Here is a 57,671-nt window from a genome sequence, read left to right as displayed (position 1 = left end):
CAGCTTGTGGAAGACGAGTTCAAGGAAGTCGCGATCCGCCTTGCCGGTAATGGCGCGATCGATTTCATAAACGCGCCATGTCGCCCATGCGTGAACCGGCGGATTGGCATCACCGAACGCCCATTCGTAGGCGGGCAGTTGCCCGTTGGGATGCTGGTAGCGGTCCTTCACCAGCAACAGCAATTGTTTCTTCGCGAATGCCGGATCGACCAGTGCAAACGCGGCCGCATGAAACGCGAGGTCCCACGATGCGTACCACGGGTATTCCCACTTGTCCGGCATTGAGACAATGTCCGCATTGCACAAGTGCCGCCAGTCGGCATCGCGGCCACGCTTGCGGGAGGCTGGCGGTTTCGGCTGCAACGGATCACCGTCCATCCAGCGCGTGACATCGAATTGGTAAAACTGCTTCGACCACAGCATGCCTGCCAGCGCCTGACGTTGTACGAGCCGCTGGTCGGCGTCAACGATTTCATGCTGGAGGCCCGCGTAAAAGGCATCGGCTTCCGCAATACGGCGAGCAAACAGCGCGTCGATATCAAGCGGTTGCCGGTCACAATCCACATCCGACGCCGGGCGCCAGCGCATGGTCACGACCGTGCGGCTGTTCGGGGCAAACTCGAGATGCACGTGCGCGGCGGCGCGCGTGCCGGTGTCGCGGCGAATGGCGCTTTCTTCGCCCTGCACGATGTAGTCGTTGAAGCCGTCCTTGAACGGTCCCGCCCCTTCCGAGCCGAACAAGCGCCTGACGTTGGTTTCGTTCTCGCAGAACAGCCAGTTGACCGTGGCGTCGCCGCGCGCTTCAGCGGTTACGACCAGTGGCTCGTGGCCGTCGCTTTGCGCTATCACGCGGCTGCCCTTTGCATCGGATTGCAAGGTCAGTGAAGGTTTTTTCGAAGGCTGCCACGACCACGTATTGCGCGCCCAGATCTGCGGCAGGAGGTCGAGCGAAGCGGAGCGATCCCCGCGATTTTCGACCGTCACCCGCATCACGATATCTTCAGGCGTATTTTTCGCGTACTCGACATGGACATCGAAATACGCGTTGTCTTCGAACGCGCCCGTGTCGAGTACTTCGTACTCCGGCATGTCCGCACCGCGTCGGCCGTTTTCCGCGACGAGATCGTCGTAGGGGAATGCGGCGTGCGGATATTTGTACAGCATGCGCATGTAGGAATGCGTCGGGGTGCCATCGACGTAAAAGTACAGCTCCTTCACGTCCTCGCCGTGGTTGCCTTGCGCATTCGTCAGGCCAAACAAACGTTCCTTGAGGATCGGGTCGACGCCGTTCCACATCGCGAGCGAAACGCACCAGTTGAGGTGGTCATCGCCGAATCCGGCAATGCCGTCTTCGCCCCAGCGATAAGCGCGGCTGCGCGCATGATCGTGCGGAAAATAGTCCCAGGCGGTGCCGTTTTCGCTGTAGTCCTCGCGCACGGTGCCCCACTGACGCTCGCTGAGATACGGTCCCCAGCGTTGCCAGCGCGGACAGTCTGTGGAATGGAGCCGGGCTCCTTCGATGGTGTCGAGTGACTTGGTGGCGCGCAGTGGCGGCATGGGACGTCCTTGACTAAAAGCGTGACGGAAAGACCGATAATCTAGCGCGTTTGCGGCATCTCGGCAGGATCGGCGGCGTCAGCGGGTTGACTATCAAGTTGCGTATCAAGTGGATTATCAAGCAGACGTTCGAGACGCATGAGTTCGCCGAGCGACCACGCCTGGAATGGCGTGCCGCCGGGTGTATGCGGCGCGTCGCCATCCGCCACTTCGGAAATATGGTCCAGCCCCGCAGCATGCAGATGGTCGCGCAGGGGCCTGACAAAACGCTCGCGAGCCACGGCTTTCGATGCTTGATCGTCGCCGTGAACCCGCAGCCACGCCGCAACGAACGGCCCCATCAGCCACGGCCAGACCGTGCCCTGATGGTACGCACCATCGCGTTCCAGCGGCGTGCCGGTGTAGCGGCCCTGATAGGCAGGATCATTCGGCGACAAGGTCCTGAGGCCGAGCGGCGTCAGCAAAAGCTGCTCGCATTGATCGACGACCGCGCGTGCGGTGACGCTATTTTCTATCACCGCAAACGGTAGGCCGCCCACGGCAAAAAGCTGGTTCGGACGGATGGCGTGGTCGAGCTTGCCGCGTTGGTGATCGGCATCGATTACGTCGTAGAGCGCACCGCTGGCCGGATCAGTGAAACGTTGCTGAAAAGCCTGCGTGGCACGCGAGGCCGGTTCCGTCCAGCGCGAATTCCATGCGGACCCAATGCGCAACGCGTTGATCCACAGCGCCTGCACTTCGACTGGCTTGCCGATGCGCGGCGTCACCACCCAGTCGCCCACCTTCGCGTCCATCCACGTCAGTTGCACGCCGGGAACGCCGGCTCGCAGCAAGCCATCGTCGGGATCGGCGCCGATCTGGAAACGCGTGCCGCGTGAGTAGCCGTCGAGAATGCCATCGACGGCTTGCTGCAACCGGTCCTGCGCTTCCCGTTCAGCGTGGCCCGTCGCGAGATAGTCGTGCACGGCGATCACAAACCACAATGATGCATCCACCGAGTTGTATTCCGGCGCGCCGCTGTCGGGAAAACGATTCGGCAGCATGCCTTCAGAGAGCGTGCCGGCCCATTCGAGCAAGATGGATTCGGCGTCGGTGTATCGGCCGGATGCGATCAGCAGGCCGCGCATCGCGATGAAGGTGTCGCGGCCCCAGTCCGTGAACCACGGGAAACCGGCGAGGATCGTACTGCCCTTGTTTCGCGCCACGATGTAGGCATCGGCAGAACGATGCAGCGGCGTTGCAAAAGCTGCACGGCGGGCTCGTTCAATGTCAGCGAGCTGCTTCGCGGTATCGACGGCGTTGGTCTTCGCGCCCTCATTCGCGCTCAACACGAGCACCGCTTCGCCAAGCGATAAATCGAACGAAAAGATTCCGGGCGTAGCGAGGTCTTCGTTGAAGTCCATGCCGCGTTCGCGCTCGGCGGTATAGCAGAAATTGCGGTACCAGTCAGGCGCGTGAACATACGATCCATTCGATGCCGCGACCACCGCCGGCACGTCGCCATACGCTTGCCATCGGACCTGATCTCCCGTCGCCGTGTAATTGAAATTGAACGCCGGGTTCTCGTGATGCAGCGCGTGATAGTCGCGGCCGGAAAGCAATGGCCGAACCTTGAGCGTGAATGCCTCGCCGTCGAGCCGCCAGCGCATCACCGTCTGCGCACTTGCCTTCGCGACGAACAGTTCAGCGGTCAGGATATGGTTGTCGCCGACCTGGAAGCGCCACGTGGGCCACGGGTCGGTATCGAAGGAAAGCAGGCTTTCGGAGGGATCCGGCCAGACAGAACCGTCGCCATAACGCTGCATGGACAGCGGAACGCGCGTCTGCCCGGAGGCGTCCTCCAGCCACACTTCCACGCCGTTCACCAGCACCATGCGCCCCGCGGGCGGTTGCGTGGCGGTGAGAAGCAGGGCGTGATATCTGCGGGTCCGTTCAGTGCCCGCCGTGCCGCATGCGAAGCCGCCAAGCGCATCGGCTTCGAGCCACTCGTCGTTGAGACAGCCTTCACTGGCAGGGCATTCGAGGCGTGTCATTTTTGGGGCTGCTGCCGGTAGGCGCGAAGACCCTTGCTGGCTTGCGCCCGGATCTTGTTTTGCACGATCGATGACCAGCCGAGCAGCCAGCCCTTGAGTCCGAGCGCCTGACGGCTCCAGGTCCAGAGATCGAAACTATCCTGATGCTCGACGATCAGGCCATCGCGGATCGCGAAACGCGCGTTGATGCGGTTGATCACCTTGCGCCCGGTCTGCGTGAAACGATAGGTCGCGACCCAGTTCGCCGTCGCGGTCTGGCCGACAGTCTGGATGTTGCTGAAAGTGAGGGAGAATTCAGCGGCGCGCGAAATCAGCATGCGCCACATATCTCCCGCTTCGCGGCCCCGCAACACGCCGAACACCGGATCGCGGAACTCGACATCGGGCGCGTAGCATGCCGCCATCGCCTCGGCGTCGGAACGCTGGAAGGCTTCGTAGAAGCGCTGGATCAACGCGGCGTTCGGGTCCGTCATAGTCGGTCTCGTCCAGAGGGAAATTAGCTGACCGCGGCTACACCAATCTAATTCCGCAGCTTAAACCATGAACATGGAGACTGCGTGAATGATCAGGCCGACCGCACCGCCCACCAGCGTGCCGTTCACGCGGATGAACTGCAAGTCGCGGCCGACGCTCAGTTCCACGTCGCGCACGAGCGTGGCGTCGTCCCAATTGCGCACGGTCGCGGCAATATGCTTGGCAATGCCGTCGCGCAGATCCGGTGCAAGCGATTTGAGCGCGTCGCGCATGTGCTCGTTGATCGACTCGCGCAACGCCGGATCGCTGCCCAGCGCTGCCGCGAACGATGCCGATGCGCCCGTCACTTTTTTGTGCAGCGTCGAATCTGCTTGCGCGAGATCGCGGCGCAGCCAGTCCTTGAATTCGTCCCACAGGCCGTTCACGTAGGTGCGCAATTCCGGGCGTTCCAGCCATTCGCGCTTGTGCTGGTCGATGCGCGCGCGGAATGCCGGGTCCGTTTTCAGGCGTTCGATGAATGCTTCCACCGTCCGGTCGAAAGATTGGCGGCGCTCGTGTTCCGGGTTTTCGCTGATGTCGTGCAGCCACTTGTTTGCGCCGCGAACCAGACCGCCGGCGAACTTGTTGCCGAGATCTTCCGCGCTCAGGCCCACGAAACCGAGCATGCCGATCAGCTTCGGATATTCCTCGCCCGCCACGTCGAGGATTTTTGCGGCGAGAATGGCCTGAACTTCCTCACGGTCTAGCCATTGCGCAAGTTCGCGCAGGCCTTCGTCGAGCAGCATTTGATGGCGCCGGTCCGCCGTCAGCGTGGACAGCAATCCGCCTACCGCGCCCGCCAGGTCGAACTGTTCGGCGCGGCGGCGCAGGGCTTCGTGGAGCATTGTCTTGACGCGTTCATCGTCGACGAAATCGAGCATCTGGGCCGCCGCCGCGACCGCTTTTGCGCCGAGTAATGCCGCGTTCGCCGGTTCGGCCAGCCAGATCGCGAGGCGGCCGGCCGGATCGAAGGCGTTCACGCGGGCAACGAGCGCGTCGGTGCCGAGGAATTTATCGCGGACGAATTCGGCGAGGTTATCGGCCACGCGTGCCTTGTTCGCGGGCAGGATAGCCGTGTGCGGGATCGGCAGCCCGAGCGGGTGGCGGAACAGCGCGACAACCGCGAACCAGTCGGCCAGCGCGCCGACCATGGCGGCTTCGGCGAAAGCCGAGACCCACGCCCAGACGCCGGCGTCGTGCTGGCTCTTGGCGAGCACGAAGAGTGCGGCCGCCGCGACGAGAAGGCCGGCGGCGAACCATTTCATCTTCTTTAGTGCGAGTGCTTTGTCCTGCGTTGCCATCTTGGTCGGGGGGTTTGTTGGTGGAACAAGGGCGCCAGCATACCAGTGACACTGGAGGTCGGTGGATTCGCGGAAGGGGTTTTATGGGTCGAGGTTGGGGTGTTGGGTTCTGGCGTTAGCGGGCAGCGTCAGGGTGGTGTTTTTGGGCGTGGTGGTCGGGGTCTATGCCGGGTTGCTGCTTTCCAGGTCTTCGCAAGTTATATCTTGGCTGATTTCTTTATCACTATTAGCCACTGTGCGTGGCGGCACGTCATTTCTTTTTCCAAAGCGAAAAAGAAACGAAGCAAAGAAAACGCTTTCACCGCTCTACCCTAAGTGTCCACAGCGTGCAGTTCCATTTCATGGGTGCCCCAAAAGCACGGTGCTCGCAAGAGCGGAGGATGTTTGAAACCCTCTTTCTCGCGAATCCTGACAGTAAAACGCTTCGCCCCGTACGCTCTCGGGCAAGCACCCGTGTTCCACGGACCGGCACGGCCTCACGCGTATTTGCCGCTGCGGGGCTTCGCGGGTTAGCTATCAGTTTGCATTGTTATTTTCCGGGTTAGCCTCACGCATTCTGCAGATCCATTTCTCGGAGGTTTAAAAAATGGTTCGGCATGCATCCAAATTTGGAGGTTGGTTTTCCGCGGATAGCGCGGGGTACTCCTTGGGCAGGTTCAGTCGCTAGTGCTTGCCCGAGAGCGTACGGGGCGAAGCGTTTTACTGTCAGGATTCGCGAGAAAGAGGGGTTCAAACATCCGTGGCTCTGGCGAGCACCGTGCTTTTGGGGCACCTATGAAATGGAACTGCACGCTGTGGACACTTAGGGTAGAGCTGTTAAAAGCGTTTTCTTTGCTTCGTTTCTTTGTCGCTTTGGACAAAGAAATGACGCGCCGCCACGCGCAGTGGCTAATAGAGCTAAAAAGATCAATCAGAATAGAACCCGCGAAGACCTGAAAAGCAGCATCCCGGCACTGAACCAGACCGCAAACGCCAGAATCAGGGGCGCCGCGGCATAACCCCACCGCCCACTGCCCACCGCGATCGAATCCTTACAGCCCACCAAGCTGAAGTTCCTGCAGTGCAACCATAGCGGCATCCGCCGATTCTATCGGCACAAAGATGTGATCGTGGTACGCCGCCGCAACTACATTGCAACTGACGTTTGCCTTCCCGAGCGCAGTAGCGAAGGCAGCAGTCAGCCCGACCGCCTGAAGGTCCGAATGGACGGTGAGCGTGATCCAGGCCGCGCGGAATAAGGGCCGTATGCCCGCTCTCGATGCCGCCCCTTCCTCCACGATGATCGTCAGACCCTCTCGTTCGCGGAACGTCGCGATCGGGACGATATTGCCGAGGTCATAGGCAAAAGGCACAGTCGCGTAGACGTACACGCCCGGCTGGCGTTCAGGCGACATGGATGCAAGCAGCGTGTTCAGGTCAGCGATAGGGTTGGTCATGGTTTGTCTATCCTGCAGTTATTTTGTCCACCAGCGAGCCGCGCGATTGGTCAATACACTCTCCTAAAACCACCCTCAAGGAGCAGCCCAAAAATGATTTCCGATCGCAGCGAAGTGACTCGCATGATTCTCGCCGCCAAGGTGAGCAAAGGCCTGAAATGGGCCAACGTGGCGGAGCAAGTCGGCATGAGCAAGGAGTGGGTGACGGCAGGTTGCCTCGGGCAGATGACGTTCTCCAAAGCACAAGCCGAAACCGTCGGCGCCCTCTTCGACCTCTCCGATGAAGCCGTCGCCTGGCTGCAGATTGTGCCCTATAAAGGCTCGTTGCCGACGGCCGTCCCGACCGATCCCCTGATCTATCGATGGTACGAAATAGTGAGCGTTTACGGGACCACGATCAAGGAGCTGATCCACGAGGAATTCGGCGACGGGATCATGAGCGCAATCGATTTTTCGATGGATATCCAGCGCGAACCCGATCCCAAAGGGGACCGGGTCAACGTGGTTTTATCGGGCAAGTTTTTGCCCTACAAGAGCTACTGAGGCGTTACCGAGAAGTCACTGCACCGCCTCGGCCGTCTCCGTCCCGCGCTCGAGCACCGGCCGCAGCGCGGCGCCCGTATGACTGCGGGGATTCTTCGAGAGCGTATCCGGATCGGTCGCGGCCACGATCGATCCGCCTTCCGTGCCGCCCTCAGGCCCGAGATCGATCACCCAGTCGGCTTCGGCTATCACATCCAGATCGTGCTCGATCACGACCACCGAATGCCCGCCATCCACCAGCCGATGCAGCACGCGAATCAGCTTCGCGACGTCGGCCATATGCAGGCCAACCGTGGGTTCATCGAGCACATACAGCGTATGCGGCGCCTTCTGCCCACGCTTGCCAATATCGTCCCTCACCTTCGACAACTCCGTCACCAGCTTGATCCGCTGCGCCTCGCCGCCTGACAACGTGGGCGATGGCTGCCCAAGCGTCAGATAACCCAGCCCCACATCCTTCATGAGTTGCAGCGGATGCGAGATGCTGGTCATCGCGGAGAAGAACTCGACGGCCTCGTCGATCTCCATGGTCAGCACTTCGCCAATGTTCTTGCCGCGCCACGTCACCGCCAGCGTTTCCGGATTGAAGCGCTGTCCGTGGCAGACGTCGCACGGCACCTTGACGTCGGGCAGGAAGCTCATCGCGATAGTGCGCACGCCCTGGCCCTCGCAGGCCGGGCAGCGGCCGTCGCCGGTGTTGAAGGAGAAGCGCGATGCCGTGTAACCCCGCGCACGCGATTCGAGCGTGTCCGCGAACAGCTTGCGGATGGTGTCCCACATGCCGATATACGTCGCCGGGCACGATCGCGGCGTCTTGCCGATCGGTGTCTGATCGACTTCAAGCACACGGTCGATGGTCTCGAACCCTGTCACCTCCGTGCACCCTTGCCAACGATGCGTGACGTCGAACTTGGCGCGCGGCGCCTCGCGTGACAAAACGCTCGAACGATTGCGCGCGGGCATGTCGGCTTGCGCGGTTTTACGCGCGCGGCGCGTAGCCGGCGACGACAGAACCGAGCGGCCCACGGCATCGAGCAGGTTGGTCATCAGCACGTCACGCGCGAGCGTGGACTTGCCGGAACCGCTCACGCCCGTAATAGCAATCAGGCGGCCGAGCGGCATGCTCGCGGTGACGTTGCGCAGGTTGTGCAGCGTCGCGCCATGAACCGTGAGCCAGTTCTCGGGCGTGGCGGCGCGTTTCGCGGTCGCGGTTTTTACATCGCGGCGTGCTTGCAACGGATGCTGGATCGGGTTCGCCAGATACTGCCCCGTGAGGGAATCCGGTTGCGCCGCGAGATCGGCCACGTTGCCTTGCGCGACGACCGTGCCACCGCGTTTCCCCGCTCCCGGGCCAATATCGATGATGTGATCCGCGCGGCGAATCGTGTCCTCGTCGTGCTCAACCACCACCAGCGTGTTGCCCTTGTCACCGAGTTTCTTCAGCGCGTCCAGCAGGATCTTGTTGTCACGCGGATGCAAACCGATAGTCGGTTCATCCAGCACATAACATACGCCCTGCAGGTTGCTGCCGAGTTGCGCGGCGAGGCGAATGCGCTGCGCTTCGCCGCCCGACAACGTGGGCGCCGCACGATCCAGGCTCAGATAACCAAGGCCGACTTCTTCGAGGAAGAGCAAGCGGCCTTCAATTTCACTGACCACGTCGCGGGCGATATCCGCATCGCGGCCCTTGAGCTTCAGCTTCTTGATCCAGCCACGCGTTGCGCTGACCGTCCAGCGGCCGACTTCGGTTATCGGCTGATTGCCAAACGTCACCGCACGCGCAACTTCGTTCAGGCGCGTGCCGTTGCAATCCGGGCACGGTTGATCGACGACATCGTCCGGTTCCTGTTGCGCCGATGGAATCGTCTGCTCTCGGCCACGGCCGTCATCGGAGATCACGGTGTCGTCATAGACTTCGCGCTGTTCGCGTGTGAGCGTGACACCCGTCCCCACGCAGGTGTTGCACCAGCCGTGCTTGCTGTTGTACGAGAACATGCGCGGGTCGAGTTCGGGGTAACTCGTGCCACAAACCGGACACGCGCGTTTGGTTGAGAACACGCGAATCTCGCCAACGTGCTTTGTTCCCTTCTTGCCGCCATTCAGTGCGCCATGCAGGTCGTCGAGCGGAGCAAGCAAATGCATCACGCCCTTGCCCAGTTCGAGCGTTTCCAGCAGCATCGCTTTCAGCGTGGTTTCATCGCTGGCGCTGACAACCAGGTCGCCAACCGGCAACTCGATCGTGTGCTCCTTGAAGCGATCGATCTTTGGCCACGGATCGACAGCAAGGAACTCGCCGTCCACGCGCAAATGCGTGTGACCGCGTGTCTTCGCCCACTTCGCGAGGTCGGTGTAAATCCCCTTGCGGTTCACCACGAGCGGCGCGAGCAAGCCAATATGCTGACCTTTGAAATCCCGCATGATCTGCGCGACGATCGATTCCGGGCTCTGCGCCGTCACCGGCGCGCCGTCATGGATGCAATGCTGGATGCCGAGCTTCACATACAGAAGCCGCAGGAAGTGCCAGACTTCCGACGTGGTCGCGACCGTGCTCTTACGGCCGCCACGCGATAAACGCTGTTCGATAGCCACCGTCGGCGGAATGCCGTAGACAGCGTCCACTTCAGGACGCCCGGCCGGCTGAACGATCGAACGCGCATACGCATTCAGCGATTCCAGATAACGGCGCTGGCCTTCGTGAAAGAGGATATCGAATGCTAATGTGGACTTGCCCGAGCCCGATACACCCGTAATCACGTTGAACTTGCCGTGCGGGATATCGACGTCGAGCGACTTCAGGTTGTGCTCGCGTGCGTTGACAATACGCACCACGTCTTCGCCCTGCAATGCGCGCCGCGCCGCCGCGACTTCCGCGGCCAGTTGCAGCGGAACCCCCGACATGCGCTTCTGCGCCGCGCCCGGCGCCATGGCCTCTTCGTAGTCGAGCAGTGCACGGCCGGTATGCGATTGTTCGCACGCCGAAACATCGTCCGGCGTGCCGACGCAGACCACCAGACCGCCTGCATCGCCGCCTTCCGGACCGAGATCGATGATCCAGTCGGCCGCGCGGATCACGTCGAGATTGTGCTCGATCACGATCAGCGAATGGCCGCGCTCCAGCAAGCGCCGCAGCGCTTGCATCAGCTTGGCGATATCGTCGAAATGGAGACCCGTTGTGGGCTCGTCGAACATGAACAGGCGGCCCGGCAGGTTGCCGCTCGCCTGCGCCGTTTCCGCGAGGAACCCCGCCAGTTTCAGGCGCTGCGCTTCACCGCCCGACAGCGTGGGAACCGGTTGCCCGAGCTTCACATATTCCAGTCCAACGTCAACGATTGGCTGCAATACCCGCAGCACTTCCTTGTCTTTTGCAAAACAAACAACGGCTTCGCTGACGGTCAGGTCGAGCACATCCGCGACGCTGAGCGACTTGCCGTCGCGCTCGATCTGGACATCGAGGATTTCCGCCCGATACCGCCGCCCATCGCAATCCGGACAACGCAAATAGACGTCGCTCAGGAACTGCATCTCGACGTGTTCGAAGCCCGAACCGCCGCATGTCGGGCAACGGCCATCGCCGGAATTAAAGCTGAACATGCCTGCGCTATAACCCCGTTGCGCGGCCAGCGGCGCTTTTGCAAACAGCTTGCGAATCTCGTCGAACGCGCCGACATAACTCGCCGGATTGGAGCGCGCGGTGCGGCCGATCGGCGATTGATCGACGAAGATCACTTCGCTCAACGCGTCCGCGCCCTTCAATCCGCGGAATGCGCCCGGCGATTCGGTCGCCTTGCCGAAATGACGCAGCAACGCGGGGGCGAGCACGTCCTGGATCAGCGTCGATTTGCCCGACCCCGATACACCCGTCACGCACACCAGCCGCTGCAACGGAATCTCGACTGTGACATCACGCAGGTTATGTTCAGTCGCACCTTCGAGCAGAAGCCTTGGCGTCTTCGCATCGACTGCACGACGCTGCCAGTTCGATGCATGCGCCACGTGCTTGCGGCCACCGAGGTAGGCGCCGGTCAACGTGTCGCTATGCTCGATATCGTTCGGCGGCCCGTCATAGACAATCTCGCCGCCGCGTTCGCCCGGCCCCGGACCCATGTCGATAAGACGATCCGCCGCGAGCATCACCGACGGATCGTGCTCCACCACCACGAGCGTATTTCCCGCATCGCGCAAGCGGTGCATGGCTTCGACAATGCGGTTCAGGTCGCGCGGATGCAAGCCGATGCTGGGTTCATCGAGCACAAAAAGCGTGTTCACCAGCGACGTGCCAAGCGCGGTCGTCAGGTTGATCCGCTGCACTTCGCCGCCGGACAGCGTGCGGCTCTGGCGATCCAGCGTGAGGTAACCGAGGCCGACATCGCAGAGGTATTTCAGGCGCGTGCGGACTTCGTTATGCAGGAGCTTGAGCGCGTCGTCGAGCAGCGTGCTCGGCAACGTCAGCGAGTCGAAGAAGCGGCGAATCCGGTCGATCGGCATCAGCATCAAGTCGTGCAACGTAAGCCCCGGCAGCGCTTCGAGTTGCGGCCGCGTCCACTGCACGCCAGCCGGCAGAAAACGATCGGCGGGCTTCAGCACGGCATCGGCTTGCTCCTTCGTACCGAGACGCCATAACAGCGCTTCAGTCTTGAGGCGCGCGCCCTCGCACGTCGGACATTTCGTATAGCTGCGATATTTCGACAACAACACGCGGATGTGCATCTTGTACGCTTTCGATTCGAGGTAATCGAAGAAACGCTGCACCCCGTACCACTGGTTTTGCCACTTGCCAGTCCAGTCGGGCGAACCACCAATCACCCAGTCGCGTTCCTTCTGCGTGAGTTCGCTCCAGGGCACGCCGAGGCGAATGCCGGCCTTCGCGCCGTAGCGCAACAGGTCGTCCTGATTCTCTTTCCATGCCGGCGTTTGCAGGGTCTTGACCGCGCCCTCGCGCAGCGTCTTGCGCTCGTCGGGAATCACCAGGCCGAGATCCACGCCGATCACCCGGCCGAAACCGCGACACGTTTCGCACGCGCCATACGCCGAGTTGAACGAGAACAACGCGGGTTGCGGATCGGCATAGCGGATATCGCTTTCCGGGCTGTGCAAGCCGGTGGAGAAGCGCCACGTTGGCACGTCGTTTGTTTCAGGCGTTTCCTCACCCGGCTCCGGCAGCACGTAAATGTTCACACGCCCTGTGCCGCGCAGCAGCGCACTTTCAATCGCCTCCAGCGCCCGCGACCGCTCCGTCTTCTGCAAGCGGAACCGGTCGGCGACCACGTCGAGCATTTGCCGGCCATCGACATGCCGCTTGGCCTGCACGCGCGTATAGCCGCTGGCGGAAAGCCACTGCGCGACTTCTTCGTCACTCGCGGACTCAGGCAGTTCCACCGGAAACGTGATCGCAATCCGCGGATCACTCGCCTTCGTGCGCTCGAGCAATTCGACGTAGATCGTCTCCGGCGTGTCGTGCCGGACCTGATGCGAGGTCTTTTTATCGAAGAGCTCGGCGGCGCGTGCGTAGAACAGCTTCAGGTGATCGTTCAGCTCGGTCATGGTGCCGACGGTCGAGCGCGAACTGCGCACCGGATTCGTCTGATCGATGGCAATAGCCGGCGGCACGCCGTCCACGCGATCCACCTGCGGACGGTCCATCCGGTCGAGAAATTGCCGCGCATAAGCACTAAACGTTTCGACGTAGCGACGCTGGCCTTCGGCATAAAGCGTATCGAACACCAGGCTCGATTTGCCCGAGCCCGAAGGACCGGTCACCACGGTCATCTGACCCGTGTAAAGGTCAAGATCGATGTTCTTGAGATTGTGCTGGCGAGCGCCGCGAATGCGGATTGCGTTGTTGGATGCCAATTTTTCCTAACCGGTTCAATGAGTTAGATCGTCCGCCAAGTGGCACTTGGGCGAAGCGTGGCTCGCGCTGAGGAGCCGCCGTTCGACACGCATTAGCGAGATAACGGCCGATGAAGTCGACACTGTACACCCATACAGTGTTTTCGACAGGCCCGGCCATCGAAGAAGAGGACGCGGAAATGCGGCGTTGAGGGACGCGTTTGGGCAGGCAATCGAACAAGGTGCACCCGGAGGCTTCCGGGTGCAAAAAGCGCTAGAACGATACGGCAGCACGCAAGCTGGCAACCGCTGCAGCGTTCAAACGTATTTGATAGTTCTGCGAGTAATTGAGGGTGAATCCCGACGTGCCGGGTATTGCCTGCACGTACGCGTTGCCGCCCTGCACCGTACCGGACTTGATCAAACTGCCTACGTAGACGTTGCCGTTAAGCTGGTAGTAGGTCCGATATGTCGGTGTCGTCAGGTTTGGGCGCACGTTCGACGATACATAGGTCGTGAGGCCATTGATTGTCGATATGCTGCCGTTGCTGAGCGTATAGACCGTCGCGTCGGAATTCGACGTAATGCCTCCCGCTGCCATCAGCGCCGCGATCGTCGTGCCACTTGCTACCGGCACTGGCACATTGCCGGTCGTGGCACCCGTATAGTCCCCGACCGTGTAAAGGTCACCGATCTGCGTGCTGGTGTATTTGTCGTAGGCAGAGCCCGCATTCCAGGTAACCGTTGCACTGAGCAACAACGGGTTGGAATAAAGCGCGTTGAAAAATTGCGCGAACTCTGACGGTGCCGCGGCGACCGCCCCCGTTAGCGGCACCACCGAATAATTCGAACGGAGCGAACTGGCGACAGCCGTTACGTTGTCCGCAGCAAGCCCGTCGGTCCGGACCCCTGTTCCCTGGTAACTCATGTAGCTCTGCGACGTCGAGCCGACGAGAATCACGCCGTTGACCATGTAACGCGCGGCTGTTGCCACTGGCAAACCGAGCGAATTTGCAATTGACGTAGGTGAAGTCTCAATGAGCTTTTGCGCGCCGGCTGTCAATGGCGACGCGGCAATTGACGCGTGCTCCTCTATCAGGAAATTCACGCCACTCACCGGGATACCCGCGCCGGGCAAATCCCACTGCAAATTATATGAAGCATTTGGCGCAAGCACGAATTGTTCAGACGCGGCTTGATCGGCACTGAGCGCCACCGTATTCGCAGAGGGACTCACATCGCTGCCGCCCCCACAGGCAGCCAGGAACGCTGACAGACCGAACGCAATGAGCGCCCCTCGCAGACCGATAGTTTTCATTTTCCTTACCCGTAGTTTTAATTTATTGTTTTGAGTGTATTTTTAATGCCGACTCGAATTCGGCTTTTTAATTACAGATTACTTTCCGCAAAATGGGCTCTCGCTGGTTATTAAAATGCTTTTAGCGAACCGGGAAAATATCTGATGTTGTCGCGAGTGTCCAGCCTTCAATTACGACCCGACAAGGCTTAATCCAAAAGAGCGTGCCGGGCGACCTGAAAAACTTCGGGTGACGAAGGCAGGAGAAAATACGCCGAAGGACTCACGCTCCCATGCGCGACTGTTGATGGAGTCGAAGGATAAATCGAGGATCATATCAATCCCGGGCGCCAGAACCTCAGGCGGTTCGCCGAACTCATGCTATGGATAACTCATCTTTTTCTGAATTTTTCCCGGCCTCCCCGCTATCTCTTGCAGTGGTCCACAAAACACGACCGTGCCGCTATCCGAACCTTCCGTTCTGGCACGCGGCAGTTTGCTCAATTGCTTCCTCGGTAAAGTTCCCGCATCTGCGCTGCCTGGGCGCTGTTCTGAAAATCTGCCAACTCGCGCTCCACTTGCTCGCGTGTCAATCCTGAGGAAGCCGAAGGTGTCAGTGCGATGGGCGAAACCGCGGCCCCTTGATCCTGCGAGGCAGCGCCAGCCGCCATCGATTGCGCCTGATCGGTCGCTGATTGGGCAAAGCATCCATCTGCTGCGACGCCAGCCATCAGGGCAAGGCCGACGGCGATCGATTGATGAAATTTCATGGGTGTTCTCCTTTGGCGTTTAAGAGATCGGCTTGCGCATCGTTTTGCCGACCGGCCGACAGCAGTCTTCCCACAAACCACTCGATGAATGCTCTCTGAGCGCTGCTGTCATAGTCATTCTTGGTCGGGCGACTCGCTGTTGCAACGCACATGCGTAGGCAACGGACAAGTCATCCGCGCGAAAGATGTATGCACTCCCGTTGACCGGTCCGGGTGAAGTCCGAGGTAGCCGCCTTCCATGACCGGGCTGCTCGCCAAGCCGTCCAGATGCGGACAAAAACACATCACGTTGCTTGATACATTTGTGGCTGATGGACGGGATGGCGACCTGCTATTCTGTTTTAATCGCGATGTGGCCAGAACCTGTCCAACTCCTGGTGCGCCAATCAAGCTTCTCGATTCCGCGCACTATCCGCCCACGGCAGCTTTCCTGATCAAGCAGCCTTATGAGACCGTCAGACTTCGTGGTGCGCAAGTTCAGGTCGGCGGCTTTAGAGCGCGCGTTTCGCCGGGACTATGCACGTCGCTACGCTGGTCAACGCAGGATTGCCTCGGCCATCTTCACGCTCATATGGGTCTATTTTGTTATCCGTGATTTGTCCCGGCCGGACGCGCTGGATCCCGCCGACCTCTACCACCATCAACTTGTCTACCTGAGACTTGTCACCGCCGTGGTTATGTCGGTGGCGGTGGGATTGTTGTGGGGACGACGCGCCTATGACGAACGCTGGGCAGTCGCATTACTTAGCGTATGGACGCTGAGCTGTTGGTTCACCTTGTTGCGGATGATGGAGATTGCCCTGATCGAGCAAGCGTGGCGGTCCGTTTTCCCCATCCTGTCTTTAGTCCTTTTCATGATATTCACGTCGTACCGGCTTCGTGCCATCACGGCAATATGGTTAGTTTTGCTATGCGTTACGTCATTTCACCTTACGCTTTACTGGTGGCCGAGGGGTCCTATTAAAACGCAATGGGCTGACTGGGTTACCCGTGGGACCATGCTCGATATGACGTATGCCATTGGCGCTGTCGTCAGCATTCCATTGGAACGCGCCGCACGGCGCGAATTCATGTCCCGGCGGACGCTACGCGCAGCCAAGGCACGCGTTGACGCGACATCCCGCATAGTCAAGCAGCAAAATGAACGTATGAAAGATCTGGTTAAAGAAAAGGAGCGGTTCTTTTCATCGGCTTACCACGACATCCAGCAGCCTCTCGCCGCGATCAACCTGTTCATCCGTAGCGCGCGGGTGAAACTCGACGACAAACACGCCGCGAGTCATGACCTTGATGTCATCGAAGAAACCGCGCGCGATATCCTCGACATGTTCAAGGACATTCAGGACTACAGCGAGCTGGGCTCTTACACCCCACACAAGGTGCCAGTCGACACGCAGGCAGTGCTGACGGAGGTCTTTCAGCAATACCTTGAGCCTGCAAAATCGCGAGGCATCGAGTTGAGAATCGGCGCACGCCGGCACGCCCCGCCGCCCATTGAAACGGATCGCTCCCTGTTCAAGCGGGCACTGTCCAATTTCGTATCGAATGCGATCAAGAACACCCCCGCGGGCGGTGTCGTGATCGGCTGGGTGGAGATCGGGGAACGCCTTCGCATCGACGTGCGCGATACGGGCGTTGGCATTGCGCCTGCACATAGGGAAGCAATATTCACCGAGTATTATCAGATCAACAATCCGGGGCGCGACCGCTCGAAGGGGCTGGGACTCGGGTTGTCTATCGTGCATAGGGTGATAGGTATCTTGCCGAAGCACAGCATGAGTTTCTGGTCGGCCGAAGGGCGCGGGTCGCGCTTTTCCCTGTACGCACCAATTTCCGAAACGGCACCTGTCACTGCCACAGACGATCAAAGAAGCGTTGCCTCCACGTCCGTCCTCCAGGGCCGATACGTCCTGCTATGCGACGACGAACCGAACGTTCTCGAGGGCCTGCGGCGCTTGTTCCTCAGTGCGGGCGCGCTGGTGGATACCGCTGAATCGATGGCGGGATTCGAAACCATCATGGTCGATGACGGCCGCATACCCGACATCCTCGTCACCGATATCCGGCTGCGCGACGGACCAACCGGCATCGAAGTTGCGGAACGGATCCGGCGGCATTTCGCCTGGGCGGGCGTGCTCCCCGTCGCGTTCATCACGGGCGAACTGGTGTCCCCGCGCGCGCTTCGCGATTTCGCCGAACCGTTCGTTCTGCTCCGGAAATCTTCCGCGCCAGAAAACACGCTCGCCGAAATCAGCCGGTTCGTGGCCGCTCAACAGTCGACAGTGCTCGATCCAGCGCTGGATCCGTGACGGGCGGGACACCGAGTTTGATCCCTCTATCCGCCAGCATGACAATGAGTTCCGTACGGCGCCGCAGATTGAAATGCGCGAGCAGATGACTGACGTATTTCCGGACCGTGATGTCCTCGAGCCCCATTTTCAGCGCAATCGCCTTGGACGGAAGTCCGCGCACGAGCCACGCCAATGTCTCGAACTCTCTCGGCGTCAGTTTCAGCTCGGACGCGGTGCTCATGTCCGAATTGACGCTCGGCCGAGTGTTTCCCGGTTCTCCGGGTTCATGCGCAGGAGCTTCGTCCGTGCCCATGTCACGCCTGAGCCTCGCAATGCTGGCGGCGGGCAGGAATACGCCCCCGGCAAGCACCGCGCTGATGGCGGCGTGAAGTGCTTCGGGTGGCGATGATTTGGGTACGTATCCCATGGCGCGAAGTTCGATGCATCGCGTAATGGTTTCCACGCTCTCGTCAGCCGAGATCACGATCACCGGTAACGACGGCCGTGACTCCTTCAATTCGGCTAGTGCGCTGCAACCGTGGCCATCGGGAAGATCGAGATCGAGAAAAACGATATTCAGCATTTCCCCGAGCGCATGACGCATCCCTTGCGACAGGGTGCTTGCGTGCAGCAACTCGATATCCGGAAAGAGGTCTTTCAGCAGCAGCGCCAATCCGGCCCTGAACAGCTCGTGATCATCAACGATCAGTACGCGCATGCCGTTGTCTCCCGGGAAGACTGTCGAGGGGAGCTGCAATTACACATTCGGATACTACACGCAGTGCAGCATGTCACGAACCGCCATGGTTTGATCAGACGAATGAATGGCGGTCGAGTACGGTGAATTGTCTGAGAGACGGGTGCGGAATTAACCCCCCGAGTGCGAACGAAACCCCATCTACGATACAAACGGCAGCTTCACATCGCGCGCCGCATCAAGCATCGACAAGGTGATCTTCCGGACCTCCAACTTGCTCTGCGTGATATGCGCGCGCAACAGAATAGTTGCCTCAGTCAACCGGCTACGCTCTATAAGATGCAGCATGGTCGAGTGCTCGTCATAGGTCGCACTGGTCCGATGAGGCTTAAGAAAATCCAGCCGCCGCACAATGCGGATACGCTCCGTGACGTCGTTATGCACGCGCACCATCTCGGCATTGCCGGTAGCCGCCACAATCTGCCGATGAAAATTTTCGTCCATGCCGAACATTTTCACCGGATCGGCTTCACGCGCTTCCGGCTCGACGCACCAGATTGCCTTGAGCGCATCAATAGCCCGACGCGCTGTTTCGCTTCCCGACGTCAACCGTTCAAGCGCCGCCACTTCAAGCACGATACGCAGGTCATAAAGCTGATCCATCTGATCGAAGTCGATTCGCGCAACCTTCCATCCGCGCCGGAAACCAACCTCCAGATAACCCTCGCGTTGCAGCCGGAACAAACCGTCGCGCATCGGCGTGCGCGATACACCGTAGTACTGCGCAATCCCATTCTCCGAAAAGCGATCACCCGGGAATAGACGGAAGTTGAAGATATCAGTCTTCAACCGCTGATAAACCTGCTCGGCAAGCGGATTGGCGGCGCTCGGCTCGATTGCTTCAATACCTGTTTCAATTGTCTCTTCCGACATGAGGATTCCCCTTTGTTCTTATTATCGGCGTTTCAGGGCTTGGGAATGAGGCTCACGTGCGCAGCGATAATCTTCCAACCTTCGGCAGGACCGAGACGCGCCCAGGTCTGCATCTGACGTCCGATCAACGGCGTTGCGTCACTCGTGAACTCCGTGCTGACAGTCGCGAAGTCGCGGCCGAATGTGGTGATGACAGTCCGATGCAACGCGCGTGAAGCAGGCACCGGTTCACAGGTTTCGCGCCATTGGCGAATCGCTTCGCCGCCATGCTGGATTTCGGCAATGCCATAACGCACCGTCTCCGGTGCGTCCCAGAACAGCGCGTTCATCGTTTCAATATCGTTCGCCACGAGCGCGCGCTCATACTCCACGAACGCCGCACACACTTCGGCAATCACTTCCGGCAGATTGATGTCCATCGTCGGCAGGTTCCTCATGCGGCGGTAAAAGATGACAACGGCGCGGTCCATCCAACAATGCCGCCCTGGGACCGCACCATATCCAACGTCGCAAGCTTGAACGCCGGAAAATAGCTGGCGGTCGCGTCCTCGACCAGCAGGCAATCGTAACCGCGGTCATTCGCCTCGCGCATCGACGTCTGCACGCATACCTCCGTCGTAACGCCGGCGAAAACCAGATGCGTGATATGCCGCGCCTCCAGCGCCTGGGTTAATGATGTGGCATAAAACGCGCCCTTGCCGGGTTTATCGATGACAAGCTCGCCTTCGGCCGGTGCAAGGGCATCGACGATCGCATTGCCCGGTTCCCCCCGAATCAGGATGCGGCCCATCGGCCCCTCGTCCCCAATGCGCGCGTCGGGCGCGCCGCGAAGCCGCTTGGCAGGCGGACAGTCCGACAGATCCGCAGCATGCGATTCGCGCGTATGGACTATGAACCATCCATTTTCACGCGCTAAAGCGAGCAGCGAGGCGACAGTCGGCACGATCTCTGCGAGCAGGGATACATCGTTGCCCAACGACTCCCCAAAGCCACCAGGTTCGATGAAATCACGCTGCATGTCGATGATGACAAGCGCCGTCGTCGACGGCTCAAATGTGAAGGGACCAGGCAGCGCTGGAATCGTGATCGTCATAGGGGATTCCTGCATTGGTTCCGTCTCATTCGATGACCTCCTTCAACGCTTCGGCAACCGGCGCAACGTGCGCCACCGAGTCACCATGTCCCGCCATGTGGTGGCCCAGCGTCGCGCGCTCGGCGCTCGCGGCGGGCGTCTCGTAGACAAGCTCCCCTTCCGCGATCACGACAATCCGGTCCGCCAGTTCCAGCAATTCGTCGAGGTCTTCACTGACGAGCAGGACGGCCGCGCCGGCATCGCGCGCCGCCATGATGCGCGCGTGAATATCCGCCACTGAGGCGAAGTCGAGACCGAACACGGGGTTCGCCACGATCAGCACATCGACCGGCTGACCCAGCTCGCGCGCGAGCACCGCACGCTGGACATTGCCGCCCGACAGCGTGCCAATAGCGCGTTCGGGCAGCGGCGGACGAACGTTAAAATCGTGGATGAGATGCGCGGCGCGGTCCCGCATCGCACGCCGGTCCAGACGCCAACCGCCCCGACGCAACGGCGCTCGATCGAAGTCCCGGAGAGCGAGGTTTTGCGCGACGCTCATGTTTGTGACGCACGCGTTTTTAAGCGGCTCTTCAGGGATCGCAAACACGCGGCGCTGCGTCATTTCCTTGCGCGTAGCGTGGTATGCAACGCCTGCTATCTCCATCTCGCCGGTCTTCACGCGGCGTTGCCCGACGAGCGCCTCGACCATCTCTTTCTGGCCGTTCCCCGAGACCCCCGCGATCCCGAGTATTTCACCTGCTCTGATCTCAAGCGACGCGCGTCTGACCGCCGTGTGGCCGCGATCATCGTCGATAGAAATATCCCTCATGGCAAGGCGTATTCGCGCTGCGGGGTCAACTGGTTTGCGCGCGGCCCGTTCCGCGTTGACCACCTCCATGACCGCGGTGTCACGCGTCTCGGCGGCGCCCATCATCAAACCGGCGAGTGCGTCGCGGCTGGTCGCCGATACCGCACTCGTCCCGACTTGCCGGCCTTTTCGAAGCACAGTCACATCGTCGGCATACGCCATCACTTCGCGGAATTTGTGCGTGATCATGAGCACGGTCAGCTCGCCGCGTGTTGTCAGGTCTCGCATCAACCCGAGCACCTCGTCCGCCTCTTGTGGCGTCAAGACGGAAGTCGGTTCATCGAGAATCAGGAAACGCTGCCGGAGATACAACTGCTTGACAATCTCCAGCTTCTGCTTTTCCCCTGCCGCCAAGCCGGATACGGGCGCGTCGAGCGGCAAGCGAAACGGCATCCGCTGCATGAATGCGCTGAGTGCTTTACGTTCTGCGGCCCAGTCTATTTTCCAGGACAAGTTCCCGCGTGCCAGCAGCAGGTTCTCTTCCACCGACAACCCCGACGCCAGCGTGAAATGCTGATACACCATGCCGATACCCAGCGCTTGCGCATCGCGCGGCGAGGCAATTCGGACCTCACGGCCATTAGCTGAGATCTGGCCTTGGTCGAGCAGGCCGTAGCCCACCAGCCCTTTCACGAGGGTACTTTTGCCCGCGCCGTTTTCACCGAGCAGCGCGTGAACCGTGCCCGGCCGGACTTTGATTGACACATTATCCAGCGCACGAAATGCACCGAACGACTTGCCGGCGTTGTGCACTTCCACCTCTAACGCATGCAGAGGAGTCGACATGGTCAGCCACCGAGTGTGGTCAGGAGTGCGGTGGAATCGGATACCGCGCCGAACACGCCGCCTTGCATCGTGATCATGTGCAGCGCCGCCTGATGGTTGCCCGGATCGGTCGCGCCGCAGCAGTCCGCGAGGACCGTGCATTCGAATCCGCGGTCGTTCGCTTCGCGCATGGTGGTATGGACGCAGACGTCGGTGGTGATCCCGGTCAGCACGAGGTTCACGATACCCCGCGTGCGCAGGATCAGCTCGAGATCGGTGGCGCAGAACGAGCCCTTGCCGGGTTTATCGATAACGATCTCGCCCGGCAGCGGCTCCAGCTCACTGATGATTTCCCAGCCCGGTTCGCCGCGAACGAGAATGCGGCCGCACGGGCCGTCATCGCCTATTCCCACGCCTTCCGTGCCCGCGCGGCGGCTGCGCCAGCGCTTGTTCGCCGGCAGGTCCGACAAATCCGGCCGATGCCCTTCGCGCGTATGAATGATCGTGAAACCCTGCTCGCGCATCATGGCCATCACGCGCTTGATCGGCTCGATCGGCGCGCGCGTCAGCGACAGGTCATACCCCATCTTGTCGACGTAACCGCCATGCCCGCAAAAATCCGTCTGCATGTCGATCACGACAAGCGCCGTATTGTCGGGGCGCAGGTTGCCATCGAAGGGCCAGGGGTATGGAGAGGCATTGATAAATCGGTTCATGGTGATGGCCGCCATTGAAAATGGATAAGCAGGTCGTTCAACGTGTAAGGCTCAACTCGCCCGGTGCACCGGCAAGCGTCCGGTCCGGACGGCAATTGATGATCATGATGACGAGCGTGAGCACGTAGGGCGCGGCGTTATACAGGTAGTAGCCGCTCGTCACGCCAATCGACTGCAACGCCGGACCAAGCGCGCCCGCCGCGCCGAAAAGCAATGCGGCCCACAGGCATCGCATCGGTTGCCAGCGCGCAAAAATAACCAGCGCGACGGCCATCAACCCCTGCCCGCTGGACAGTCCTTCGTTCCAGCTACCCGGATAAACCAGCGACAAGTACGCCCCGCCGATTCCTGCAAAAAAGCCGCCCACCGAGGTCGCGATGATGCGAATCCGCGTAAGCGGATATCCCATCGCGCGGGCGGTCTCGGCGTGATCGCCGACCAGACGCAGCGTCATGCCCCATCGTGTGCTGCGCAGTCCCCACTGCAACACGAACGCCAGCACCACACCGATCACGAACAGCGGGTTGATATGCAGCGCGTTATGCAATTGCGGCGAGCTTGTCCACGTGCCGAGATCGAACGATTGAAGGCCCGGCGCCTGAGGTTCAATGAACGGCTTGCCCAGATAAAACGCGAGTCCAGTCCCAAGCAACATGAGCGCGATACCGAACGCAATGTCCGACACCCGGGGCAGCGAACACACAAGCCCATGCAGGCATCCGAGCAGCAAGCCGACGCCGCCCGCCGCGAGCACGCCGAGCCACGGCGAGCCGGTCAGGAACGACGCGGCATACCCACTCATCGCGCCCGACACGAGAATGCCCTCGAGCCCGAGATTCACGCGGCCGCCCTTCTCTGTCAGGCATTCACCCAGGCTGACAAACAGATAAGGTGTGCTGACGCGGATCGCACCCGCGAAGAGGGACAGCAGCAGGATCACGAAGGGCGAATGCGCATCAAGCATGGGTCTGCTCCATCGGCAAGTTGATGTCGGCGAGTGCGGCGGCTTGCAGTTGCACGCGCCACGCGGCAATCCTGCCGCCCAGCGCTTCCCATGCCAGCAGGTTCGCGAACAGCAGGCCTTGCAGTACGAGCGTGGTGGCATCGGGGAGATCGAGCCTGCGTTGCAGCAGACTGCCGCTTGCTTCGATCCCGCCGATCATCAGCGCGCACACAATGATCGCAAGCGGATTCTGGCGCGCGGCGAACGCGACCAGGATGCCGGCGTATCCGTACCCGGCGAGCAGCGACGCGTTCGCGCTGCCCTGCACCGCCGCCACTTCGAACATGCCCGCAAGGCCTGCCGCCGCGCCGCCAAGCGCGCAGGCGGCCAGCGCGAGCAGGTTCACCGGCAGGCCGACCAGACGCGCGGCGCGATTGCTGCCGCCGACCACGCGCATCGCAAAACCCTTGGTGCTGTACTTGACGAAGACCCATGCGCCAATGCACGCAAGAACGCCCCACAACAGGCCCCAGTGGACTTCGAGGCCGGGGAGCGACCCAATCATCATAGAAGGGGGCACGGGGAGCGAAGAGGGCTTGTTGAGGCTCGCCGGATCCCGCAACGGCCCTTCGACCAGATGCTTGAACAGCGCAATAGCGATGTACGCCATCAACAGGCTGCTAATGGTTTCGTTCACGCCGCGCCATTGCCGCAGCGCCCCCACTGCACCGATCCAGACCGCGCCCGCCACCATCCCGGCGATCGCCATCAGCGGTGTAGCAATCAGCCATGGCGTGCTCGCCGGCAGCATCTGCGGGACGATGGCCGCGCACATGCCGCCGAGCGCCAGCGCGCCCTCACCGCCAATCACGATCAACCCGACCTGCGCGGGCAACGCAACGCACAACGCGGTCAGCATCAGCGGCGATGCACGCAGCAAGGTGCTTTGCCACGCGAACGACGACCCAAACGCGCCCTTGAAAATCAGGCCGACGGCATCGAGGACCGGCTGACCCTGCACCAGCAGGAACAACGAAAACAGCACCAGTGTTCCGACGAGCGCGAGCACGGTCGGGATTGCAGGCAATAACGCGAGCAATACTCGGGCAGTCTGGGCATGAGGACGCATCACGACTCCTTCAGTGGTCAGGAAAGCCGCACATCAAATCTGGCCGGTTACGCCTGCCACGAGATAGTTCATGCTTTCCAGCGTGTAGTCGGTCTGCACGTGGCTCGTTCCGGAGGCGATCGCAACACCGCCCTTGTTGTCCTTCACCGGCCCTTTGAAGATCACGAAGTCGCCCGCCATCATGCTGCCCTTGATCGTATCTGCCGCTTTCTTGGCCTCAGGCGTGACCTTCGCGCCGTATGGCGACATCTTGACGAAACCTTCCTTGAGGCCGCCGCGCAGAACGTTGGGCTGAGGCTTGCCGGCTTGGGCATCGGCGACAAGCGCCTTGTACGGCGTCGCCCAATCCCACTCGGCGCCGGTGAGATAACCCTTGGGCGCAAGAGCCGCCTGGCTTGCGTGATAACCGCAACTCATCACGCCGCGCTTCTCGGCCGTTTCAACCACGACCTTCGGACCATCGACGTGACAAGTGATGACATCGCAACCCTGGTCGACAAGACTGTTGGTCGCTTCCGCTTCCTTCACGGGCATCGACCAGTCGCCGGTGAAAATAACTTGCGTGGTAATAGCCGGATCAACGGACTGCGCGCCGAGCGTGAACGAGTTGATATTGCGCAGCACCTGCGGAATCGGCTTGGCCGCAACAAAGCCAAGCTTCTTGCTCTTGCTCATGTGCCCGGCGACCACGCCATTCAGGTACTGGCATTCATCGATATAACCAAAATAGCTCGCAATGTTCGGCGGATTGCCCTGCTTCCACAAACCGCCGCAATGCGCGAAGCGGACGTTCGGATACTTGGCAGCCATCTTGAGCACATGCGGATCGAAGTAGCCGAACGAAGTCGCGAAAATCAGCGTTGCGCCGTCCTGTTCGATCATCGCTTCCATGGTCTTCTGGACCGCGATGGTTTCGGGCACGTTCTCTTCTTCCACGACCTTCACGTTAGGCATCTTCTTGATGATCGCTGCCGCCGATGCCTGCGCCTGGTTGTAGCCATAATCGCCGCGCGCGCCCACATAGATCACGCCGACCGTTGTGTTGCCCGCAGCGAAGACCGACTTGAACGGGACCATGCTCGCGAGCGCCAGCAGGCTCGCGTCCTTGATGAAATTGCGGCGGCTATTCATGTCGTTCGATTCCTGGTTAGCGGTTAATGGGCTGGTTACTGAGCTTTTATTAGGCTATTTTTGAAGACTGTCGAGGTAGGCGATCCAGCCGCCGAAAGCGGTAATGTCGTTCGCGCCGCTATCCGCCGATACCGCCGACGGCTCGCAGATGAAACCCTTGACGATGCGGCCGTCGTTCAACTCCACGGTGCCGATTCCCATCGGCGCAGGAACGTCCATCACGAACTTGCCGAACGTACGCAACGGCATCTCCCACACTTCCACGGCAATGGCTGCACCTTGAGCGCCGGGGGTACGCACAAGCCCGGGTTTGGGCGGTGAGGTATTGGCAAGTGCAAAGAGCCGATACCCCGGCGCGGTATGAGTCGCTTCCTTGAAGCGAGCGCCCGCTTCCAGCAATTGCCGGTTAAGCGGCTGCCCTCTCAGATGCGCACCCACCACGGCCAGCGCGACGGCCGGCTCCTGGAATGGCAGCGGCTGGAAATCGGGAGACGGATTGGAGTGTTGATCGAAAAACGCCTGGATCCGCGCGCCCAACACAGCCAGCCGATGGTCCGCGCCGCTCGGCGCAATCAGCGTCACGCCGGCCGGCAAACCGTCGCTGCGACGCAGGCATGGCACGGCCAGCGCGCACAGATCCAGCAGGTTGACGAAGTTGGTGTAATAGCCCAGTTCGCTATTTCGTTCGATAGGGTTTTCCTGCACATCGGCGATCAGCGGATGGGTCGGCGTGGTCGGGACAATCAGGATATCGAACTGATTAAAGTATTGATCAGCTTTACGCTTGAGTTCCGCGAGCGTGTATTGACCATTGAAGGCATCAACTGCGCTGAATTGCTCAGCCTTGCCGATCACCGCCGCCACCGTTGCGTCGATGTCCTCGTGGTGGGTCTCGAAGAATGTGCCCAGCGTAGCGCGGCGCTCGGCGACCCACGGGCCGTCGTAGAGCAACGCCGATACCCGTTTGAACGGGGCGAAATCGACCTTGACCGGCGTCAGGCTCAGTCCGGTCGAGATCGTGTCGAGCGTCGAAAGAAACGCGTTTTTGGCGTTGGAGTCGCCGAAAAATTCCAGCTCGGCGGGCACTCCTATCCGGATGGGCGCAGCGTTCGCGCCCAGGGGCGGCAGCTTGCGCGAGTACGCATCGAGGGCATCGAACGCTGCCATCTGCTGCAGCACATGCCAGGCGTCCGTCACATCGTGCGCGAAGATTGACAGCGTATCGAGGCTGCGGCAAGCCGGCACCACGCCGCGCTTGCTCACCAGTCCCAGCGATGGCTTGAGTCCCACCAGCCCGTTGAATCCCGCCGGCACGCGGCCGGACCCGGCTGTATCCGTCCCCAGCGAAAACGCGACGCACCCGGCGGCAACGGCGACTGCCGACCCGGAACTCGATCCGCCCGATACATACGCGGGAAACTCAACCTGACGCACCGCGCCGAACGGCGAGCGTGTACCGACAAGACCCGTAGCAAACTGATCCAGATTGGTCTTGCCGATAAGGATCGCGCCCGCATCGAGCAGACGCTGAACAGCGAACGCCGACACATCGGGCGTGTAACTGAAAGGTTCGCAAGCGGCGGTGGTCGGCAACCCCGCTACATCGACATTGTCCTTGACCGCGAACGGCACGCCGAACAGCGGCAAACGTTCGAACACCGCATCGCCTTCTTCGGCCAGTGCGTCTTCGAGCACCCGCGCCCGAGCGCACGCGGCGTCCTCCGGCAACAGCGCGATCCATACTTCCGGGCGGTCAATGGCGCTAATCCGCTTGAACACCGCATTGACCACGGCTAGCGTTGAGCAGCGTCGCGCCGCATACGCGGCTAAAAGAGCCGCGACGCGTGGTCGTTCGAAGAGGTCGATTGAGTTAGACATGAATTCCGTCTTGCATACAAGATGGAATTCATCAATGCAGAAGCTATGCCAGGCACGCTACTGCAGCCTTCCAAGCCTTATTGAACAAGGCTCACGACCAATGTTGCACGCTCGGCGGATCGCGTCGCCGAACAGCGGCCGCTCTAGTTGCTGGTGCGCGATGCACCGTCGGGAGACGCGCGCGCACAAAAGCGGCGCTCCCCGTTCACAATCAGAGCGCGCTCAAAGAACGTTGTTTTCAGGAGGTCTGGTTGGCGCGCGACGACGCGGAAACGCTTCTTCCAGTCAGGTATCTACCCAGCAGGATCGATGGGCGTTCGATCACGAAATGCGTCACGGCAGCAACGGGAATGACCAGCACGACCGCCATCGCGATCGCGTGCCACGCCGGTCCCGAAGCAGGCATCAGATGGATGACTGCGAGCAGGACGACCGTGTGGGTCAGGTACAAGCTGTACGAGATCGTGCCGAGGAAAACGACCGGGCCCCTGGCTAGCATCAACGTGAATCGCCTGGATGCGATTGCGGTGCAGACGATGCCCGCAGCGCCCGCCACGACGCACCAGTCGAAGATGCACTGACCGACAGCACCCGAGTTAATCGACAACACCAGGCGCGACAGGAAAAAGAGCACGAGCGAAGCGGCGAGGACAAACATCTTCCGCCTGCCCTTCGCGAGCCACTGTTGCCAGCTCAAGCGATGGCGCGCCAGCGTCCCGCCGACAATGAACATCCCCAGGTAATGCGCGGTCATCACCCAGTCGCCGCTAAAGCTGGGATTGGTGGCCTCACCCGCATTTCTTGCCATGGCGAACAGGAAGGAAACCACGGAGATAAAGAGTGCCGCGGACAGGCAAGCGCGCGCGGAAAAGCGGCTGACGCAATACACCACCAACGGCATCATCAGAGAAATACGCATTTCGTAAATCAAGGACCAGATCACGGGAATGACACGATTGGCTTTATATTGTCCGATGAATAACAAATGATCTAGTATCTCCCTCCCGGAGAATGATCCGGTCCATATATCGTTGAACCATGAGCCAGCCCATTTGACCGGTTCTATATTGATCAGATTAATTACGGAGAAAGCAGCAAACAACACGGCCAGGTAAGGCAGATAGATCCGGCAAATTCGCCTGAGTGCGTAGTCGCGATAAGCAATACGCCGATCCGACATTAATTGCAGGGTCAGGACAAATCCACTAAGTATGAAGAATAGGATAACCGCTTCATGGCCGAGCGCCAGCAGGCGCAACGGCGACCTGGGTATCCACCAAAGCGGACTCACCAATAAGAAGTGATTAATCACGACCATCAGGGCGGCGACGCCACGCAATGCATCGAGTTGGGGAAAATAACGGCCACGAGAAGGGCTTATTTCATTCATCCGATAAATACCTTCGGTCGGGAGTATTGGCGGGCGATGACAATGTTCGGTTGATACGCTGCACCAAATTAAATAATTGGTAAAGGAAAGTTTAATAGGCAATTCAATAGACAATTAGCGCCGTATAACTTTCTAATACTTTTTTTCGTTATTGCCGATATCCGCCGCTCCGGCAGTCGTAATTATTGCCAGCGTGATTCAGGTATGACGAATAGATCCGTAAGGAACTCAAGCGGATGCGGTGGGCTCGCCAACGGGTTCGGCGGGATCGATGGGGCCGCCGGAAACCTCTGGCACGCCGTGGTTCTTTCGCCAGTACGCCGGCGGTGTTCCAAATTCGCGTTTGAACGCCCTGTTGAATGCCGCCTCCGATTCGTAGCCGACCTGCTCCGCCACCGCGGCGAGCGACTTGCTGCCGTTCAGGAGTTCTTGCGCCGCGACCTGCAGCCGCCAGCGGGCCAGATACTGCATGGGCGGTTGTCCGAGCAGGTCGGTGAATCGTTGCGCCAACGCGGAACGCGACAGACCCACCTTTCGCGCGAGTTCATCGACGGTCCACGCGTGCGCGGGTTGCGCGTGAAGCATCGATAACGCACGGCCGACGAACCGGTCGCGCACACCCGCGAGCCATCCTTTGCGATCCGCAGGCAGGGTATCGATACAACGACGGACCGCTTCCACGAACAGCAACTCGGACAGTCTCGCGAGAACGATCGCACTGCCGGCGCGCCATTCGCTCGCTTCGGCGGCCGCGAATTGCAGTGACGACGTAAGCCATGCCGAGTGCGGATCGTGGCGCATGTCGACCTTGAAGATAGGCGGTAGCGAGGAAAGCAACGGATTGCTCAAGCTGTTGTCGCAGGCCAGGAAACCGCAGATAAGACGTGTGCTGGTTCCACCGCCTCCATAAGACAACGTCATCACCTGGCCCGGCGATGTCTGCAATTGACTGGCGAGCAAGGGCGCTGCCGACGCGGGAGAAAGCGCCAGGTCGCTGCCGATGACGTGCGCTTCGCCTTGCGGTACCACCAGTAATTCGCCGGCGTTGAGGTAGATCGCAGAGCCTTGATTATCAGCGAGTTGCGCCCAGCAGCGCCCTTCAGTGATCAGGTGATAGGACACCACGCGTTCCGATAACGGCAGGAAAGCCCCATAAAAGGCCGCATTTCCCTGACCTATCACGCACCACGGTTCAGTGAACTCGCCATTGAGATACACCGCTCCGCTCAGGCGCACCGCGCGAAGCACATCGGAAACGGCATCCATGAATTGTGTCCGTTGAATAGCGCCTGTTGAATCCGGCGTCCTGCACAAGAAATCTGGATGCCTGATCATTCACCAGGATAAGCGATTCGTAAATACTAGTACCCACGTACCGCAGCTTCCAGTGCCAATCCTGACGCGCAGACGAGTGCATGCGGTGCTATCGAATGCGTGCTGTGGGGCGCATCATTTCATCGGGTGAGGCTGCATGGTCAGACCCATGCGCGCCCGGGTAAAAATTATTGGAGGAGATGCATCATGAGCGACGAAAGAACCTACAAGGGAGCGTGTTTTTGCGGAGCGGTTCAGCTCACCGTCACCGGCGAACCGGTTGGCATGGGCTATTGCCACTGCGATTCGGCAGGCACTGGTCGGCAGGGCCCGTCAACGCCTTCACGCTATGGAAGCCCGAGGCGGTACACGTTACGCAAGGCGCCGACAACATAGGCACTTGCAACAAGACGCCGCACAGCTATCGCAAATGGTGCAAGTCCTGCGGCGGGCATCTCTTCACCGAGCACCGCGGCATGGGACTCACCGATGTGAGCAGCAACCGTTCAGGCGACAGCACGCTGGTGCTGCCGAGCGAGTACCTCGAAATCGTGATCGAGAGAAAGTGACGATGAACTACCGCTGAATCAGTCGCGAACAGCAACAATAGCTTCGATCTCTACCGTGATGTTGCCCGGCAACGACCCCACGCCGACAGCAGAACGCGAGTGCCGTCCCGCATCGCCGAACACATCGACGAAGAGATCGGAGCAACCGTTGATCACGCGCGGGTGATCGGCGAAATCCGGCGTTGCATTGACCATGCCGAGCAGCTTCACAATGCGTTTCACCCGGCTCAAATCACCCAGTTCCACATGCAGCACCGACAACAGATTGAGACCCACGAGTAACGCGTGTTCGTACGCTTCATCGGCGGTGACGGTATCGCCGACCTTGCCCGTCATCAGATGGCCTGTTGCATCGAGTGGCCCTTGTCCCGACAAGAACAGCAGGTTGCCTTCGCGTGTGCAGTGAGTGAAGTTGCCTATGGGTGCGGGCACGTCCTGAAGTTTTAAGCCGCGCGCCTGCAGTCGTTCATAGCAGTTCATCTCAGTCGAAAATCCCATGTTGCGTTAGTTCTCTTTCAAGTGTTGAGGACAGAATTCAAATACCGGATAACCCGCTAACCGGCGCCTAGCCGATCGAATCAGGCGTGCGGCGCTGCCAGCCGAGCCGCGCTTCAATGCGTGCGGCAACGACCTTCAGTTCATCGCCAAAACGTTCAGTACTCTGAAGCGCTTTGGCTTCCGGCATCACGATCGATATGGTGAACACGCAGTCTCCTGCCTGATCGAGTACGGGCGCGGCCAGACACGCTACAGACGCATCAGATTCCCCGATCTGGATCGACAGGTGCGCATCCAGCGCTTCGCGCGCCATTTTCGCGAGCACGGCGGGACGCGTCTCGGCGCGCGCAGTGGGCGACGGTTTCGCATAGCGCTCGAAATAAGCGACCCGCTCGGCGTCCGGCAGATGTCCCACCAGCAACCGCCCTGATGCAGTCCAGTTGAGCGGCACGCGGCTTCCCACGCGCGAGGTCACGCGAAAATGCCCTGGCCCCTCCGCCATTTGCAACACGACCATCATCCCTTCTTCGAGTCCGCAGACCTGCACCGTCTCGCCGACCTGGGCCGACAACCGGTTCATCTCCTCGTGCGCGACCGCCAGATAGTCGAGCGAACTGGCGTACGTCAGCCCGTACCCGTACAACCGCGAACCGAGCCAGATTGCACCCTCGGGCGTACGGGCCAGCAGGTTCTTCTCCACCAGATCGTTGATGATGGAATAGACCGTCGATAACGGCGCTCCGACCAGACGCGCGATCTCATACGCCGTGGTGGGACGGTTGGTTTCCTGCAACGCGTCGAGAATCTGCACGGCCCGGTCGATGGCGCTCGTGCGCGTGCGGGGCGACGTGGCTGGAACCTCGGACGCGGCCTGCTCGACTGGCTGCGGTTCCTGCTTGTTTTGACTGGGCTTGGCGGCCATCGCGATCCTGGAGGCTGAATGTTTTTGTACAGTTTGACGCAAGCGCATCGTATGATAATCTAATACACAATTACAACATATATTCCACAATAAAGGAATGTCAGGAGCCGCACGATGGATATTTATTCCCGATTTGGTCTACGCCCGGTCATCAATGTGTCGGGCACGATGACGAGCCTGGGTGCGTCTATTGTCGCGGCCCCGGTCATTGAAGCCATGGCTGCCATCCTGCCTCAGTTCGTCGAGATCGACGACTTGCAGCGCAAGGCGTCGGCCGTGATCGCGCAGGCTTGCGGCAGCGAAAGCGGCTATGTCACGGCGTCCTGTTCGGCTGCGATCACGCTCGGGATTGCTGCGACCATGACCGGCGACGACACCGGACTGATCGAACGATTGCCCGATACAACCGGACTGCGCAACGAGGTCGTCGTGCAAACGGGCCACCTTGTCAATTATGGCGCACCCATCGATCAGGCGATCCGGCTCGCCGGCGCTCGCGTCGTGCCGGTGGGAGCGGCCACGGAGTCGCATGGCTACCAGCTATCCGCTGCGATCAACGAGCGCACGACCGCGGCGCTCTATGTAGTCTCGCATCACACGGTCCAGTTCGGATTGATCCATGTGGAAGAATTTATCGCTCTCGCGCATGCGAAGGGTGTGCCCGTTATTGTCGATGCGGCGTCGGAATATGACCTCACGCGTTTCATTGCCGCGGGCGCCGATCTCGTGCTGTATTCGGCGCACAAGTTTCTCGGCGGTCCGACCGCGGGTATTGTCGCCGGCAAGAAAACGCTGGTACGTGCCGCCTATTTCCAGAATGGCGGCATTGGCCGTGGCATGAAAGTGGGCAAGGAAGGGATTGCCGGTGCCATCGCCGCGCTTGAGCAATGGCAGCAGCGCGATCATGCAGCGGTGCGCGCCCGCGAGCGCGGTTATCTTGAGTTGTGGCGTGAAGCACTGAATGCTCGCCTTGGCGTGCGCGCGGAGATCGACGCCGATCCGACCGGCAATCCGCTCGATCGCCTGAAACTGTCTATCGATCTGAGTGAAGCGCGCATCAGCGCATGGGATCTGGCCGATGCCCTCGCCCATCCGCCCACGGGCAGCGTACCGGTGATTGTTCGCGATCACGAGGCCGAACTGAATTTCTTCTTCATCGATCCGTGCAATCTGCATCCGGGCCAGGAGCACAGCGTACTTGAACGCCTGCTCGAAGAACTCGAGCGCGCGCAGCAAGCGCCAGATCCGCTGATCACCCCGTTTTTCCAGCGCGATGCGCGGCGTGGCGCCGGCCGGCGGAGTTGGCCTGAATAAGCACGCTGACTGAGAAGCCGGACCGAGTAGCCGGACGAACCTGATTTTTTGTATGACCGATACGCCGGATTTCTCCGGCGTCGCTTTGCCTTGCACGTTTAGTAATCCTTATTCCATCGAAGAGAACAAAAATTCATCGATGGATGCCCTTCTTTCGACCAGAGGAAACCAGATGCATAAGCAGATCCTTCGCACGGCCGTGGCCGTCGCCGTAACCGGAAGCGTTGCGCAAGCCGCTTTGGCCCAAAGCAGCGTGACGCTCTACGGTATTGTGGATGCCGGCTTCACGTACACCAATAATCAAAAAGGCAACAGCGCGTATCAGGCGACTCAAGGCAATGTGCAAGGGTCGCGCTGGGGCTTGCTGGGCAGCGAGGATCTGGGCGGTGGCAACAAGGCCATCTTCAGGCTCGAGAACGGCTTCAGCCTGGAATCCGGCGCGTCGGGCCAGGGCGGACGCATGTTCGGCCGCAGCGCATGGGTGGGTTTGGCCAACGACCGCGTAGGTACGCTTACGCTTGGGCGTCAGTACAACAGCGCGCAGGACTATCTCTCGAACTTGCAGATCAATGGCGTGGGCGCCCTGAGCCAGTACGGCAATGCGATCTACGACAACGACGACCTCAACAACACCTACCGCACCGACAACGCCGTCAAATACACCACGCCGACGTTCTCGGGTTTCACTGCCAACGCCATGTACGCGTTCTCCAACACGGCCGGTGACTTCGCCAACAACCGCGCCTGGAGCGTGGGCGCGGACTATGTCGCGGGACCGGTGCGCCTGGACGCGGCCTACTCGCTGGTCAATCGCCCGGCGTCGAACACGGCCGGCGCGGCGCCATCGGACAACTACTACGGCACCAGTTCGTCGATCATCAGCAACGTCGCGCGCAATCAGGTATGGGGTGCAGGCGGCGCCTACGCGTTCGGGCCGGCGACCGTCGCGCTGCTGTACACGAACTCGCATTTCGACCTCCTAACGGGTGGCAGCCTGCGTTTCGCGAACTATGAAGCAAGCGTGCGTTATCAGTTCACGCCCGTCACGCTGCTGTCGCTCGGCTATATCTACACGAGCCAGAACAGCAGTTCGGGGACGGCGACCAATGCGCATTACAACCAGCTCGCATTGGGCGGTGAGTACTTCCTGTCGAAGACCACGGACGTCTATGTGAACGGCATTTACCAGCGTTCGTCCGGCTCGAAGGCATGGGTCGAAGGCGTTACGAATCCGTCCAGCAACAACGGTCAGTTCGTCAGCGTCGTGGGTATCCGGCACAAGTTCTAACCGGGTATGCCGGACCCGTTGTTGTCCGAAGCGGCTCGACGGCCCGGCTTTTTCGACCGGTTTTTCCCACCGCTATTTTGGAGCCTCCATGGCGACTGTCCAGGGAAGTCTGTTACTCGTCTACGCGCTGGTCGCGATCATCGCGCTGGTCGTGCTGATCGCGCGATTCAAGCTCAATCCGTTCATCACGCTGATGGTCGTGTCGGTCGCACTCGCGCTCGCCGTCGGCATGCCGATGACATCCATCCTCAAGTCGTTTGAAACCGGCGTAGGCGGAACGCTCGGGCATATTGCGATCGTCGTCGGGCTCGGTACGATGCTCGGCAAGATGATGGCCGAATCCGGCGGCGCAGAACGCATCGCGCAAACGCTGATCGGATTGTTTGGGCCAAAGAATGTGCATTGGGCAATGATGTGCATCGCGTTCCTCGTCGGCCTGCCGGTCTTTTTCGAAGTCGGTTTCGTGCTGTTGATTCCGATCGCGTTCAACGTGGCGCAGCGTACCGGCACGTCGATGATCCGCGTCGGCATTCCAATGGTCGCCGGCCTCTCGGTCGTGCACGGATTGATCCCGCCGCACCCGGCCGCGTTGCTGGCTGTGACGGCTTATAACGCGGACATCGGCCACACGATTTTCTACGCGTTGATCGTCGGCATTCCGACCGCGATTATCGCCGGACCGCTGTTCTCGAAACTCATCGCCAGGTTCGTCGTGCTCGAGGGTGTCAACCCGATGGCGCAGCAGTTTATCGAGCAGGATGCCGCACGCGCCACGCGGAAACTGCCGAGCTTCGGCATTACGCTGCTGACGGTCTTGTTGCCGGTGCTGCTGATGCTGGTGGGCAGTTGGGCTGACCTGATCGCTCCGGCAAAGTCGACGGCCAATGACGTGCTGCGCCTGATCGGGCATCCGGATATGGCGCTGCTGCTTGCGGTGCTGTTGAGTTTCTACACGTTCGGCTCGGCACGCGGGTTCAATCGCGATTCGATCCTCAAGTTCACGAACGAGTGTCTGGCGCCTACGGCCAGCATCACGTTGGTGGTGGGGGCAGGAGCTGGCTTTGGGCGCATCCTGATCGACAGCGGCGCCTCCAAGGCGATAGTCGATGTCGCCACAGGCGCGCACGTGCCGCTCTTGATCCTGGCGTGGCTGGTCGCCGGGTTGATCCGCGTGGCGACGGGATCGGCGACGGTTGCCATGGCCACGGCCGCGGGGATTATCGCGCCGATCGCGGCCGCCGCCGCCTCGACCGCAACGGGCGTGCGCCCCGAGTTGCTCGTGCTCGCAACGGGCGCGGGGTCGCTGATCCTCTCACATGTGAACGATGGCGGTTTCTGGCTGGTCAAGGAGTACTTCGGCATGACCGTGACGCAGACGTTCAAGACCTGGACCGTGTGCGAGACGATCATCTCGGTGACCGCGCTGGTGTTCACGCTTGGGCTGTCGATGGTGATCTGAAGCAGCGCGGCAAGTGCATGGAACGCCTGCCTCATGACGTTTCAAATCCGGTGCACGCGTGCAAGTGCACCGGAGTAAAGACTAGGACTAGCTAACAATCTGCAAGGTCGCACCTCCCTGGTGCGTCTCGTCATCAAGGGTTCATTCAACTAGTCCAGTGTCGCGCCGTTAAGCCAATCAGCTCAACGGGACTCCAATGCAATTCTCTACCCTCCATGTGACCCACGGCGCGCCGTCAACCGTCGACGCGTTGATTGCCGATCGTGCGTTATGGGCGGTATTCCAGCCAATCGTGCGCCTTGCCGATGGCGAGATTGCAGGACATGAAGGTCTCATCCGCGGTCCGGCCGACACCTGGCTCGAGACGCCGCGCGGCTTGTTCGCACAGGCGCAGCAGGAAGGCGCGGCACATCGGCTGGAGATTGCGGCGGCACAGGTCTGTTGCGAGTCCTTTGCGCGCCTCCATGGCGCCGGCCTGCTGTTCGTCAACGCGAGCGCCGCCGTCATAGATGCGCGCGTGGGCGAAGACAACGGCATTGCCAGTCTGCTCGGATCAAGCGAACTTGCGCCCGAACGCGTGGTGATCGAATTGACCGAGCAGAGCGTCATTGCCGACCTCGATCGTTTCGATGCGACCGTTCGTGCGTTACGCACGAGCGGCGCCGCGTTCGCACTCGACGACTACGGCAGCGCGAATGCGAGCATGAATCTCTGGGTACGGCTCGCACCCAACTACGTCAAAATCGACCGGTTTTTCATCGACAACATCGCGCTCGATCCGCTGAAATTCGAGGCGGTCAAAGCGATGTTCGCGTTTGCAAGAGCCAGCGGCGCCGAGCTGGTTGCAGAGGGTATCGAGCGGCCGGCCGATCTGGGAATCGTCCGCGACCTGGGCATTACGTATGGGCAAGGATTCTTGCTGGGGCGCCCGGCGGCACTGCCAAGCCGTGCGTTGCCCGCGCCTATCCAGCACTTGTTGCGGTCGTCGCGGATCACCGTCTACCCCTCGCATACGCACACGCATCGTGAGTCCGGCGCGAACGGATTCGAACTCGACCGAATGCTGATTCTCGCACCCTCGTTGCCGCTGGACGCACGCAACGATCACGTAGTCGACCTGTTCAACGTGGCGCCGGAGTTGCACGCGGTTGCGATCATCGACGATGGGCGGCCAGTCGCGCTGATCAATCGCCGCGCGTTCATGGACCAGTACGCGCTGCCATATCATCGCGAGCTTTTCGGCAAGCGCCCCTGCCTCCAGTTTGCCAATCCGGCGCCGCTGGTGGTCGAACGATATGCCACGCTGGAACAGGTCGCGCACATGCTTGCCAACGACGACCTGCGTTATCTCTCCGATGGTCTCATCATCACCGACGCAGGCCGCTACGTGGGACTCGCGACCGGCGAGCGATTGGTGCGCGCCGTGACGGACATCCGGCTGGAAGCGGCGCGTTATGCCAATCCGCTGACGTTTCTTCCCGGCAACGTGCCGATCAATTCGCATGTCGAGCGGTTGATCGGCAACGGTCTCGACTTCGTTGCGTGTTACGTCGACCTCGACGACTTCAAGCCATTCAATGACTGCTACGGTTATTGGCAAGGCGACGAAGTGCTCAAGGCGGCGGCCGCCGCGTTACGATCGGTCTGCGAACCAGGGTGCGATTTTCTCGGCCATATTGGCGGCGATGACTTCCTGATACTGTTTCAAAGCGCGGACTGGCGCAGTCGCAGCCTGCAGGCCATTCACCGCTTCAATGAAGACGTCAAACGTTTTTACTCGCCGGAAGACCGCCTTGCGGGCGGCATCTACAGCGAAGACCGGAGCCGGCACCGGCAGTTCTTCGGCTTCGTGACCATGTCAGTTGGTGCAGTCAAGGTGGCTGCCGGAACGGCGCGCATCTGCGAAGAAATAGGCGCGGTAGCCGCAGTCGCCAAGCGTCGTGTCAAAAAAGAAAAGACCGGGATTGTCGCAATCGATTTTGCGCATCCCCGGTCGGTCTGATCACGCCAGCGCGGCGCGAACCGCACGCTTACACTACCTTTACATGCACGCCGTTGCATGAATCCCCGACCGGTCGGACGTTTTTTTCAACCTGTCCGGCGATCGTGAACCGCCGCGCCGCGCGTCATGTGGGAACCATGCTCGTTTAAAGCGTAACTGGTATAACGACATACTTAGCGTCGTAAACGGCCCGCTCCGCGGAGCGCAATTCTGACTGCACACTCGCGATTTCCTACGCACCATGACCAATCAAACCCACTTAGCCGCGTCCGATCTTCCCGTCGACATGATCATCTTCGGCGGCGGCGGCGACCTGTCCGCACGCAAGCTCTTGCCCGCTCTTTACATGGCGCATTTGCACTGCAATCTGCCGCCGAAAACGCGCATTATCGCGATCGGCCGACGCGACTGGTCGCGCGAGCAGTACGTGCAATTCGTGGAAGAGCAGTCGAAACCCTTTGTCGACGAGAAGGCGCTTGACCCGCAATCCTGGGACTCGTTCCTGGCGCTCTTCGATTACGTGCGCATCAACATCGATCAGGCGCACGACTATTTGGGGCTCGCGGAAGTTGCGCGTAAGGACGTGTGCCGCGTGTTTTATCTCGCGACCGCGCCGGACCTGTTCACGACCATCTGCGACAACCTCTCGGCTGCCGGACTCGTCGACGGCAATGCGCGCGTCGTGCTGGAAAAACCGCTCGGTCATGACCTTGCGTCGGCGCAAGCGATCAATGCATCGGTTGGCCGTCATTTTGCTGAAGCGCAGATTTATCGCATCGACCATTATCTCGGCAAGGAAACGGTGCAGAACCTGATGGTCCTGCGATTCGGCAACGCGATCTTCGGTCCGCTGTGGCAGGCGCCGTACATCAAGAGCGTGCAGATCACCGTGGCGGAAACCGTGGGCGTCGGCAGTCGTGCGGGCTTCTACGATCAGACTGGCGCACTGCGCGACATGGTGCAGAACCACTTGCTGCAACTGCTGTGCATTGTGGCCATGGAGCCGCCTGTATCGCTCGATCCCGATGCCGTGCGCGATGAAAAGCTCAAGGTGCTGCGTTCGCTGCGCAAGATGACGGTCTCCGATATTGCCCGCGATACCGTGCGTGGCCAGTACAGTCCGGGCGCGATCGATGGCGAGCCGGTCAAGGGTTACATGGAAGAGGACAACGTGCCGTCCGATAGCCGGGCCGAGACTTTTGTCGCGATTCGCGCGCATATCAACAACTGGCGCTGGGCGAACGTGCCGTTCTTCCTGCGTACGGGCAAGCGCTTGCAGAAGAAGCAATCGGAGATCGTGATCGACTTCGCCGACCTGCCGTTCTCGATTATTCCGAGCGGGCCGCGCAACTATGGCAATCGGCTGGTTATCCAGTTGCAACCGGAAGAGTCAATTCAGTTGCAGATGCTTGCTAAAGAGCCCGGTAGTGGCATGCATATGTTGCCGGTGAACTTGAATCTGGATCTGCAGCAGGCATTTAGTGAGCGTCGGGCGGAAGCGTATGAGCGGCTTTTGATCGATGTCATGCGGGGTCGGTTGACGCACTTCATGCGGCGTGATGAACTCGAAGCGGCTTGGGCCTGGGTGGAACCGATTCTTGATGGCTGGAAGGAACTGAATGATCGTCCGCGCACTTATACGGCGGGTACGTTTGGACCGGCCGCGTCTTCTGCGCTGATGGCGCGGGAGAATATGGCTTGGGCTGAAGAGGCATAACGAAGGGTTTTCGTTCGCACTCAGGTTTTTGGGGCGGGCGGGCTAGGTTCCGGGGTTGGCGGTGGAGGTCAATGCCCCGGGGTTAGGTTATTGCGTTAGCGGTCGGGGTCAATGCCGGGTTGCTGCTTTCCAAGTCTTCGCAGGTTATATCTTGGCTGATTTCTTTACCACTATTAGCCACTGTGCGTGGCGGCACGTCATTTCTTTTTCCAAAGCGAAAAAGAAACGAAGCAAAGAAAACGCTTTTAACAGCTCTACCCTAAGTGTCCACAGCGTGCAGTTCCATTTCATGGGTGCCCCAAAAGCACGGTGCTCGCCAGAGCTTAGGATGTGTGAACCCCTCCTTCTCGCGAATCCTGACAGTAAAACGCTTCGCCCCGTACGCTCTCGGGCAAGCGCCCTAGCCATAGAAACCCGCACGGCCTCACGCGTATTTGCCGCTGTGGGACTTCGCGGGTTAGCTATCAGTTTGCATTGTTATTTTGCGGGTTAGGCCTTATGCATTCTGCAGATCCATTTCTGGGTGGTTTAAAAAATGGTTCGGCATGCATACAAATTGGAGGTTGGTTTTCCGCGGATAGCGCGGGGCGCTCTTTGGGCAGGTTCAGTCGCTAGTGCTTGCCCGAGAGCGTACGGGGCGAAGCGTTTTACTGTCAGGATTCGCGAGAAGGAGGGGTTCACACATCCTCCGCTCTTGCGAGCACCGTGCTTTTGGGGCACCCATGAATCAAAACTGCACGCTGTGGACACTTAGGGTAGTGCTGTTAAAAGCGCTTTCTTTGCTTCGTTTCTTTGTCGCTTTGGACAAAGAAATGACGCGCCGCCACGCGCAGTGGCTAATAGTGATAAAGAAATCAGCCAAGATATAACGCGCAAAGACCTGGAAAGCAGCAACCCGGCAATGAACCAGAACCGCTAACGCAGGAACCTAGCCCCGCCCCCCAAAAACCCCAAGTGCGAACGACACGCCCAACACTAACCGCTAAATCAAAAACCGAACCTCGACCGCAAGGCCCGTCCCGCCCGGGACATCATCGAGACTAATGCTTGCCCTGTGCGCCCGCACGATCTCACGCACTATTGCAAGACCCAGCCCGCTACCCTCTTCCCCCGAAGCCCTGAAGAACGGCTCGAACACACGATCACGGACATCGGCTGAAATGCCGGGACCATCATCGGTGACAACGAGCACAATCGCCTTCTCGCGCCGCTCGATCAACAACATAACGTGCCCCGATGCAGGCGTGTATCGAATGGCGTTATCGACCAGGTTAAAAACCAGCACCGATAATAAACGCGCGTTTCCTAGTACGATCGCATCGTCGGCAAGTTGCGCAGCCAACTCAATTCCACGACGCTGCGCCAGCAACGCCAGCTCTTCAATCACGGTGGTTGCCACCTCGCGCAAATCGACTCGCTCACCTTCGAAATGGCTGTAGTCAGCAGTCTCCGCTTGCGCGAGCAACAGCAACTGATTCGTCAGCGACACCAGCGCTCCATTGCTCTTGTGCATGGCAAAAAGCGTCTCTTTGACGGTGGCGAGATCATCGTGGCGCCGCGCATATTGCAGTTGCGCACCGAGCAACGTCAGCGGGGTTCGCAACTGATGCGCAGCATGCGCAATGAAACGCCGCTGCATGGCAGTCTGCCGTTCGATCCTGGCAATGCACTGGTTTATCGCATCCACAATGGGCCGCAACTCGCTCTGAAGATGCTCCGAGCGCAACGGCACGAGTTCGTTCGGCGCACGGTCGCGAACGTCATTGGTCAGTGCCATCAGGTGCCGCAACTCAAACGTCAGGCCGACGCACACCAGCACAATTGCAATCGCAATGATCTCCGCGAAATGCAGCAATTGCGGCCGCCATAACTCGGTCGCCAATGCATCGCGCTCCAGTTCCGTACGGCCCACCGAAACAAGAATGCGCTTGCTCTCACCGGAGTCGTACATCGGCCGGATGATGGAAACTGCCCGCACCGGCTGACCATCGATCTCGGTGTCGTACCAGCCAGGTGAACTCGGGGGCTCGACTTGCTCGAGATCCGATGTGCCCGCAATCGCCGGCCCGTCAATCACGCGGATACGGAAAAATACCCGGTCACCATAGGGCGAACTCAGGATCTCGATAGCGCTCGGAGAAATGTCGGCATGCAGGAAACTGTCGTCCCATTTCACGTCGCCAGCCATCACGCGGGCGGACGCAAGCAGCGCATTGTCCTGGATCAGGCTCGCGGTTTTCTGCGCGCCCTCGCGGGCCATGTAACCCGCGGCAAGCACATAGACCGTCAGCGGCAGCAGCAACCACAGCAGAAGCCGAAGGCGCAGGCTATTCGTCATCGCTGCTGGCTTGCAACAGATAACCCAAACCCCGGAGCGTGATGATGGTGGCGGTGCTTTTCTCGAGCTTCTTGCGCAGCCGCGAGACGTAAATCTCGATGGCGTCTTCGCTCGTGTGGGTGGTCGAGCTGCCGAGCGAATCGGCAAGCATCGGTTTGGAAACCGTCTTCTTGGCCTTGAGGATCAAGGTCTCGAGCACGGCGTGCTCTCGTGGTGTCAGGCTTAAAACGTCGCCCGCTACTGAGAACTGCCGCCGGTCGATATCGTAGGAAAGGTCGCCGCAGCGCATACTGTTCGAGCGCGAAGGCAGTTGACGCCGCACCAGTACCTTGACCCGCGCGACCAGCTCGCGTGCATCGAACGGCTTGACGACGTAATCGTCCGCGCCGGCGCTCAGGCAAATCACCTTTTCATCTACTGAGCCGCTTGCGGTCAGGATCAATACCGGGGTGTCGTCGCCACGTTCTCTCAACCGCCGCAGCACGCCCTTGCCGGATAAATTCGGCAAGTTGAGATCGAGCAGCACGACGTCATAGCGCGTGGTGCGCAGGAACCGGTCGGCCGCGTCGCCGTCACTGACGCGATCGAGCACAAAACCATCATCTTCCAGGATCTTAGCGAGCCAATGAGCCAGTTCCTCATTGTCCTCGACCAGCAGTAGCTTCATCACATTCACCGCGTTATGCATGGGCATTGGCCGTCAGCCCGGCATGCGCATGGCGTAAACCGTTTCACGCCGCGCCGGGCCACGGCCCTCAGGCGAAGTGTATATCGCCCGGGCGTGGCCATGCGCGCGGTGGTGTTGAGCGCTGCCCGTCACGCGGTCTTGTACTGGCCGCGCGCTTCCGTCGATCGATACAAAACCAGCGTCGCGATCAACCCGCAGACCGCGGCAACGGCCATCCATGCACCCGGCGCCGCCTTGTTGCCGGTCACGTGAATCAGGTACGTGGAGATGGCAGGCGTGAATCCGCCGATGGTCGTCGCCAGGCTATAGGCCAGCGAGAAGCCGGTCGTGCGAACTTCGACGGGCATGACTTCGGTAAGCGCGACGACCATTGCGCCGTTGTAGCTGCCGTACAGGAACGAGAGCCACAATTCGACGCCCAGCAAGCGCAGGAACGACGGATCGGCAACCAGCCACTGCACGGCCGGATACGACGTGAGGATAGTCAGTACCGTGAAGAACAGCAGCACCGGGCGGCGGCCGACGCGGTCAGACAATGCACCCGAGAGCGGCAGCCAAACGAGGTTCGACAAGCCGACGAACACGGTCACCACAAGCGCATCAATCGACGAAAGCTTGAGCACCTCTTTACCGAAGGTCGGCGTGTAAGCCGTGATCATGTAGAACGACACGGTCGTCATGATGACCATGCCCATGCCGGCAAGCACGATGCCCCAGTGCGAGACCATCGACTTCATGATCTCAGCCATCTTCGGGTGGTGTTTGCGCGCGAGGAATTCATCGGTTTCCTGCAGCGAACGGCGAATGATGAACAGGAACGGCACGATCAGGCAGCCGATGATGAACGGCACGCGCCATCCCCACGACGTCATCTGGTCAGGCGGCAAAATCTTGCTCATGCTCACGCCGATCAACGCAGCGAACACGACGGCCACTTGCTGGCTGCCGGACTGCCATGAGCAATAAAAGCCCTTGTTGCCCTTGGTCGCGATCTCGGAGAGATACACCGACACGCCCCCGAGTTCCACGCCGGCCGAGAAGCCTTGCAGCAGACGTCCGAGCAACACGATGATCGGCGCCAACACGCCAATGGTCGCGTACCCCGGAATCACCGCGACGAGCAAAGTGCCAGCGGCCATCATCGCGAGCGTGAGGATCAAACCCTTGCGTCGTCCGTGATGATCGATATAAGCACCGAGCACGATGGCACCAATCGGACGCATCAAAAATCCGGCGCCAAACACGGACAGCGCAAGCATCAGCGACGCGAATTCGTTACCGCTCGGGAAGTAGGTCTTGGCGATGGCCGAGGCGTAATAGCCGTAGACCATGAAGTCGTACATTTCGAGGAAATTGCCGCTGACAACCCGAAATACCGACTTGAATTTCGAATCGGTTGGAGACATAGCGTGTGAGGACATGAACTTGACCTTCTCAAAGGATGCGGTGTGCCGGCGCAAAAATAACGACAACAGTCACTGCATTCAACAACAATTAACAACGACCGGCGCGGCTGCGACGGACGCATTGATGGTACTTATCCAATCATCAAAACCGACTTGCCCAACTGGCGGCGCTCCTCAAGTTCGGCATGCGCCTCTTCAACGTTATCGAGCGTATAGCGGGCACTGATGGCAATGTTCAGCGAGCCGTCGGCTAACGCCGCAAAGACATCGTCGGCGCGGCGCTGGACCGTTTCCGCGTCGGCCAGATGATCAGCCAGCCTCGGACGCGTCAGGAACAACGATCCGCTTTCACCCAGTTCAATGGGATCGAGGTCGTTCAATGAACCCGACACCGAGCCATAGTTCACGACTAGTCCGCGCACGCGCGTAGCGCGGAAACTGTCGCGCAGCGTCGTGCGGCCGACCGCGTCGTAGACCACATCCACGCCCCGGCCGCCAGTCGCTTCGCGCACAAGGTCAGCAAAGTGTCCATCGTCGTAAAGCATCACGCGATCCGCACCGAGCTTGCGGGCAATGTCCGCTTTCTGCTCGCTGCTGGTGGTGGCAAACACCGTCGCGCCGCGACGCTTGGCAAGCTGCACCAGCAACTGACCGATACCGCCAGACGCCGCGTGGATCAGGCACGTGGTGCCCGCGCTGACATGGCCGACATCGTCGATCAGGTAATGCGCAGTCGATCCCTGGAAGATCGCGGCAGCGGCGAGGTCGTACGGAATTGCGTCGGGGATTCGCGCGAGCTTCGCGGCCGGCACGACCGCGTAATCCGCATAAGCGCCCCACGATATGCACCACGCAACCCGCTCTCCCAATTCGAACGACGTCACGCCCGCCCCGGTTTTAACTACATCGCCGGAACCTTCCATGCCAAGCGTGCAGGGAATGCTCACGGGGTACGTGCGCGACGCTTTGTATTTACCCTGGCGTGTATGGATATCCATGAAGTTGACACCGGCGCATCTTACCTTGACCAGCACTTCTCCCGGCCCCGGCTGAGGAACTTCGATATCCTGATGAATCAGCACTTCGGGTCCGCCATACTGTTCTATGCGTATCGCTTTCATTGCATCGCTTCGAATAGGGGGAAATGGGTTGCCGGTTCCACGTTGTTGCCTTCGCGTTATTGTTTCGTTGCTACTTCGCGCCGAGCTGCACATGGTCCACGAACTCGTTCGTGTAGGTCCTCGACAGATCGATATGACGCGGATCGATCGACGAGTTGGCGAGCGTGAGCACCTTCAGCACGGCTGCGGGCGTTCCGTCCGGCATCCGGCCGTCCTTCGTAAACATGGGCATGGAGGACCTGAGCGCGCTGATATACAGCGCCTTGCCCTGTCCCGGCCCGTAAAAATCGCTTGGCACCCTGGCCGTTATCTCTTCGGCGCTATGGCTCGCAATGAACGCGAGCGAGCGCACCATGGCGCGTACGAGCTTCTGCGCTTCGTCGGGGTGCGAGTTGACCCAGCTCCGTTGAGCGTAGAAACACGGGCCGGCATACGGGCCGCCCAGCGCCGCCACCGTGCCCGCGGCGCTGCGCATGTCCACCAGCACCTTCGCGTCGCCGCTGGCGAGCAGCCGGCTGGCGACCGGCTCTTCGATCATGCCGGCATCGATACCGCCCTGATTCAACGCCGCGATAAAACTGTCGTCAGAACCCACCGGCAACACCGAGTATTCCTTCGGCGTCAACCCGGCGCGGGCCGCGAGATAGTGCGTCAGGAAGTTCGTCGATGAACCCAGTCCCGTCACGCCCAGCGTCTTGCCTTTCGCGTCGGCCATGGTGTTGAAACCTGCGGCGGATCTCTTCGATACCAGCTCGACCAGCCCCGCGCTTTTGCTGAACACCATGAGCGCTTCAACGTCCTTGCCGCGGCTCTGCAAGTCGATGGTGTGATCGTAGAAACCGACCGCACCCTGGATCGCGCCGGCGAGGAGTTCCGTCGCGGTATCGACGCCGGCCGGTTGCGACAGGATCTCGAATTCGAGCCCTTCGTCCTTGAAATAGCCGAGTTGCGACGCAAGGATCAAAGGCAGGTAGACGATCTTGGAGGTGCCTCCCGCCATCAGCGTCAGCTTTTCCGCATGAGCGGGCGTGCCGCACAAAAGCGCGGCCAGGGTGCAAGCGAGCGTGAAAAAGCGGTGGGAAAACTGCATCGAAAAACGTCTCCTTCTATCCGTGGCAATCCGGCATCTTGTTCTAATGTGCCGCCAGTATAAGAAGGCAAAGCCTTCTGCCTGCTTTCTGCCAGGGTGGAAAAATATCGGCGTTTACCCTTGGCGGGCTGAATGGGCGTGATTTTGGCCGTGCTAAAACGACTGCGCGCTCCAACCCGTAAGGGAGAGAGCGCGCATGATTTTGTTACGGCGTCTTGCCTGAGCCCGGACTTACCAGGCCGCGATCACCGCACCCGCATACTTCGCTTCAATAAACTGCTTCACTTCCGGCGAGTGATAGGCGGCCACGAGTTTTGCCACCCACGGCTTGTCCTTGTCGACCGCACGAATCGCGATGATGTTCGAGTACGGGCCGTTCGGATCTTCAATCGCGATCGCGTCCTGCTTCGGCTTCAACCCGGCTTCCATCGCGAAGTTCGTGTTGATCGCGGCGGCGTCGACGTCGGCGAGCGAACGCGGAATTTGGGCAGCATCCAGTTCGACGATCTTCAGCTTTCGCGGGTTATCGACGATATCAAGCGGCGTCGCTTTCAAGCCCGCATCCGCGCGCAACTTCAGCAAGCCGTTCTTTTGCAGCAGCAACAACGCGCGCCCACCGTTGGTCGGATCGTTCGGCACGGCGATGCGCGCGCCCACCGGCAACTCTGCCAGCGTCTTGAACTTCTTCGAATAGATGCCCATGGGGAACGTGACGGTATCGGCGATCTTGATCAGCTTGTAGCCGCGGTCCTTCACCTGTGCATCGAGATACGGCGCGTGCTGGTAGCTGTTGGCATCGAGATCACCCGATGCCAACGCCGCATTCGGCTGGACATAATCGGCGAATTCGACAATCTTGATGTTCAGGCCATTCTTCGCGGCCACCTGCTTTACCACTTCCATTACCTGCGCGTGCGGACCGCCGGTCACGCCGACCTTGATGGTTTCGTCGGCTTGCGCGACGTTAGCGAGCAATGCCGTTGCGCTGAAAACAGCGGCCAGCTTGAGAATGAATCGACGTTGCATGGACTACCCTTTGAGCTTTATATAGAGACTTATTTGTGACTGAGACGGCGCACGAGCCAGTCGCCGAACGACTGCACGAGTTGCACGAAGACGATCAGGATCACCACCACGGTCAGCATCACTTCCGGCAAGAATCGTTGATACCCGTAGCGAATGCCCAGGTCGCCCAGACCGCCGCCGCCGATCGCACCGGCCATGGCCGAATACCCGACCAGCGATACAAACGTAATCGTCAAACCGGCAACCACGCCCGGCAGGGACTCAGGCAACAACACCTTGAAGACGATCTGGCTAGTGGTTGCGCCCATCGCTTGCGCTGCTTCAATCAGGCCGCGATCGACTTCGCGCAACGCGGTTTCCACCAATCGCGCGATGAACGGTGCAGCTGCAATCGTCAGCGGTACGACTGCCGCCATGGTCCCGATCGACGAGCCCACCACCAGCCGCGTGAACGGGATTACCGCGACGAGCAGAATGATAAACGGTGTCGAGCGCACTGCATTCACGACGCCGCCCATGACCCGGTTCACCGCGAGATTACGCAATACGCCATCGCGGTCGGTGAGATAAAGCAGCACGCCGAGCGGCAGCCCCAAAGCCGCGCCGACCAGTCCGGAAATGCCCACCATCACGAGCGTTTCCCAGAACGACTGGACGAACATATCGAACATTTCACTCAACATGGGACATCTCCTCTACCACCACACCTTGTTCACGCAGATACGCAATGGCCTCGGCCACGTTTGCCGGCTTTCCGGCCGCGAGCACCGCCAGCGAGCCGAATGCCTGACCCTGGATCTCGTCGATCTGGCCGTGGAGGATGTTGAAATCCAGTTCGAAGCGGCGGATTGTTTCGGAAAGAATCGGCTGGTCGACGCCGGAGCCGGTGAACGCGAGCCGCAACAAATGACCGCTGCCGGTTTTCAACCGCTCGGCCACGCGCAGCTTCAGCGCTGGCGGCAATTCGTGCGCGATCACATCGCCGATCAACGCGCGCGTGACTTCGTGATGCGGCTGCATGAAGACATCGACGACATTGCCTTCCTCGACCACGCGGCCGGCATCGAGCACCGCCACGCGATCGCAGACCTGTTTGATCACGTCCATCTGGTGCGTGATCAGCACGATCGTCAGGCCGAGTTCCTTGTTGATCTTGCGCAGCAGATCAAGAATGGAGCGTGTGGTTTCGGGATCGAGCGCGGACGTGGCTTCGTCGGAGAGCAGCACTTTGGGCTTGCTGGCGAGCGCCCGGGCGATCCCGACGCGTTGCTTCTGGCCACCGCTGATCTGGGCAGGATAACGATCTTTTTGCGTGGTCAGCCCGACGAGTTCCAGCAGCGGCAACACGGTGGATTCGATCTCGCTGCGCTTCATGCCGGCAAGTTCGAGCGGCAGCGCGACGTTGTCGAACACCGTGCGCGACGACAGCAAATTGAAGTGCTGGAAGATCATGCCGATGTCACGGCGTGCCGTGCGCAATTGCGCGGCGGGCAGCGTGGTGAGGTCGCGGCCGTCTACGATCACGCTGCCTTCGCTTGGCCGCGTCAGCAGGTTGATGGTGCGGACCAGCGTACTTTTACCGGCGCCGCTACGGCCGATGATGCCGAATACTTCGCCGGGCGGAATCGTCAAATTGACATTATGCAGCGCTTCGATCCAGCCTTTTGGGCCTGCGAAGCGTTGCGACAGATTGCGTATTTCGATCATGTAAACAAAAAAAGCGGCGGACTTCCCGTTGAGCGAGTGTGCTCGGGCAGCCGACCGCCGTTCATCCCTGGTTCGCGAGAGGCGAAAGTTTAACGTAACCCGCGTCGCGGCTTAATAATCTATTGCGCAAGGCTAATTACTTATCCGTATGTAGGTTACGGGGCGGGGCCGGCGTGGGCATTGGATCGGGTCGAAATATGGAATGCTCATATCGATTCAAGCAAAGCTCGGTTCCATCGCGCAAAATCGGTGGATAAGATGGCGGCATGATCCATGCGTGGCGATCGTGTGATCGCGTCACCAAATACGCTGCGGCGTTCTTGCGTACGAACTGTGCGCCAAATGCGGCCCCGCTGCACTCCTGGGAGTATTTCGTTGAAGAGCTTTGAATTTCGCCGGCCGCTCGTGGTCGGCATTGGCGGCACGACCCGCGCGGCTTCGTCGACTGAACGCGCCCTTCGCATCGCGCTGAAAGGTGCTGAAGCCGATGGTGCGCGCACGCGCCTGTTTGGCGGAACGTTCCTGCACTCGCTGCCGCACTTTGCGCCGGAACATGGCGAACGCACGGCGGAACAGCTCGAACTGATCGAGGCGGTGCGCGAAGCGGATGCAGTGATTATTGCAACGCCGGGGTATCACGGCGGGGTGTCGGGGCTAGTCAAGAATGCGCTTGATACGCTTGAGGAGCTTCGCGACGATAAGCGTCCGTACCTCGACGGCCGCGCTGTGGGTTGCGTGGTGACGGCTTATGGATGGCAAGGCGGTGGTGCCGTGCTTACGTCGCTGCGTTCGATCGTGCATGCGTTGCGGGGATGGCCGACACCGTACGGGGCTGCTGTAAATTCGCTGGAGACCCGCTTCGAGACGATTGATTCTTGCTCGGACCCGAAAGTGGCGGAGCAGTTGGCGACAGTTGGGCGGCAGGCTGCGCAGTTCGCGCTGGCGTTTAATGCGCGGGATGCGTTGAGTGATCTGGATTTGCGTCAGGGGTCGGGGACCATTTCACGGTGATGTTTTGCTCGCGCCGGTGGACTGGGGTGGTTTGCTGGCGCGATGGGTTTGGCCGGGGTGTGGTTCTGGGGTCGGTCGGGCTGCCTGGTTCTTGGGTTGCAGGTCTGAGTCAATGCCGGGTTGCTGCTTTCTAGGTCTTCGCGGGTTTAGTGCTAGCTGATTTCTTTATCACTATTAGCCACTGCGCGTGGCGGCGCGTCATTTCTTTGTCCAAAGCGACAAAGAAACGAAGCAAAGAAAACGCTTTCACCTCTCTAAAAATTAAGTGTCCACAGCGTGCAGTTTTGATTCATGGGTACCCGAAAAGCACGGTGCTCGCCAGAGCACCGGATGTTTGAACCCCTCCTTCTCGCGAATCCTGACAGTAAAACGCTTCGCCCCGTACGCTCTCGGGCTAGCACTAGCGACTGAACCTGCCCAAGGAGCACCCCGCGCTATCCGCGGAAAACCAACCTCCAAATTTGTATGCATGCCGAACCATCTCTATAACCCGCCAAGAAACGAGGCTGCAGAATGCGTAAGGCCCAACCCCCGAAAATGACAGCGCAAACCGGAGCAGCTAACCCGCGAAGAACCGCACCCATAAGAGTGCGTGAGGCCGTGCGGGTTCGTGGAACACGGGTGCTAGCCCGAGAGCGTACGGGGCGAAGCGTTTTACTGTCAGGATTCGCGAGAAGGAGGGGTTCAAACATCCGGTGCTCTGGCGAGCACCGTGCTTTTGGGGCACCCATGAATCAAAACTGCACGCTGTGGACACTTAGGGTAGCGTGGTTAAAAGCGTTTTCTTTGCTTCGTTTCTTTGTCGCTTTGGACAAAGAAATGACGCGCCGCCACGCGCAGTGGCTAATAGTGATAAAGAGATTAGCGAGCCTAAGTAAACCACTAGCCTGGAAAGCAACAACCCGGCATTGACCCCGACCGCTAACGCAGAAACCTGGCACTCGAATAACAAAACCTGGACCCATCGTGCCAGCAAACCTCCCCGGTCCACCGGCGCCAGCAAACCTCCCCCTGCGAGCAAAAACCACCATCTAATCCCTAAACGGCAATTCCGGCGTAAAAACAAACGGATCCAACGCGTAACCCGTATGGAAATACCCGCTGCACGCACACGTCGCTATCCTCTCAAGGTCATAAGGCTCCCGCGCCGCCCCGTGCGATTGATCCGCAGCAAGCGTCCGCCGCTCACGCCAGTGCCGCAGCACCTCACTGCCCCAGTTCCTAAAAATGGCTTTCGGTTCAGACATCGCAGTTCTCCTTGAACGCTTCCGGTACGGCCTACCCGCTAAGTACAAGGTAGGACAATCCCGGACATACCGAAACCATCTTTTATTCATTTGCATATCTGATGATGAATAGAAACGTATCGATCCATCCCCACAACTTCCAAACCAATTAAGCCAGCGCTTCACGGCATTTCATCGAGGGTCCTTCATAAACGACCCACGTCCGGTGTGTAAAGCAAAGTCCAATCGCTTCGTTGCCGCGCCCGCGCACGGATGCTTCAATTTAACGCCGCTGTGTCTGCCACCTGTCCAGCGCGCAAGCATACAAATACACAACGATTCCCCAAGGAGCACCCGATGACCCTCATCGCCACGCCTGCCATTGCCGTCGAATCCTCAACCGCGCTGGACCTCGACGTCCATCCAATGGGTGGCCGGATTGGCGCCGAAATCCGGGGCTTGCGCCTCGGGCCGGATCTCGCCGACTCAACCATCGCAGCAATCAACGCCACGTTGCTGCGGCATAAGGTGATCTTCTTTCGCGGCCAGTCGCATCTGGACGACGCCGCGCAGGAAGCGTTCGCCTCCCGCTTCGGCGAAACCGTCGCGCATCCAACAGTGCCATCGGTTGCCGGCAGCAATCTGCTGCTCGAACTCGATTCGAAGAACGGCACGCGCGCCAACTCCTGGCATACGGACGTGACCTTCGTCGAAGCGTATCCAAAGATCTCGATCCTGCGAGGCGTCGTGATTCCGCCCGCTGGCGGCGATACGGTCTGGGCAAACACTGCTGAGGCCTACAACCGTCTGCCGGACCCGCTGCGTGCCTTGGCGGACTCCCTGTGGGCTATTCATACGAATACCTACGACTACGCGGCGACCCGCAGCGCGCCCGCCACCGACGCCGAGCTGGCCTATCGCGAACAGTTCACGTCGACGGTCTATGAAACCGAACATCCAGTCGTGCGCGTGCATCCGGAAACAGGCGAACGGACCCTCGTGCTGGGACATTTCGTACAGCGCTTCGTCGGCTTGTCACAGCGCGATTCCGATCGCCTGAAAGAGCTTTTCCACGACCACGTGACGCGCCTCGAAAACACAGTGCGCTGGCGCTGGACGCAGGGTGACGTAGCGATCTGGGACAACCGGGCAACTCAGCACTACGCCGTAGCGGATTACGACGAGAGCGCGCGGCGCGTCGTCCGGCGCGCAACGGTGCATGGTGATGTGCCCGTGGGTATCGACGGCCGCCGCAGCCGCGCGTTGCGTGGTGCGCCTGCGCTGAACTGATCCTGCATTCGACATTCGACATTCGACCTTCGACCTTCGGCAACGCGGCCACGCTGCGCTGCCGTTCTCACCCCTTCCCCCGCGAACTCGATGACCCCACGTTCTCTTCTGCATTCCCTCATTGTCACGCTGGGCATGGTTGCCGCCACGAGTGCCCTGGCCGCCGCGCCTGCTGTTGTCCGCATCGGCGTGGCGACGCAAGGTTACGGCGATCCACCCGTGTTCGGGGGCTCGCCGGCAGCGACGGCCCAATTGCAGCACAGCACGGAAGATGCGCTCAAACCCGATGGCGTCAAGGTTGAATGGCTGTTCTTCAAAGGCGCCGGGCCCGCCGTCAACGAAGCGCTGGCGAATCATCAGATCGACTTCGCCTATCAGGGCGATCTCCCCGCCGTACTCGGCCGAGCAAACGGCCTCAAAACGAAATTGCTGGTCGAATCGGGCGTGCGCACCGGCGTCTATCTCGCCGTGCCGCCCGACTCCGACATCAAGGGCATCAAGGATCTCAAGGGCAAGCGCGTCGCCATCTTTCGCGGCACCAACCTGCAACTCGTAGTCGATAACGTCCTGAAAGCGAATGGCCTTTCCGAACGCGATCTGCGCGTGATCAATCTCGACGAAGCTGCCTCGCAAGCCGCGCTTGCATCGAAGGGCGTGGATGCGGTTTTCCTCGACTTCAAGCTCTTCAAACTGCAACGGCAAGGTCTCGCGAAGATCATCTACGCGTCGCGCGACGGCGGCCTGCAGTTCACGCGTCAATCGCATCTGCTGGTTCTCGACGACTTCGAGCATGACCATCCCGACATCGTGCAGAAAGTCGTGACGTCGGTCGTACAAGCGGCTCAGTGGTCATCGGACGAAGCCAATCGCGATGCGCTCTTCACGCTGTGGGCGAAGAGCGGCGTGCCGTTGGAATCGTGGCAATCCGAGTATGCAAACCAGACGCTCAAGGACCGCACCTCGCCGTTGATCGATCCGTTTATTGTGGCGCGCTATCAGGCCGTGGCCGACGACGCGCTGCGCCTGAACCTGATCCGTCAGCCCGTGAGCGTGAATGGCTGGTTCGAACCGAAGTATCTCGATCAGGCCTTGAAGACGCTGAAACTCGACAACTACTGGCCCCGTTTCGATCCCTCCGGCAAGCCGCTGGCATCGTGAACGCTTGAATTTTTCTGGAGAATCCGGTCATGGCGAACAGCATCGCTCGCACTCTGAATCCAGGCCAACGGGTTTCGCTCGATGGCAACCACGGTCACACCGCGAGCGTCGTGCGATCGCTTGGCTGGATCGCGTTGCCGTGGCTCGTGCCCGTGGCGTTGGCTGTATTGTGGGTCCTCGGTTCACACTACGGCTGGATCTCGCCGCAGATCCTGCCGTCGCCTACGCTCGTCTTCGAAACCCTCGCCGGCCTCGCCAGCAGTGGCGAACTGTGGATGCACATTGGCGCGAGCCTGTCGCGGATCGCGGTGGGCTTCACGGGTGGCGTCGTGCTCGGCTTGCTGCTCGGCGCGTGGCTGGGACTGTCGCGCACAGCCGAGGCTTACATCCTTCCCAGCTTCAATGCTGTCGTGCAGGTGCCGGTGCTGGGCTGGCTGCCGTTTCTCATGATCGTGGTTGGAATAGGCGAGCCGTTGAAGTATTTGCTGATCGGGCATGCCGCGCTCGTGCCCGTCACCTTGAGCACGCTGCAGGGATTTCGCCGGACCCCGGCCGCCTATCTCGACGTTGCCCGAGTCTTTCGATACTCACGCCGACAGACCATCTTCAGCGTGATCCTGCCCTCGGCCGTGCCGGTCATCGGAACGGGTATTCGCCTCGCCTTTACAAAGGCATGGCTTACGCTGGTCGTGGTCGAACTGGTGGCATCATCGGAAGGGCTCGGTTATCTGATCGTGTATGGACGGCAGCTGTTCCAGCTTGACCTGGTGCTGGCGTCGGTGCTGATCGTGGGAGCAATTGGGTATGCCGCTGATCGCTTGCTGACTCTTCTCGAACACAAGTTATCGCCCACGCGGCTCGCCTGAAGGAGTATCGACATGTCCACGCCGTCTCTTGAACTTGAAACCGGCTCCGGGGCTATTGCAGCGCCGGATGACCCGGGCAAAGACGGACGCTGGCGCGCCTGGGTCATCCCGGTTGCCGCCCTCTTCGCGTGGTGGTTCGTCTCACGTCACGTAGTCGCCGGGCACGGCATGATGACTTCGCCCGCTCAGGTGTTGCACACGGCTATCGATCAAGCGAGAACTGGTGCGCTGTGGCGCGCGCTCTCCGCATCGCTTGCCCGCGAGCTGACAGGCTTCACCCTTGGCGCAAGCCTTGGGCTCTTGCTGGGTTCGCTGCTTGGTGTCTCACCCTTCGCGAACCGGCTGATCGGACCCAGCTTCAATGCGTTCAAGCAAGTCTCCTTGTTTGCATGGATACCGTTGATCTCGGTATGGTTCGGTCTCGGCGATGTCGCGAAGGTCGTCTTCCTTTCGCTTGCTGCGCTCGTGCCCGTGGTTGCGCATACCAGCGATGGTATCCGGGCGGTCTCACCTGAACTGCTCGATGTTGCCCGCGTGTTTCGCTACAGCAAGTTGCAAACGGTCAGATATGTCGTGCTTCCCGCTGCGTTGCCGTCCATCTTCACAGGCATTTATCTTGCGTTGATTTATTCGTGGCTTGCGACGCTCGGTGCGGAGTATCTGCTGGTCGCGGGGAGCGGCATCGGCAACACGCTGGTCGATGGCAGCGAACAGTTCCGCATGGACCTCGTGGTGTTTGGCGTGATCGTGATCGGCATTACCGGGTGGGCGTTGAATGCGCTAGCCCGTGCCATCCAGCAACGCTGGTTCCGCGATCCGGCCGCTTGATCGAGAATTTTCCATCTTTCATAAAGAGTCCATAACATCATGGCGACTGTTTCCGTTACCCAGACAAGCGAGCTGAACCTGCATCACGTCACGAAGCGTTTTGCCGGCGATGACCGCTCAGTGCCTGTACTCGATCGCATCGACCTGCAGGTTAAAAGCGGCGAGTTCGTGGCTATCGTGGGAGCAAGTGGATGCGGCAAGTCGACGCTGCTGCGCCTGATTGCCGGGCTCGACGATCAGTTCGATGGCGACATCGAATTCAGCGGCGAACGCATCCGCACGACTGATCTTGCGCGGGGTATCGTGTTTCAGGATCACCGGCTTTTTCCGTGGCTCAACGTGGAGCAGAACATTGCGGTGGCGTTGAAGAACTCGGGGCGTAGCAAGGAAGAGAATCGACGTGCGGTTGCCCAGCATATTGCGCTGGTGGGGTTAAAGGGCTATGAAAAGCATCATCCGCATCAGCTTTCGGGCGGCATGGCGCAACGCGTGGCTATTGCGCGCGGACTTGTGAACCGGCCGAAGTTGCTGCTGCTCGACGAACCGTTCGGCGCACTTGACGCGCTCACGCGCAGCCGTCTGCAAAACGAGTTACGACGCATCTGGGAGCACGAGCGGATCACGATGATCCTGGTCACCCATGACGTTGATGAAGCCGTGTTCCTCGCGGACCGCGTGGTGGTCATGCAGGCGCGGCCGGGGCGGATTGGCAAGGTGGTGAAGGTGGACCTGCAACGGCCGCGCAATCGTAGCGACGCCGCGTTCGTGCGTTTGCGAGATGAAATACTGTCGGACTTCAGCGTGCCGCAAGACGCGGCTGCTTGACTGAAAGCGTGTCCTCATGAGCGCATGCTTCGCAGCGTTTTCTTCTTTCTAATCCCTGGCGTCGATGGGTTTGCTTTTGCCAAATGCTTGTTTCACTTGTTTTAAGAGGCTGGTTAATCTGGTGCATATGCAAGTCACTGCATTGTGCACCGGAGGTAAAACAAGCATGCATTACAAGGGTTATGAAGTCGCTCCCGCGGCACAAGCGCTGCCAAGCGGATTGTTCGCCGCCAATCTCGTGATTCAGGATGAAGCGTCGCTGCAGAAGCGGGCTTATGTGTTCGATGCCCTCGACTATTTCTTCGAATCCGATCTCGCCATTGCTTATGCTGCTCGCTGGGCTCGCATGTGGATCGATAATCGGCGGAGGGTGCGTACATGAAACAGGTTTTTCGTTCGCACTCAGGGGTGGATGGGGGCGCGGTTCTGAGGTTGTGGGCGGGATTCGGGGTTGGGGTCAGGTTCTTGCGTTGGCGGTCGGATTCAATGCCGGGTTGCACGGGATCTGCGCTAGCGGTCTGGTTCATTGCCGGGTTGCTGCTTTTCAGGTCTTCGCAGGTTATATCTTGGCTGATTTCTTTATCACTATTAGCCACTGTGCGTGGCGGCACGTCATTTCTTTTTCCAAAGCGAAAAAGAAACGAAGCAAAGAAAACGCTTTCACCGCTCTACCCTAAGTGTCCACAGCGTGCAGTTCCATTTCATGGGTGCCCCAAAAGCACGGTGCTCGCAAGAGCACCGGATGTGTGAAACCCTCCTTCTCGCGAATCCTGACAGTAAAACGCTTCGCCCCGTACGCTCTCGGGCTAGCACCCGTGCCAAGGAAACCCGCACGGCCTCACGCGTATTTGCCGCCGTGGTACTTCGCGAGTTAGCTATCAATTTGCATTGTTATTTGCCGGGTTAGGCCTCA

Annotated in this window: 46 protein-coding genes and 1 pseudogene (1 of these 47 running past the window's edge); 16 read left to right on the top strand and 31 right to left on the bottom strand. The window is 60.0% G+C overall.

Annotation, left to right across the window (positions count from 1 at the left end; genetic code table 11):
- The 5 genes from ACMX25_RS29940 to ACMX25_RS29920 all read right to left on the bottom strand — a co-directional run.
- A protein-coding gene (locus ACMX25_RS29940) for an MGH1-like glycoside hydrolase domain-containing protein (protein ID WP_414953466.1) crosses the window boundary here: on the bottom strand, window positions 1–1,557 show its 5' portion. Its footprint begins 1,176 nt before the window's first position; the window shows 1,557 of its 2,733 coding nt (coding positions 1–1,557); its start codon is at window positions 1,555–1,557; its stop codon lies off the left edge, out of view.
- A gap of 41 nt (window positions 1,558–1,598) precedes the next feature.
- Window positions 1,599–3,590, bottom strand: coding sequence for an amylo-alpha-1,6-glucosidase (locus ACMX25_RS29935; protein WP_414953467.1), 1,992 nt, complete (start codon window positions 3,588–3,590; stop codon window positions 1,599–1,601).
- Window positions 3,587–4,063 carry a nuclear transport factor 2 family protein gene (locus tag ACMX25_RS29930; RefSeq protein ID WP_414953468.1) on the bottom strand — a complete coding sequence of 159 codons (477 nt, stop codon included), beginning with the start codon at window positions 4,061–4,063 and terminating at the stop codon, window positions 3,587–3,589. Before ACMX25_RS29930 ends, ACMX25_RS29935 begins: the two co-directional genes overlap by 4 nt.
- Before the next feature lie 60 nt (window positions 4,064–4,123).
- Complete coding sequence (locus ACMX25_RS29925; protein WP_414953469.1) at window positions 4,124–5,404, bottom strand: DUF445 domain-containing protein; 1,281 nt, start codon at window positions 5,402–5,404, stop codon at window positions 4,124–4,126.
- Between the two features lie 1,031 nt (window positions 5,405–6,435).
- Window positions 6,436–6,840, bottom strand: a complete 405-nt coding sequence (locus tag ACMX25_RS29920; protein WP_414953564.1) for an ACT domain-containing protein — start codon at window positions 6,838–6,840, stop codon at window positions 6,436–6,438.
- Between the two features lie 93 nt (window positions 6,841–6,933).
- Here ACMX25_RS29920 and cynS point away from each other — a divergent pair, with 93 nt between their 5' ends.
- Window positions 6,934–7,383 carry a cyanase gene (gene cynS / locus ACMX25_RS29915; RefSeq protein ID WP_414953563.1) on the top strand — a complete coding sequence of 150 codons (450 nt, stop codon included), beginning with the start codon at window positions 6,934–6,936 and terminating at the stop codon, window positions 7,381–7,383.
- A 15-nt stretch (window positions 7,384–7,398) separates the two neighbouring features.
- Here the strand turns inward: cynS and uvrA are convergent, their stop codons facing one another.
- The 3 genes from uvrA to ACMX25_RS29900 all read right to left on the bottom strand — a co-directional run bounded on the left by uvrA (window position 7,399) and on the right by ACMX25_RS29900 (window position 15,279).
- Window positions 7,399–13,233, bottom strand: coding sequence for an excinuclease ABC subunit UvrA (uvrA, locus tag ACMX25_RS29910; protein WP_414953562.1), 5,835 nt, complete (start codon window positions 13,231–13,233; stop codon window positions 7,399–7,401).
- 253 nt (window positions 13,234–13,486) lie between these two features.
- Window positions 13,487–14,530: a hypothetical protein gene (locus ACMX25_RS29905; RefSeq protein WP_414953561.1), complete on the bottom strand. Its 1,044-nt coding sequence runs from the start codon at window positions 14,528–14,530 to the stop codon at window positions 13,487–13,489.
- 479 nt (window positions 14,531–15,009) lie between these two features.
- Complete coding sequence (locus ACMX25_RS29900; RefSeq protein WP_414953560.1) at window positions 15,010–15,279, bottom strand: hypothetical protein; 270 nt, start codon at window positions 15,277–15,279, stop codon at window positions 15,010–15,012.
- A 446-nt stretch (window positions 15,280–15,725) separates the two neighbouring features.
- Here ACMX25_RS29900 and ACMX25_RS29895 point away from each other — a divergent pair, with 446 nt between their 5' ends.
- The gene (locus tag ACMX25_RS29895) at window positions 15,726–17,588 is read left to right on the top strand and encodes an ATP-binding protein (protein ID WP_414953559.1); all 1,863 of its coding nucleotides are present in this window, start codon (window positions 15,726–15,728) and stop codon (window positions 17,586–17,588) included.
- On the opposite strand, the gene ACMX25_RS29890 is transcribed toward ACMX25_RS29895, so the two are convergent.
- From ACMX25_RS29890 to ACMX25_RS29835, 12 genes are all read right to left on the bottom strand, one after another.
- Window positions 17,530–18,288 carry a response regulator transcription factor gene (locus ACMX25_RS29890; protein WP_414953558.1) on the bottom strand — a complete coding sequence of 253 codons (759 nt, stop codon included), beginning with the start codon at window positions 18,286–18,288 and terminating at the stop codon, window positions 17,530–17,532. The genes ACMX25_RS29895 and ACMX25_RS29890 overlap by 59 nt on opposite strands.
- Window positions 18,289–18,468: 180 nt before the next feature.
- Window positions 18,469–19,200, bottom strand: a complete 732-nt coding sequence (locus ACMX25_RS29885) for a GntR family transcriptional regulator (protein WP_414953557.1) — start codon at window positions 19,198–19,200, stop codon at window positions 18,469–18,471.
- A gap of 32 nt (window positions 19,201–19,232) precedes the next feature.
- Window positions 19,233–19,619 (bottom strand): oxalurate catabolism protein HpxZ, encoded by a 387-nt coding sequence (gene hpxZ / locus ACMX25_RS29880; protein WP_414953556.1) that lies wholly within the window; start codon window positions 19,617–19,619, stop codon window positions 19,233–19,235.
- A 14-nt stretch (window positions 19,620–19,633) separates the two neighbouring features.
- Window positions 19,634–20,293, bottom strand: a complete 660-nt coding sequence (locus tag ACMX25_RS29875; RefSeq protein ID WP_414953555.1) for a cysteine hydrolase family protein — start codon at window positions 20,291–20,293, stop codon at window positions 19,634–19,636.
- Between the two features lie 25 nt (window positions 20,294–20,318).
- Complete coding sequence (locus tag ACMX25_RS29870; RefSeq protein WP_414953554.1) at window positions 20,319–21,929, bottom strand: ABC transporter ATP-binding protein; 1,611 nt, start codon at window positions 21,927–21,929, stop codon at window positions 20,319–20,321.
- Between the two features lie 2 nt (window positions 21,930–21,931).
- A complete protein-coding gene (gene biuH, locus ACMX25_RS29865) occupies window positions 21,932–22,624 on the bottom strand; it encodes a biuret amidohydrolase (RefSeq protein ID WP_414953553.1) in 693 nt (230 codons plus the stop codon).
- Between the two features lie 37 nt (window positions 22,625–22,661).
- A complete protein-coding gene (locus tag ACMX25_RS29860) occupies window positions 22,662–23,588 on the bottom strand; it encodes an ABC transporter permease (RefSeq protein WP_414953552.1) in 927 nt (308 codons plus the stop codon).
- A complete protein-coding gene (locus ACMX25_RS29855; RefSeq protein ID WP_414953551.1) occupies window positions 23,581–24,696 on the bottom strand; it encodes an ABC transporter permease in 1,116 nt (371 codons plus the stop codon). The genes ACMX25_RS29860 and ACMX25_RS29855 overlap by 8 nt, the downstream gene beginning before the upstream one ends.
- Before the next feature lie 33 nt (window positions 24,697–24,729).
- Window positions 24,730–25,827: a BMP family ABC transporter substrate-binding protein gene (locus ACMX25_RS29850; RefSeq protein WP_414953550.1), complete on the bottom strand. Its 1,098-nt coding sequence runs from the start codon at window positions 25,825–25,827 to the stop codon at window positions 24,730–24,732.
- 54 nt (window positions 25,828–25,881) lie between these two features.
- Window positions 25,882–27,705, bottom strand: a complete 1,824-nt coding sequence (gene atzF / locus ACMX25_RS29845) for an allophanate hydrolase (RefSeq protein WP_414953549.1) — start codon at window positions 27,703–27,705, stop codon at window positions 25,882–25,884.
- A 238-nt stretch (window positions 27,706–27,943) separates the two neighbouring features.
- Window positions 27,944–29,209: an acyltransferase family protein gene (locus ACMX25_RS29840; protein WP_414953548.1), complete on the bottom strand. Its 1,266-nt coding sequence runs from the start codon at window positions 29,207–29,209 to the stop codon at window positions 27,944–27,946.
- Window positions 29,210–29,323: 114 nt separating this feature from the next.
- A complete protein-coding gene (locus tag ACMX25_RS29835; protein WP_414953547.1) occupies window positions 29,324–30,361 on the bottom strand; it encodes an AraC family transcriptional regulator in 1,038 nt (345 codons plus the stop codon).
- A gap of 255 nt (window positions 30,362–30,616) precedes the next feature.
- Here ACMX25_RS29835 and ACMX25_RS40390 point away from each other — a divergent pair.
- Both ACMX25_RS40390 and ACMX25_RS29830 read left to right on the top strand, forming a co-directional pair.
- A pseudogene (locus ACMX25_RS40390) lies at window positions 30,617–30,679 on the top strand (GFA family protein); the annotation flags it as partial.
- Between the two features lie 23 nt (window positions 30,680–30,702).
- A complete protein-coding gene (locus tag ACMX25_RS29830; RefSeq protein WP_414953546.1) occupies window positions 30,703–30,978 on the top strand; it encodes a GFA family protein in 276 nt (91 codons plus the stop codon).
- Window positions 30,979–30,996: 18 nt separating this feature from the next.
- On the opposite strand, the gene ACMX25_RS29825 is transcribed toward ACMX25_RS29830, so the two are convergent.
- Window positions 30,997–31,458: a RidA family protein gene (locus ACMX25_RS29825; protein WP_414953565.1), complete on the bottom strand. Its 462-nt coding sequence runs from the start codon at window positions 31,456–31,458 to the stop codon at window positions 30,997–30,999.
- A gap of 85 nt (window positions 31,459–31,543) precedes the next feature.
- Complete coding sequence (locus ACMX25_RS29820) at window positions 31,544–32,398, bottom strand: IclR family transcriptional regulator (RefSeq protein ID WP_414953545.1); 855 nt, start codon at window positions 32,396–32,398, stop codon at window positions 31,544–31,546.
- A 114-nt stretch (window positions 32,399–32,512) separates the two neighbouring features.
- Between ACMX25_RS29820 and ACMX25_RS29815 the strand changes: the two genes are divergently transcribed.
- The 5 genes from ACMX25_RS29815 to zwf all read left to right on the top strand — a co-directional run bounded on the left by ACMX25_RS29815 (window position 32,513) and on the right by zwf (window position 40,178).
- The gene (locus ACMX25_RS29815) at window positions 32,513–33,712 is read left to right on the top strand and encodes an aminotransferase class V-fold PLP-dependent enzyme (RefSeq protein WP_414953544.1); all 1,200 of its coding nucleotides are present in this window, start codon (window positions 32,513–32,515) and stop codon (window positions 33,710–33,712) included.
- A 172-nt stretch (window positions 33,713–33,884) separates the two neighbouring features.
- Window positions 33,885–35,000 (top strand): porin, encoded by a 1,116-nt coding sequence (locus ACMX25_RS29810; protein ID WP_414953543.1) that lies wholly within the window; start codon window positions 33,885–33,887, stop codon window positions 34,998–35,000.
- A gap of 88 nt (window positions 35,001–35,088) precedes the next feature.
- Window positions 35,089–36,459: a GntT/GntP/DsdX family permease gene (locus ACMX25_RS29805; RefSeq protein WP_414953542.1), complete on the top strand. Its 1,371-nt coding sequence runs from the start codon at window positions 35,089–35,091 to the stop codon at window positions 36,457–36,459.
- Between the two features lie 196 nt (window positions 36,460–36,655).
- On the top strand, window positions 36,656–38,461 hold the full coding sequence (locus ACMX25_RS29800) for an EAL domain-containing protein (RefSeq protein WP_414953541.1): 1,806 nt from the start codon (window positions 36,656–36,658) through the stop codon (window positions 38,459–38,461).
- A 241-nt stretch (window positions 38,462–38,702) separates the two neighbouring features.
- Window positions 38,703–40,178 (top strand): glucose-6-phosphate dehydrogenase, encoded by a 1,476-nt coding sequence (zwf, locus tag ACMX25_RS29795; protein WP_414953540.1) that lies wholly within the window; start codon window positions 38,703–38,705, stop codon window positions 40,176–40,178.
- A gap of 982 nt (window positions 40,179–41,160) precedes the next feature.
- On the opposite strand, the gene ACMX25_RS29790 is transcribed toward zwf, so the two are convergent.
- From ACMX25_RS29790 to ACMX25_RS29755, 8 genes are all read right to left on the bottom strand, one after another.
- On the bottom strand, window positions 41,161–42,516 hold the full coding sequence (locus tag ACMX25_RS29790) for a sensor histidine kinase (RefSeq protein ID WP_414953539.1): 1,356 nt from the start codon (window positions 42,514–42,516) through the stop codon (window positions 41,161–41,163).
- Complete coding sequence (locus tag ACMX25_RS29785; protein ID WP_414953538.1) at window positions 42,506–43,183, bottom strand: response regulator; 678 nt, start codon at window positions 43,181–43,183, stop codon at window positions 42,506–42,508. The genes ACMX25_RS29790 and ACMX25_RS29785 overlap by 11 nt, the downstream gene beginning before the upstream one ends.
- Window positions 43,184–43,332: 149 nt before the next feature.
- The gene (tcuC, locus tag ACMX25_RS29780) at window positions 43,333–44,625 is read right to left on the bottom strand and encodes an MFS transporter (protein ID WP_414953537.1); all 1,293 of its coding nucleotides are present in this window, start codon (window positions 44,623–44,625) and stop codon (window positions 43,333–43,335) included.
- Between the two features lie 116 nt (window positions 44,626–44,741).
- Entirely contained in the window at window positions 44,742–45,731 is a 990-nt protein-coding gene (locus ACMX25_RS29775; RefSeq protein ID WP_414953536.1) for a quinone oxidoreductase family protein, read from the bottom strand.
- Window positions 45,732–45,801: 70 nt separating this feature from the next.
- On the bottom strand, window positions 45,802–46,821 hold the full coding sequence (locus tag ACMX25_RS29770) for an ABC transporter substrate-binding protein (RefSeq protein WP_414953535.1): 1,020 nt from the start codon (window positions 46,819–46,821) through the stop codon (window positions 45,802–45,804).
- A gap of 231 nt (window positions 46,822–47,052) precedes the next feature.
- Window positions 47,053–47,847, bottom strand: coding sequence for a MetQ/NlpA family ABC transporter substrate-binding protein (locus tag ACMX25_RS29765; protein WP_414953534.1), 795 nt, complete (start codon window positions 47,845–47,847; stop codon window positions 47,053–47,055).
- 29 nt (window positions 47,848–47,876) lie between these two features.
- The gene (locus tag ACMX25_RS29760; protein WP_089160441.1) at window positions 47,877–48,530 is read right to left on the bottom strand and encodes a methionine ABC transporter permease; all 654 of its coding nucleotides are present in this window, start codon (window positions 48,528–48,530) and stop codon (window positions 47,877–47,879) included.
- Window positions 48,520–49,554 (bottom strand): methionine ABC transporter ATP-binding protein, encoded by a 1,035-nt coding sequence (locus ACMX25_RS29755; protein ID WP_414953533.1) that lies wholly within the window; start codon window positions 49,552–49,554, stop codon window positions 48,520–48,522. Before ACMX25_RS29755 ends, ACMX25_RS29760 begins: the two co-directional genes overlap by 11 nt.
- A 342-nt stretch (window positions 49,555–49,896) precedes the next feature.
- Between ACMX25_RS29755 and ACMX25_RS29750 the strand changes: the two genes are divergently transcribed.
- On the top strand, window positions 49,897–50,565 hold the full coding sequence (locus tag ACMX25_RS29750) for an NADPH-dependent FMN reductase (RefSeq protein WP_414953532.1): 669 nt from the start codon (window positions 49,897–49,899) through the stop codon (window positions 50,563–50,565).
- A gap of 1,031 nt (window positions 50,566–51,596) precedes the next feature.
- Here ACMX25_RS29750 and ACMX25_RS29745 read toward each other — a convergent pair.
- Window positions 51,597–51,812 carry a hypothetical protein gene (locus tag ACMX25_RS29745; RefSeq protein ID WP_414953531.1) on the bottom strand — a complete coding sequence of 72 codons (216 nt, stop codon included), beginning with the start codon at window positions 51,810–51,812 and terminating at the stop codon, window positions 51,597–51,599.
- 336 nt (window positions 51,813–52,148) lie between these two features.
- Here ACMX25_RS29745 and ACMX25_RS29740 point away from each other — a divergent pair, with 336 nt between their 5' ends.
- From ACMX25_RS29740 to ACMX25_RS29715, 6 genes are all read left to right on the top strand, one after another.
- A complete protein-coding gene (locus ACMX25_RS29740; protein WP_414953530.1) occupies window positions 52,149–53,081 on the top strand; it encodes a TauD/TfdA dioxygenase family protein in 933 nt (310 codons plus the stop codon).
- A gap of 90 nt (window positions 53,082–53,171) precedes the next feature.
- The gene (locus ACMX25_RS29735) at window positions 53,172–54,239 is read left to right on the top strand and encodes an ABC transporter substrate-binding protein (RefSeq protein WP_414953529.1); all 1,068 of its coding nucleotides are present in this window, start codon (window positions 53,172–53,174) and stop codon (window positions 54,237–54,239) included.
- A gap of 29 nt (window positions 54,240–54,268) precedes the next feature.
- Window positions 54,269–55,105 carry an ABC transporter permease gene (locus tag ACMX25_RS29730; protein ID WP_414953528.1) on the top strand — a complete coding sequence of 279 codons (837 nt, stop codon included), beginning with the start codon at window positions 54,269–54,271 and terminating at the stop codon, window positions 55,103–55,105.
- A 12-nt stretch (window positions 55,106–55,117) separates the two neighbouring features.
- Window positions 55,118–55,933 carry an ABC transporter permease gene (locus ACMX25_RS29725; RefSeq protein ID WP_414953527.1) on the top strand — a complete coding sequence of 272 codons (816 nt, stop codon included), beginning with the start codon at window positions 55,118–55,120 and terminating at the stop codon, window positions 55,931–55,933.
- Between the two features lie 39 nt (window positions 55,934–55,972).
- Window positions 55,973–56,758 (top strand): ABC transporter ATP-binding protein, encoded by a 786-nt coding sequence (locus tag ACMX25_RS29720; RefSeq protein WP_414953526.1) that lies wholly within the window; start codon window positions 55,973–55,975, stop codon window positions 56,756–56,758.
- 166 nt (window positions 56,759–56,924) lie between these two features.
- Complete coding sequence (locus ACMX25_RS29715) at window positions 56,925–57,140, top strand: hypothetical protein (RefSeq protein ID WP_414953525.1); 216 nt, start codon at window positions 56,925–56,927, stop codon at window positions 57,138–57,140.
- Window positions 57,141–57,671: the final 531 nt, after the last annotated feature.

Origin of the sequence: Caballeronia eucalypticola (genome assembly GCF_047608185.1) — a bacterium.
Classification (GTDB): domain Bacteria; phylum Pseudomonadota; class Gammaproteobacteria; order Burkholderiales; family Burkholderiaceae; genus Caballeronia.
This window is presented reverse-complemented; position numbering and strand designations above follow the sequence as displayed.

Coding starts and splice junctions, on each gene's coding strand:
- ACMX25_RS29905 (WP_414953561.1), bottom strand. CDS start 14,530: ATGAAAACTATCGGTCTGCGAGGGGCGCTCATTGCGTTCGGTCTGTCA.
- ACMX25_RS29935 (WP_414953467.1), bottom strand. CDS start 3,590: ATGACACGCCTCGAATGCCCTGCCAGTGAAGGCTGTCTCAACGACGAG.
- ACMX25_RS29740 (WP_414953530.1), top strand. CDS start 52,149: ATGACCCTCATCGCCACGCCTGCCATTGCCGTCGAATCCTCAACCGCG.
- ACMX25_RS29785 (WP_414953538.1), bottom strand. CDS start 43,183: ATGAAGCTACTGCTGGTCGAGGACAATGAGGAACTGGCTCATTGGCTC.
- ACMX25_RS29875 (WP_414953555.1), bottom strand. CDS start 20,293: ATGACGATCACGATTCCAGCGCTGCCTGGTCCCTTCACATTTGAGCCG.
- ACMX25_RS29835 (WP_414953547.1), bottom strand. CDS start 30,361: ATGGATGCCGTTTCCGATGTGCTTCGCGCGGTGCGCCTGAGCGGAGCG.
- ACMX25_RS29810 (WP_414953543.1), top strand. CDS start 33,885: ATGCATAAGCAGATCCTTCGCACGGCCGTGGCCGTCGCCGTAACCGGA.
- ACMX25_RS29750 (WP_414953532.1), top strand. CDS start 49,897: ATGCGGCCCCGCTGCACTCCTGGGAGTATTTCGTTGAAGAGCTTTGAA.
- ACMX25_RS29930 (WP_414953468.1), bottom strand. CDS start 4,063: ATGACGGACCCGAACGCCGCGTTGATCCAGCGCTTCTACGAAGCCTTC.
- zwf (WP_414953540.1), top strand. CDS start 38,703: ATGACCAATCAAACCCACTTAGCCGCGTCCGATCTTCCCGTCGACATG.
- cynS (WP_414953563.1), top strand. CDS start 6,934: ATGATTTCCGATCGCAGCGAAGTGACTCGCATGATTCTCGCCGCCAAG.
- ACMX25_RS29855 (WP_414953551.1), bottom strand. CDS start 24,696: ATGCGTCCTCATGCCCAGACTGCCCGAGTATTGCTCGCGTTATTGCCT.
- ACMX25_RS29715 (WP_414953525.1), top strand. CDS start 56,925: ATGCATTACAAGGGTTATGAAGTCGCTCCCGCGGCACAAGCGCTGCCA.
- ACMX25_RS29895 (WP_414953559.1), top strand. CDS start 15,726: ATGAGACCGTCAGACTTCGTGGTGCGCAAGTTCAGGTCGGCGGCTTTA.
- ACMX25_RS29825 (WP_414953565.1), bottom strand. CDS start 31,458: ATGAACTGCTATGAACGACTGCAGGCGCGCGGCTTAAAACTTCAGGAC.
- ACMX25_RS29920 (WP_414953564.1), bottom strand. CDS start 6,840: ATGACCAACCCTATCGCTGACCTGAACACGCTGCTTGCATCCATGTCG.
- ACMX25_RS29860 (WP_414953552.1), bottom strand. CDS start 23,588: ATGCTTGATGCGCATTCGCCCTTCGTGATCCTGCTGCTGTCCCTCTTC.
- ACMX25_RS29790 (WP_414953539.1), bottom strand. CDS start 42,516: ATGACGAATAGCCTGCGCCTTCGGCTTCTGCTGTGGTTGCTGCTGCCG.
- ACMX25_RS29820 (WP_414953545.1), bottom strand. CDS start 32,398: ATGGCCGCCAAGCCCAGTCAAAACAAGCAGGAACCGCAGCCAGTCGAG.
- ACMX25_RS29870 (WP_414953554.1), bottom strand. CDS start 21,929: ATGTCGACTCCTCTGCATGCGTTAGAGGTGGAAGTGCACAACGCCGGC.
- ACMX25_RS29765 (WP_414953534.1), bottom strand. CDS start 47,847: ATGCAACGTCGATTCATTCTCAAGCTGGCCGCTGTTTTCAGCGCAACG.
- ACMX25_RS29800 (WP_414953541.1), top strand. CDS start 36,656: ATGCAATTCTCTACCCTCCATGTGACCCACGGCGCGCCGTCAACCGTC.
- atzF (WP_414953549.1), bottom strand. CDS start 27,705: ATGTCTAACTCAATCGACCTCTTCGAACGACCACGCGTCGCGGCTCTT.
- ACMX25_RS29755 (WP_414953533.1), bottom strand. CDS start 49,554: ATGATCGAAATACGCAATCTGTCGCAACGCTTCGCAGGCCCAAAAGGC.
- ACMX25_RS29805 (WP_414953542.1), top strand. CDS start 35,089: ATGGCGACTGTCCAGGGAAGTCTGTTACTCGTCTACGCGCTGGTCGCG.
- ACMX25_RS29775 (WP_414953536.1), bottom strand. CDS start 45,731: ATGAAAGCGATACGCATAGAACAGTATGGCGGACCCGAAGTGCTGATT.
- ACMX25_RS29770 (WP_414953535.1), bottom strand. CDS start 46,821: ATGCAGTTTTCCCACCGCTTTTTCACGCTCGCTTGCACCCTGGCCGCG.
- ACMX25_RS29735 (WP_414953529.1), top strand. CDS start 53,172: ATGACCCCACGTTCTCTTCTGCATTCCCTCATTGTCACGCTGGGCATG.
- biuH (WP_414953553.1), bottom strand. CDS start 22,624: ATGAACCGATTTATCAATGCCTCTCCATACCCCTGGCCCTTCGATGGC.
- ACMX25_RS29850 (WP_414953550.1), bottom strand. CDS start 25,827: ATGAATAGCCGCCGCAATTTCATCAAGGACGCGAGCCTGCTGGCGCTC.
- ACMX25_RS29760 (WP_089160441.1), bottom strand. CDS start 48,530: ATGTTGAGTGAAATGTTCGATATGTTCGTCCAGTCGTTCTGGGAAACG.
- ACMX25_RS29745 (WP_414953531.1), bottom strand. CDS start 51,812: ATGTCTGAACCGAAAGCCATTTTTAGGAACTGGGGCAGTGAGGTGCTG.
- ACMX25_RS29720 (WP_414953526.1), top strand. CDS start 55,973: ATGGCGACTGTTTCCGTTACCCAGACAAGCGAGCTGAACCTGCATCAC.
- hpxZ (WP_414953556.1), bottom strand. CDS start 19,619: ATGGACATCAATCTGCCGGAAGTGATTGCCGAAGTGTGTGCGGCGTTC.
- tcuC (WP_414953537.1), bottom strand. CDS start 44,625: ATGTCCTCACACGCTATGTCTCCAACCGATTCGAAATTCAAGTCGGTA.
- ACMX25_RS29725 (WP_414953527.1), top strand. CDS start 55,118: ATGTCCACGCCGTCTCTTGAACTTGAAACCGGCTCCGGGGCTATTGCA.
- ACMX25_RS29925 (WP_414953469.1), bottom strand. CDS start 5,404: ATGGCAACGCAGGACAAAGCACTCGCACTAAAGAAGATGAAATGGTTC.
- ACMX25_RS29900 (WP_414953560.1), bottom strand. CDS start 15,279: ATGAAATTTCATCAATCGATCGCCGTCGGCCTTGCCCTGATGGCTGGC.
- ACMX25_RS29815 (WP_414953544.1), top strand. CDS start 32,513: ATGGATATTTATTCCCGATTTGGTCTACGCCCGGTCATCAATGTGTCG.
- ACMX25_RS29885 (WP_414953557.1), bottom strand. CDS start 19,200: ATGTCGGAAGAGACAATTGAAACAGGTATTGAAGCAATCGAGCCGAGC.
- ACMX25_RS29890 (WP_414953558.1), bottom strand. CDS start 18,288: ATGCGCGTACTGATCGTTGATGATCACGAGCTGTTCAGGGCCGGATTG.
- ACMX25_RS29730 (WP_414953528.1), top strand. CDS start 54,269: ATGGCGAACAGCATCGCTCGCACTCTGAATCCAGGCCAACGGGTTTCG.